This window comes from Fictibacillus nanhaiensis (assembly GCF_023715445.1).
In the GTDB taxonomy this organism is placed as follows: domain Bacteria; phylum Bacillota; class Bacilli; order Bacillales; family Fictibacillaceae; genus Fictibacillus; species Fictibacillus nanhaiensis_D.
The window spans coordinates 1-56,997 of the sequence record NZ_JAMBOD010000010.1 but is presented as its reverse complement, the minus strand read 5'-3'; the positions used below and the strand labels follow the sequence as shown (position 1 = coordinate 56,997).

The window sequence follows — 56,997 nt, the reverse complement described above, 5'->3', positions numbered from 1 at the left end:
AAAAACGAAGGACGGAATTGCTATCCCAAATACAGCCATGACCATTGCCCCATAATCGATAAACGAATTATGTTTAAGAGCGGCTGCGATCCCTAATATCAAGCCAACTAATGTTCCAAATACAAGTGCTTCAAACCCGACTGTAGCAGATGGGCCCATACCGTTTGCAATCATAGAATTCACGGTACGTCCATCAAACTGGAACGTATATCCTAAATCACCCTGTGCCAATTTCCCTAGATAATTAATATATTGAACAGGCACCGGGTCATTTAACCCGTATTTTTCGTTAAGTGCATAGCGCTGGGACTCAGTTAACTTCTCTTGGTTGTTAAAAGGAGAACCAGGTAATAATTTCATTAAAAAGAATGTAATCGTTGCAATGATCAGCAGTGTTAAGAACATGGCAAACACTCGCTTAGTAATATAGCGCAACATTACAAACACCTCCCCCAAATGTTTCAAGCCTTAATATTTTGAAATCTTTCTGTAATATCTATCTTAAGGGACAAAATATTTTATATCAATAGAAAATATTTTTTTTTCGACATTTTCTGATTTCTTTCATTTTCAAATAAATCATTCAAATAAATCATTTAAATAATCGTTTACAAGGCAAAAAAGAGAGTACATGTCAGGAACACATGTACTCTCCTGAGAAAAACTATTTACTATTTTTCAATAGATATTATTGTTTCCCTTCAATGTAAGCCCACTTGTAAGAAACATCAGCTCCGAATAAGTGATGAGCTAAGTCTTTTACATATGGCTTTTGAAGGCCAGTTACACCACGTTGGTATAATGGAGAGATCGCTTGGTCTTCGAAAAGAACTTTCTCAGCTTCAAGCATCATTTCCCAACGCTTCTGTTGATCTGTTTCTTTCTTAGCATCGTTGATTAACTTGTCATAATCAGGGTTAGAGTATCCCATTTGGTTATGAGCTCCATCAGTTACGAACATATCTAGGAACGTCATTGGATCTTGGTAGTCAGGACCCCAACCAGCATATGAGAAGTCATACTCACCTTTAGATTCAAGTTCTAGCTTTTGCTTAAATGGTTGTGCTTTAATGCTAACTTTGATTCCAGGAAGGTTCTTTTCAAGTTGGTTCTTGAAGAACTCACCCATTTTCTTAGCGCCATCAGAATCGTAGTTCAATAGCTCAAGTTCTAGAGACTCTTTGCCGAGTTCTTTTAGACCAGCAGCCCAAAGTTCTTTAGCTTTTTCTAAATCATAGCCACCGAAGTTGCCATTTGTTTTACGGAAGTCTTCTCCGTCTGGACCTGGAGTGAAGTCACCTGGTACTAGGTAGTAAGCAGGTGTAGATCCGTTATTAAGAAGTACATCTACCATTGATTGCTTGTCATATGCCATGTCGATCGCTTTACGGATGTTAGCGTTCTTAAGAGCTTCTGTTTTTTGGTTTAAACGCAGGAAGAATACTGAAGCTTCTCCACGAGTGTAAAGATCTTCGTGATCTTTGTATTGGTCAACATACTCCATGCTTAAACCAGTGATATCTGTTTGACCAGTTTCATACAGGTTTACGCTAGTTGCAACGTCTTTAACGATTTTTACGTTAATTTCGTCTAACTTCACGTTGTCTTTATCCCAGTAGTTATCGTTTTTCTTGTACTGCCATCCTTCGTTGTGTTTCCACTCGTTAAGTACGAAAGGACCGTTGTATAAAAGTGTGTTAGCTTCTAAAGCATATTTGTCTGCTTGCTTCTTAACAAACTCTTCTTTTTGCGGATAGAAAGTTGCGAATCCAGTAAGTCCTAAGAAATAAGGAGCTGGAGCTTCAAGAGTTACTTCTAGAGTTGATTCATCAACAGCTTTAACACCTAGCTCTTCTACTTTACCGAATAATGGGTCACCATCAGTTTGGATCGCGTTAGCGTTCTTTACAGGTCCCATGATGTAAGCATACTCAGAAAGAGTGTCTGGGTGTAATGCTTTTCTCCATGCATATACAAAGTCATTAGCAGTTACTTTAGATCCATCGCTCCATTTAGCGTTTGGATTTAAGTGGAAAGTATAAACTGTTCCATCTTCACTTAGATCGTGCTTTTCAGCAACACCTGGAGTAGGTTTGTTGTCTTTATCAAGACGGTATAAACCTTCCATTACGTTGTTCATTACTTCGAATGATACCGCGTCTGTTGCTTGTGAAGAGTCCATTGAAGGAATTTCTTCTCCATCAAGGATGTTAAGTACTTGCGGCTCAGCTGGTTTTTCTGTTGCTGGATCTTTACTGTCGTTGTCTCCTTCGCCAGCTTTGTTGTCTTTTTTGTCTCCGCCACTACAAGCAGCTAAGAACATGCTAAGAACAAGAACTAGCGTAAGAAGCAATGACCATTTTGACTTCTTCATGAGTCGACCTCCCCTTTTTATCCTGTTAATTTGTTAGCAGACGAAAGTCTCAAGAATTATCAGACATTTCTTCTACAAGTTCGATTATACAAGTTTTCAAACAATTGTGGAATTATTTTTTTTAAGAGTTTTACAAAAAGCCCATGATATTTACTTTTCCTTAACAAAAAATAGGTATAAAGACCTATAATGTGTAAGCTTCTATTTTCTGATAATTCTACAAATTTTACCAAAATTATATGTAAACTAGCATAAATATTACATTCTCGATTTCCTGTGTAGATAGACGAAGCCTCGTTTTGAATTATAATTCGTCAAGTTTATATTTCATTTGTTACAATGGGAGTATAGTCTGACGGCATATTTTGAATTTCGTGGTACATTTTTAGATGTTTATGGTGTATTTTTTACTACTTGGAGGCTTAATGAATGAAATCAAATATAAAAAGTATTCTAGTTATTTCAATGTTTCCTGTTATTATTGCTTTTATCCTAGCACTGGTTTCAACTGGACCTTTTACCCTTGAAAAATACGTAAATACTCTTTTTTACTTTGCAGTTTCTATTGCATTGATCGGTATTGCTTTATATGTAGTGAAAGGCGGGTTTTTTGACTTTTTTTCATACAGTTTTAAAAAAGTAGCAAAAGCTTTAACCAGAACGCCTGACATTCACGATGAAATATCCTTTAAAACCAACTTTCATTTATCTGAACGTGTAAACGTTTCTTATATGAAATCGTTCTTGTACAGCGGATTATTTCTAACATTTCTTTCAATCGCCGTTGCATATATTTTGTAATTTGTGTATACTACTAAAAAATAAAAGACTAATGCGATGATGAAGAAGAGTACATGATGAAAAACTTTCAGAGAGTCTGTGGCTGGTGAAAACAGACAGTGGATCATGATGGAATGGGCTTTTGAGCATTCTGACCGAACCTACTAGTAGGCTCAGACGTGTATATGTCCGCACGATATAAATGGACAGCGTATCGGTATATCCTGTACGTATTTGAGTGATTTTCATTTTATTTGAGAATTATAAGGGTGGCACCGCGGTCCATTCGTCCCTTGCATAAGGCGACGAGTGGGCCTTTTTATATTGATTTCAAAAGTAAAGGAGAGATGAATCATGTCTGTAATCTTTTCAGGCATACAGCCGAGCGGTAACTTAACCATCGGCAACTATATTGGAGCAATGAGGCATTTTGTCGAGCTTCAACATGAACACGAATGTTACTTTTGCGTAGTTAATCAGCACGCGATTACTGTAGCACAAGATCCAGCTGAGTTAAAAAGAAACAGCAGAAATTTAGCTGCTCTCTATCTCGCAGCAGGAATCGATCCTGAAAAATCTACCATTTTTATTCAATCGGAAGTTCCAGCGCATACAAAGATGGGATGGATGATGCAATGTGTCACATATATCGGTGAACTTGAACGCATGACACAGTTTAAAGACAAATCGTCTGGTAAAGAAGCTGTCTCAGCTGGACTTTTAACCTATCCCCCATTAATGGCGGCTGATATTCTTTTGTATAACACAGGCATCGTACCAGTTGGAGATGATCAAAAACAGCATTTAGAGCTCACACGTGATATCGCAGAGCGCTTCAATAAGAAATATCGGGAAGTCTTTGTTATTCCTGAGCCAAGAATCGCTTCAGAAGGTGCCAGAATCATGTCGCTTGTGGACCCTGAGAAAAAGATGAGCAAGTCAGATCCGAACCAGAATGCTTTCATTTCTATGCTGGATGATGAGTCTGTTATCTTGAAAAAAATCAAGCGAGCAACTACAGATTCTGATGGAATCGTTGCTTATGATAAGGAGAATAAGCCGGGTATTTCTAACTTACTTACGATTTACTCCCAACTTTCAGGAGAGTCCATCTCATCGTTAGTTGAGAAATATGAAGGTAAAGGCTACGGCGAATTTAAGCAAGATGTTGCAGACGTAATTATCCATACGTTAAAGCCTATCCAGGAACGTTATCAGGAGTATGTTGAGTCCTCTGAGCTAGATGACATCCTCGACCGAGGTGCAGAAAAAGCAAACCGTGTTGCGAACAAAACATTAAATAAAGCTGAACGTGCTATGGGATTAGCCCGCAAACGCATTTAATTTATTTATAAGGAGAGAATCTTGTAGTCAGCTTTGTGATTTAGAAAGCGCGTTTCTAAAGAATTTTTCTGTTGATTTGTTTTTTGTTTAGAATCTTCATTGACAAGTTGATTGGAGCGCAAGGTGCGAGACTCCTGCGGGAGCAGCGTGCCAGCTACCTGAGTATTCTTCTCGCAAGGCATGCGACGAGGAAGCACACTTCGGCAGAATTTTCCTATAGACGCAGGAGCAGCACTTCATATATCTTTCACCGCAGCTCACCTTACCCCCCGCGGAAAGCGAGCATCCTGGAACGGAAATCAACCACTTCTATAGCAAAGTTTGCGAAAATAGACTATAAAAACCAGCGGAATCTAAAATCCGCTGGTTTTTTTAATTTACATGAGTTCCGTTTTCGAGTTCCCAGATTTTTTCAAAGTATGGCTGTCCTTTTACTAACCTTTCACACATATCTAAATGCTGCTTCGACCAGCCGCTCTTTAACTCACAATATAAAGCTTCCCATGCTTCATCAAAATTCATTCGCTGAATTTTTCCGTATTGTTCTGGCATCCATTCTGTACACCAATATCTCATTTCGGCTACATTTTTTGTCGAATGCAATTGATCAAGAGCCATGAAGAGCAGCTGTTTTAACTGTCTTTCTTTACGTGTCAGGCCTCTCATGCTGTCAGGATTCGGTGACAAAATGTGGTATTCTTTACTCATTTGTTTTGCGCTGAACGCGTAGACTTTTGTTTCTGTTTGTTCAGCCATCTCAAACACGAGCTGTTCCTGTCTTGGAATGAGTCTGCTTTTTCTGATCGGAATTCTATAACCCATCGTATCTACAATCAGCGATTTTTTCTCATCTGTAATAATAAAACAATGCTCCAGCTGTACGCGCTGGTTATTTTTTCTTACATATGCTTTTTGATGAACTTCTTCTAATAAAGCATCTGGAAGGTCGTTTAAATCATTCTCAATGTAGTGAAACAGTGTCGATTCAATTTTAATAATGGGTACTTGATCCAACAGCTCTATGTAGTCATCTTTTCGCCATTCATGAAACTCACAAACGTTATAGCCATTCTCCTCTCCTTCAAACCAGTTGACCCAAACATCACGCAAGTATAACATTTGTACCCCTCACTTTTTTACCGATTTGTATTTAAAATCAGTATAGTCAGAGGTTGTCCTTTTTATTCTAAAATAAGGGAATTAACGTTTATGAAAAATAGAACCCCGATTCCTTGCGGGAAACGGGGTCAGCATACGTTATTCTTCTATTTTTTTAAATACTAGTGATGCATTATGACCGCCAAAACCTAATGAATTGCTTAGTACAGCTTTCACTTCTGCAGTTCTGGCTTTATTAGGTACATAATCAAGATCACACTCTTCATCAGGTGTTTCGTAATTGATTGTAGGAGGCAGAATTCCTTCTTGAATTGCTTTTACAGAGAAGATCGCCTCAATTCCTCCAGCAGCACCTAACAGATGTCCTGTCATTGATTTTGTTGAGCTTACAGGAATCTTATAAGCGTGATCGTTGAACACCGCTTTAATTGCTAATGTCTCGAACTTATCATTAAAGTCCGTGCTTGTTCCATGTGCATTAATGTAAGAAATGTCTTCAAGAGCAAGACCGCTGTCCTCAACAGCCTGTCTCATTGCTCGAGCACCACCTTCTCCCCCAGGAGCCGGCTGTGTGATATGGTAAGCATCGCCTGTTGCACCATAACCAACGATCTCAGCATAGATTTTAGCACCGCGTTTTTTCGCAAATTCGTATTCTTCAAGAATTAAAATCCCAGCGCCTTCCCCAATAATGAAACCGCTGCGGTTCTTATCAAATGGACGGCTTGCTGTATTTGGATCTGGATTTGTTGATAAAGCACCCGCCTGACAGAAACCAGCTAGCGCCATATCTGTTATAGGTGCTTCTGTCCCGCCTGTTACCATAACGTCAGCATCACCACGCTGAATAACCTTGAATGCATCTCCAATAGAGTTTGCGCCAGAAGCACATGCAGTTACCGTACATGAATTCATTCCTCTTGCTCCAATTGTGATAGAAACTTGGCCAGATGCCATATCAGGAATCATCATAGGAACAAAGAAAGGACTTACACGTCTTACACCCTTTTCTTCAAAAATACGAAACTGCTCTTCATGTGTATCCATTCCGCCGATACCAGAACCGATCCATACCCCAACGCGAGGTGCGATGTCTTCTGTGATCTCCAGATTAGCATCCTTTACGGCCATAAGTGATGCAGCAACCGCAAATTGGGTAAAACGGTCCATTCGGCGTGCGTCACGCTTATCCATAAATTCAGTTGGATCAAAGTCTGTAGCTTCCGCTGCTACTTTTACCGGAAACTTTTCAGCATTTCTTCTAGTAAGCGGTCCTACCCCGCTTTGTCCTTCAACAATCTTTTTCCATGTTTCTTCTACACTATTTCCAAGAGGAGTTACGGCTCCTAAACCAGTTACGACTACTCTTCTTTTCATTGTAAACCTACTCTCCTTTATGCAACATTGTTAGACTCAGATTATCTGCCCCAGCGAAGTGCAACAGCACCCCAGGTCAATCCTCCGCCAAAACCAACAAGTACGATTGTATGATCTTCTTTTATTTTACCATCTTTTAGTGCTTCTTTTAATGCCATCGGGATTGAGGCAGATGATGTATTGCCGAATCTGTCAATGGTCATGATCATTTTATCTTTCGGGAGTTCCAGTCTTTCTCTGGAAGCTTCCATGATTCTTATATTTGCCTGATGCGGGATCAAGAAGTCAACATCTTCCTTCGTTAATCCTGCTTTATGAACCACATTTAAAGACGTTTCTCCCATTTGTCTGACTGCAAATTTAAAAACTTCACGGCCGTTCATATGGATAAATTCATTTTGATAAAGATGTTTAGCGCCAGTTCCGTCAGAACCAAGTTCAAATGAAAGGATTCCTCTTCCTTCGCTTACTGCTGACATTACGGCTGCACCAGCACCATCACCAAACAATACAGCAGTATTTCTATCTTTCCAGTCTGTAATTTTGGATAGCTTTTCAGCCCCTATTACTAATACATTCTTATATGTTCCCGTTTCAATAAATTGTTTTGCAACAACAAGTCCGTAAATAAATCCTGCACATGCAGCACTAACATCCATAGCTACAGCATTTTTTGCTCCTAAATAATCCTGAAGCTGACAGGCAACTGATGGAAAGGGATTATCAGGTGTAACCGTTGCTACGACGATCATATCAATCTCTTCAGCTTTAACTCCTGCATCCTGCAATGCTTCTTCTGCAGCATGTCTTGCCATATGAGAAGTTTTCACAGATTCTTCTGCTATTCTGCGTTCTACGATTCCTGTACGAGTTCTAATCCACTCGTCACTTGTATCTACCATTTTTTCAAGGTCGGAGTTCGCCAGAATTTTTTCCGGGATATAACTGCCCATCCCTATGATTCCTGCATTCATAACATTACCCCTTTGGCTATAGTTTTAAATAATTTAATATCAAATATTATGACCTGGTACTAATTTTATGTTAATTCCAGCAATTTGTCTAGTTAAAGTTGTTTTCTTTCACCAATACAGGGCTTAGGGCATATCCTGTAATGAAGAAAAATGCAAGTTTGGTGAAATTGATATTAGGAGTGGTTCAAAATGCACAATCCTCAACATCAACAGCAGCACATGTATCCTCCGCAGTTTCCTGGACGTTTTCCGATGGGTCATGGCCAGCACCAGCAGCATCATCACATGCAGCAAGGCATCCCTCCTCAAGGTTTTGGCGGACATGGATTTAGAGGAATGCCTGTACCGTTTCAGCAGCCATTACCGCCGCGCCCATTTTTACATTCCTTTAGAACGCAGGAAGGATCCCTGGATTACAATAAGATTTTTGCCGTTATCGATCAATCTGTAAAAGTAGCACAACAGATATCACCAATCTTCTCTGCGTTTAAGAAGAAGTAAAAAAAGCCAACCCGCTCAGGTTGGCTTTTTGCTTGCTTCTATTATATGTTCTCTTCTTTTCCAAGCTCATATGCATCATTCATAACGTTCATTAAAAGCTGAAGCATAGGCTGTATGTCTTCCATTCCGAGCTCAATCCCTTTTTTCTCTAAAAAAGCTTTCGCTTCAGGAAGATGAGACATCGCGATCTGCATAAATTTCATGTTAAGTTCGTTGTTCATTTTTAAGTTAGCCTCCTCTACTTATGTAAAATGGGCATTTTCTAAATTAAAACCCTTATCTATTATAAAGAAAAAACGGTTGAGGAGAAACTTTTTCTTATTCTCTCGAATTTCAAATTAAAAAAGAGGTGAACCTGCATCAGATGCGTCATGATTCACCCTTGAAATTTAAATTTCATTCGATTTAGGCTTCGATTTCTTATTTTTAAAATGCATGATCTGTTTTTGGATCCCTTCTTTAATCTTAGTCTTAGCACGGAATCCTAACTCTAATTCTGCTTTTTCACCTTTAATGCGCATTTTTCTTTTCTCAGTAAAGGATAGTTTATCCGCTTTTAATTCGGTCAGCCCTTCAAGCCAATGGTTTTGTTTTCCGCTTGTAATATTATATATTTCATTCTTGGCTGATGATTTCCCAGCTAAAAAAAGAGCTTCTGCAGCATCTTCTACAAATAATACATCCTCAGTAACGGAGTCTTTTAAAATTGAGTCTTGTTTTTGGTCTTCTATAGATATTACCTGCTGATACGTATGGTGCTCAGGCTGCCCTGGTCCGTATACAGTCGGAAGCCGCATGATGACAAAAGGGAAGTCATTCTGTTCTGCTAACTGTTTTATCATATTTTCCTCAGTTAATTTAATTAGACCAAATAGTGATTCAGGATTTTTGGGAGAATTCTCTAAAACCTCTCCTTGTCTTTTTCCATAGACATCATAAGAAGATACATGTATCAGCTTCGTTTGCTGATTAGCAAAGGAAGCGACCTTTTTCAACATTGAAACATGCCTTTGTACTTCATCTTCTATATTCGCCCATGGTGCTGTTGGTTTTATTGAACAAGCGAGGTGGAAAATAACATCGCAATCTTTTGTGTGCGGCTGCAGATCTGCTTCGTCTATACCGTAAGGAAGATATTTAAACCCTGCATGACGGGCTATATAATCGATCCGGTCTGGTGACTCTGCCCTATCAATTCCAACCACATCAACTTCTTCATCCAACAACCGGCTGCACAAATGAAAACCGATAAACCCTGCTGCTCCTGTAACAATTGCCTTTTTCATGTATGAGCCTCCAGTTTCATTTTTCTCTTATTATTATCCTATGGGAATAAAGGAGAGAATACGATACTTTTTTGCACATAAAAACCCCATTGCGATTTTTATGGATCACAATGAGGTCATATCACTTTTTCATTTTCTCTAAAGAATTCCCTGAATGCCCTTGCTGGATTGAAGGTGTTTTCCGGAACCTGGATCAGAAGAGATATGGGAGCGTTAATCTCAAGCCTTCTTTTTTCATATGGGCGGCTGTGATCCCTAAAATTAAAGGATACCCCTCTTGCTGCATGCCATATTTTCACTGGTGTCTTCGCTTTTAAATCTTTTGTCTCAAAGAAGCGATCGATTAGAAACGGGACTTCCATTTCTTCTACGTGGTAGGCTGAACCAATCTCCCGCACCAGTCTTTTAAAGAACAGCCTGTTTTGTCTTTCATGATTAAAGTGATGCTTTAAATCAATACAAGGATTAATAAAAAGAGCAGAGCGTATTTGAGATTCCATTTCTTCCATCAAGCGCAGTGCTACTAAAGTTCCCATACCTTCTGCGATAAGATGTATGTTTGGATTTAAGATTTCATGCTTCATAACATAGTGATACAGTCTTTTTGCAAGCGTTACAGCTTGTGGACTTCCCCAATGCCGTCCGTAAAGGTTCGAATAGAAGATGGTATAGCCTTGTTCTTTGAGGGATTGAATTAGATGGGCGCGTTCTGTGCTCTGTTTCCAAAGACTGGTATAAGCGTCAACGTAATGGCTGCAGTCTCCGATGATCATGACGGCAAAACCATTCGGCCGCTGCGGCAGATGGATGATATTCCATTGGTTGTCTATTTGGAAAGTGCGTTTATCGATACTCACATTTCTCCCCTCGCATTAGCTTTTCTTAACTAATGTATGCAAAGGAAAAATTTTAGCCAAAGTTATCAGCCTAAGTTTTAAGAATTGAGTTCTTTTTTCAGCTGTTCAAGAGTCTCTTTGCCTTCCGTGGTAAGATTTTTCTCGTCTTGTTCCTCCAACGCCTTAAGTTCCTCCCACTTTTGATCCACGTTTAACCCTCCTCAATAAAAAGTTCAAAGTGATCTTAGTGATGGTTTATGTATTTGTTTCTTTATTTAGACACACAATCCTGTTAAGCTTGAACATTTTATGAAAATTTTTGATATTTCTTTCATTACTCGCTATAAAAATTAATAAAGAATCTTTTCCTTTGAGTCATCTTTTGTTACTATACAGAAGGGTAAAGAATTCGTTTGCATAAAGAGGTGAATGTAGCATGCGTTATATTTGGACGTTAATTTGGTCTTTATTATTAAGTAATATGATTTTTTATGTACTGGTTTCTATGCAAGGCGGAACATTCGATTTTGTAAAAGCATCAATCTTCGGAGTAGTATTTACAGTTGTAATATCAGTTCTAGGTGAATTATTGCCATCAAAAAGCGAAGAGATATAAGATGAAAACCCGGCGGGATGCCGGGTTTTTGTTATGTGGCACTTTAATAAACCATAACTTGTCAATTGATGATTGATGACCGACGCTGCAAACAAGTTTAGGAATAATGTATATGTTCATTAAGACTGAAGCATAAGACATTACATCAGCCAAGTTTCCCTTATGGTTTTCTTTTATATGTCCATACACGATTATGGTTTGTTGTTTCCGGAAAGCGGTCACCTGCTGACAAATGAATTTGCCGAGGGTCATTTACCATGCTTCCTGTCTCACCAATTTCAACATAAATGCCGTTATTAGGCGCTTTTTGACCGTGTGTAAAGTGTTTATGCTGCCCCATTTGATGAACCTCCTTTCTTTTATAGGTTACCCGCGGAAAGTTTGATAACACTTGCTAAAAAAAAGAAAAGTTTTATCTCCAGCAGCTATTTAGTTAAAATGCCCCTGAAACTCCTGTAACAGCCTGAAGCGGAAACATGCACCTGTAGATCTGATAACCCGCTACACTGTATTGTGCTTCAGAATCAGCATTTCGCATCTGCCTTGGCTGATTTTCTACATATGGTATAGCGAAATAAACATTTTGCTGATCTACGTATTCAATAAATCCCGTATACGTCATGCCGTCGATCAGCATTAGCTGTACATGCTGATTTCTATTTTTCATACATGATTTATATATTTTTTTAAATGGAGATCTATTTATACCGAGTGCTGATTGTATGGGATTTTGTCCTCCATATTGATGTGGTTGTGGATACATAATACGCCCTCCTTTTAACCCATCCTATTCAAAGAAAAAGAAGTTGGTTCAATATCTAGGCTTTTCTCAAATTAAAGAAGGAATTGAGAAAATCATGGAGAAAGGAGTTGCGAGAAAAGGATCCGCTTTTCCGCGTATTAAAAAATCCAATCGATTAATTAGAAGGAGAAAATAGTGATGCAGGAGCTAATTGGTCAATGTGATTTATGCAAAAGGGAGCTTTATTGTATGGATGGTTTTTTTCAGGGGGAAATGGACAGCACAGGTAAGTTATTTTGTTATTCATGTTATATAGAAGAAAAAAAGGAATCTGACGAAAAATAATCGTCAAATTCCACATTACAATCAACCACCGCTTACAGGAGGAATAAATGCAACTGTATCCCCGTCTTTTACTTCATCTGTTAGTCCTACGTATTCTTCATTTAATGCAATAAGTGCGGTTTCTAGTCCTTTAAGCTCTCCTATTTTAACTTGAAGTTTGCTTCTAATCTGTTCGACTGAAACTGGATCGTTTATATCCAGTGATACTTTTTGTGTACCTGCTTGTTGTGCAAGGCTTGCAAACAGCAAAATTTGTACCATCTATTACTCAACCCCCTCAGGATGACCTAATGGGTAGCTTTCTGTGCCTTTCTGATTGCCGACCCACTCTTCTCCATCTGTATAATGTTCCTTTTTCCAAATTGGTACGATTTCTTTAATTCTTTCGATCGCATACCTGCTAGCTTCAAAAGCATCCTGTCTATGAGGTGTTGAAACAGCTATCGTAACAGCGGTATCTGAAATCTGAAGTGTTCCGATACGGTGAGTAATCGCTGTTTTGGCATCTGGCCATTTCACCTTTATCTCCTCACCTATTTTTTCGAGCTGCTTTTCTGCCATTGGCACATATGCTTCATATTCCAGATAGCGAGTCTTTTTTTCATCAGTCATTTCACGAACAGTTCCAATAAAAACGGATACCGCTCCTGAGTTATGATGAATCACTTTATCGATTACGTCCTGGTTATTTATTGGTTCACTGGTAATATTATAAAGTTTCATGATAAGCTCTCTCCTCATCAGCTCGTCTTGCTAAGTAATCCAATAAGTAATCCACCCATTGATCTTCTTCATCCCGTAAAAAGTTCGGAGCGTTTTGATTGGGGGATATATGTTCTATACTTATTACTGCTATTGTATCTTTTGAGTTCTCGATTAATTTTTTGTCTTTCTTATCCCGGCAGAGTACAACTCGAGGATATTGAATCGTTTTGTAGCCTTCAATTAGAATGCATTCTATACCGAGTACTTTATATAGTTCAATTCCTTTTTCAAGTGAGAGTTCGTGTTCTGTTGATAATACACTGCCCGCTGAAGAAGAAATTCCTGTAATAAATGCCCCTGCATTTCTATGACTTTCAGTATCTTTACCTGAATCGTTCAGTGCTGGTTTTTCGTTATGTCCATGATGTTTTAAAACACCCGTCTTTACACCTCTTTTAGAAAGTTGCTCGAGCAATTTAGTAATTACGGTTGTTTTTCCGCTGTTTTGATAGCCGACGACTTGGAGAACAATGGGGAATCCCATGGCCATTCACTCCCTTCGCCATTCCACGTTAGTACACCAACCTCACTGCCCTTTTCCCAGCCTCTTGTTCCACCCGGCAGTACAATAAGTGAATTTGCTGCCAGAAGTGATGAAACCGATCCGGACTTATCAAGCCCTGCAGGAGTTACCGAATTCATATTAATTCCTTCAGTTAAAACCGCTCTTACAAATCGAGTAAACGGATTTGGTTTTGGGAAGTCAGCCCCAAGTTCTGCTTTAAGTATTTGACAATGAGGTTTTTTCACCTTCATACCTGATAAAATAACTGGTCTTACAAATAGCTCGCAGCCAACAAAGCAAGCTGAAGGATTTCCAGACAGTCCAAAGAGCCACTTCCCTTGGTGAACAGCAACAGTTGTTACGCTTCCTGGTCTCATGGCTATTTTATTGAATAAGACTTCTGCACCTAACTTTTCATAGATAGCAGGCAGATAGTCATAATCCCCAACTGATACACCACCGGTTGTAATCACTATATCAGAATCGGCCAGACATTCGGATACGTTCTCGTATAGAGAATCAAAATTATCTTCCCGATGCTGGTACAATTTAACCGCAGCTCCCATCGCTTTAACTTGAGCAGCTACCATATACGCATTGCTGTTCCTGATTTTCCCTGGCTGCAATGGCTCATTAACATCCAGCAGTTCAGTGCCAGTGGAAAGAATGCCAACAACTGGCTTTTTAAAGACGGATACAGTATGATGACCAAAAGTTGCTAGTACAGCAATCATACCGGGTGTTATTACCGTTCCAGCTTTAGCCAGAACTGTTCCTTCTTTTGTATCCTCACCTTTAAATGAAATATTATCATTCGGCTTTAACGTCCGTTTTATTTGGATAAAAGATTTTCCATCAACATCTATTTCTTTTACAAGTTCCAGCATGATCACAGCGTCCGCACCTTCAGGGATCTTTGCCCCCGTCATGATCCTGATTGCATTTCCGCTTGAAAGTTTATTCGCTGCGACTTGACCTGCACCAATTGTTTCTATGACCTGGAGTTTAATCGGGCTATTTTCGGATGCGTCCAAAGTATCTTCAGAATGAACAGCAAATCCATCATAGGGAGAGCGATCGAACGGCGGCACATCATGTGATGCTATTAAATGATTTGCTAATATTCGATTATCACATTCAGTTATAGGAACTTCTTCCGTTTCCCAAACACAGGTGCGGCTCATAATGCTTTTTACTGCTTCTGATACAGGTATAGGTGTTCTTTTTGTAACAGGCAAAATGATACCTCCTATAAATTTTCTGAAAATAAAGATTTTTCAGTTTACTTTTCATTTTAAATTTGTTATGATTTTTTTAAATTACAGAAAGGATGTTGATCGAATGAAGGTTTCTTATGAATATTACCACCGAAGCGGCAATAAAGTAACCATTACCGACATCCCAGAAGAATTTAATGAAAAGGGTGTTTGGACACTCCGCATCATGCATTCCTTACAAAAGCAAATTGATGAAATTGACCATATGTACCAGCCAAAAAGAACATATCGCCTAAAACTGGAAGAAACGGGGTAATTACTACACCGTTTCTTTTTTTGCTTTTATATTTTGAGAGATCCATTCAACTGCATTTAAATAAGCATGACGTGACACTTTATGTCCCGACGTTTTGTCATTCATATACACAGATCTTGGGTTATTTTCAGTAAGGGTCTGAACATAAGGTTTTGCAAATTCATATGGAATCACAGTATCAACTTCACTATGCCAGATAAATAAAGGACGGTTATTTAATTTATCCTGATTTTGAATAAGGTCATAGTTACGGATTTCAGCATATGACTGTTCCATATCTTCTATTGAAAATGGCAGTTCATGGCCAGCCTTTTCAATTCTTTCGATCTGCCATCTCGCAAATTCCTCATGAGACGGTGTTCCCATTAAAGCACATCCGGCGTTAATTTTAGGATTGTTAACGAGCGATCCATATGTAATTATGGCTCCCATCGATGTTCCCCCGACAGCTATCTCATCGTTTGAAATAAATGTATTTTCATCTGCCCAGTTAATAATTGTATCAACATCCTGAATGCCTTGATAAACAATGTTCCAAAAATCGTAATCCATACTTCTAGGCGGATTAGCAGTTGTACGTTCACCATGGTGAAGAGCATCCGGCAAGATCACTCGAAGACCTCTTTCAGCTAAAGTATATGCAAAATGTAAATTGTGTTCTTTTGCGCTGGTATATCCATGTATAAAAATAAAGAGCGGTAGCGGAACTCCTCTGTTTTCTTCCTTTTCAGCCATTAAAAAAGGAATATCCTCAACCGTTCCTTTTTGAATCGAAACCATCTATATCTCCTCTTTCTCTTTTTTTCCATCTTATCACGAGACAAGTTCTTTTTTCATGAATGAAGATCTGTATGAATAGACTTTTTTAAGTGAAAATAATACACTTTGAGTAAAGCAAAATAAAAAGGCAGGTACTTTTGTGACACAACCATACTTAATTGCACTTGATCTTGATGGAACATTATTGACAGATGATAAAAAGATTCCCCTTAAGACGAAGGAACTTTTATTTAAGCTGATCGAAAGAGGTCATCACGTTTGTATTTCCACGGGAAGACCATTCCGCTCATCAAACATGTATTACGAAGAGCTTGGTTTAAAAACACCGATTGTCAATTTTAATGGGGCCTTTGTTCATCATCCCCATGATGCAGCATTCGGTATTCATCATTCCCCTTTGGAGCTAGATGTAGCGCAAAGAATCATTCAGGCATGTGAGAGCTTTAAGGTGAAAAACATCATGGTAGAAGTGTTAGATGATGTGTATCTAAGAAAGCACGATGAAGTAATCGTCAATACTTTTTTAATGAATGAAAACCCGCTTCAAATCGGAGATCTACAAAAAACATTAACGGCTGATCCCACTGCTATCCTTGTTCATCCGGAAGACCATCATTTAGCCGAACTCAGGTCCATGCTGGAAAAAGAACACGCGGAGGTTATAGATCAAAGAGTCTGGGCTGCACCATGGAACATCATTGAGGTCATTCGTGCTGGAATAAACAAAGCACACGGACTGAAAAAAGTCGCAGCGTATTATAACATTCCACAAGAAAGAATCATTGCTTTCGGTGACGAGGATAATGATTTTGAGATGATTGAATATGCCGGACACGGAGTGGCAATGGGAAATGCAATCGATGAACTTAAAGAACGGGCAAATTATGTAACGCTTACAAATGAAGAAGAAGGAATTGCACATTATTTAAAAAACGTACTTGACCTCGTATGATTATTTTTTAAGCCTCTGGATTTAGCCAGAGGTTTTTATTTTTCCATTTCTTTTTCCAAACATATTCAGTTTCTGCTTACATAATGTACTCCTCACGGTTAAAACTAATCATACGGGAGAAAAGGAGGTTATTTAAAATGAGTAAAAAAAGCCGTTCAAAACGAACGATAAAACAAGGTGCTGACATGGTTAGCCAGGAAACAACAATGGCCTTCAGCAAAAATGAACAGGAAGACCGTAAGCGTGAAAAAGAAGAAAGAAATTCTTTAGGAGGCATTTAACCATGGCAAATAAATTATTTCAGGTAGCAAGAAATGCAGTACAGCAAGCTGTAGGAAGAATTCAAAATGCAGCGAATGAGATGAACAACAATCAGATGATGAACAACCAAACTACACACACGAACCTATCTGGTCATGATAGGGAAGTGGCACAAAATGCTATCTCTTCTGCGATGGCGAATTCATCTGATGCTGAACGCGCTCAGCTTGCTGAACTTCAGCAGGAACTTGATTCCCATTCAAATCATTTACAAAATGCTCAGGCAGGACAGCCTTCTTCTTTCTCTCAAGCGGCTGGTATGAGTCTTAAAGATGCACAAAATCTTTTAGAGGACGGCCAGGATCAAAATAAACTTCAATAACACCAGACAGCTTTCTCTTTTTATGGAGAAAGCTGTTTTTTCGGGAATGTTATGCCGGTTAATGTATGTATTTTTCTTAATACCAGTTCACTTAACTCTTCATATCCGTTCTTATTAAAATGCAGTCCATCCTCTACTACATATTGTTCTATATCTTTTTCACTTAGTGTTTCAAATAAAGGTACGTAAGCAGTCCCCTCGTGTTTTGCTACCTTTTTAACGGTTTTGGCATATGTTTTCATTCTTTCATTCGTTCTTGCTTTTTGGGCTTCTTCAAAAACAGGTGCCGGACTGATCAAGATTACTTTTTTTGCACCTATTTTGTTAACCATGTACGTCAGATTTTTTTCATACTCTTTTAAAGGAATGAGTCTGTGATCGCTAGAATCATTAGTTCCGAACAAAATGGTTACAAAGTCGGGCTGATGTCTTAACACATCATCTTGCAGCCTGACGAGAGCCGCCCTTGTTGTTTCCGCGGGTATACCAGCATTCATGACTACCCACTCTGTCAGTTCTTGTCTAAGGCGGGAAGTTAGTCTTAACGAGCCATCTTCACTTTTTTCCTTAGAAGTGATGCTGTCCCCAAAACAAACAAGAGTCTTCATTCCCACTCATCTCCTTATATTTATCTGTTTTTAAATTATTCGAAAGAAATTTCCATTTATCAAACGTCATAGTTCCAATAAATTTGTTATAATGTGTTATGTTATGTTTAACTATTGAATGTTTTATGATTATTGTGGGGGCATTTTATGAAAATATATCGTGTAACGAATGAGGCAGAATCCCATATTATCGAAGAGATCGCACATCTTTTTATCCAGCAGCGCACTATGGACGGAGAACCTGAAGAGCATTCCCGGACACTAGCGGGCGTTAAGCTTGCTTTGGAAAATCCGGACAAGAGCGGAATAATTGTTGCTCAAGAGGAAGACTCTATTATCGGACTTGCCTTTTTTAATTTGGGTATCAGCATTCGTATTGGCGGTCCTTATCTATGGCTCAATGAGCTTTATGTACATGAAGATTACCGGAATAAAGGGATTGCCCGCAAACTGCTCCTCCATTTGATCTATTGGGCTGAACGGGACGGAATTAAATCAATTGAACTCGAAACAGGAATCAACAACTCTGTAACGAAGCATTTGTATAACTCGCTTGATTTTCATGATATCATCTCTAAGAGATACGCATTTAATTTTTAAAAAGAAGGAGTGTTCATAATGGCTATTGAATTTTCGATCCAGCCTACACCAAACCCAAACGCAATTAAGTTTGATGCTTCAGAAAAGTTTTTAGAAGGTAGACTGTCTGCCCGAGTTGGTGACGAAACTGATTCACCGCTTGCAAAAGCACTTCTTTCAATCGATGGTGTGGAGTCCATTTTCGGCTTTGAAAACTTTATCACTGTTAATAAAACAAACGACAGTGACTGGAATCAGCTTATGCCTGAAATTGAAAAAGCATTAAACGAGAATGCTTAATATGTAAAAAGCGAAACCAGCCTAAGTTTGATGATGGCTGGTTTTTGATTTTTTGGAGTATAGCGCACGTTTAACGAATCATTAGTGTCGCTGGGCGAGTATAAATTCTCGCGGACGAGCATAAATCTCCACGAACGAGCATAAATCCCCGCAGACGAGCATAAATCTCCACGAACGAGCATAAATTCCCGCGGGCGAGCATAAATCTCCGCAGACGAGCATAAATCTTCCCGGGCGAGCATTAATCCTTGCCTCAAATGTAGTTTCCACTCATTTTTATTTAAAAGTCTCCAACGGAACAGCCAGAATGTCCGTTTTCTCCCCGTCTTTTGGGCTAAAGTAGAACAGTTCAAGCATTAATGTGCCATTGATCGGCAAGTCTTCTTCCGGAATCTTTATTTCGAACGAAAAAGGTGCCCATGCTGGTGCTCGTTCTGAAGTTTGTTCATGCTTTTCAACAAAAACTTCATGCCCGTCAGAAACAGAGTATGCAAATGAAGCTTCAAAAACTTTAGCCTCTCCAGAAACCTTATATTCACCATCATTTCCCGTAAAATGAATGTTTCGAAATGAATTATTCTTTAAATCCCCCAACCCTGATTGCAAGGTAAGGATTTCGGTAACAGACAGATTTTCAGTTTTGATTGTACCTGGTGAAACGTTGCTCGGGTTAAACGTGGCTTTCACCTTATATATTCCAGCCTTTCTGTCCTCAGGTGATAGCTTCCAAAACGCTTTCCATAAATGGCTAGCTCCTGCGTTGATCTGTATCTTCTCTGTATCCTGATTATAGTTTTTACCCTTTGAGTGACGATACTTATCGTTCCCCGCTGTATCTGTAACCGTAATATCAAACATTTTTGAGCTGTTGAATGTCAATGTAACCGTATGATTACTTTGGTTTTCTAATGCAATTAAAAAGTGGATCCCATCGTTCTTCTGTTGTACGGATAAAACGGGATTTAGCTGAGCGCTTATACTTCCTTCCTTTTTATCTTTCTTCTCTTGATCTTTGCTGCAGGCAGAAATGAGAGAAAACAAAAGAATAAATGCTATAAAAATAAGAAAAAGCCGTTTTGATAATTGCCCCAAACAAATCACCACCTTATCAACCATTTTTACCGTTATATGGTGATTTTAACGAAAAGATTCGTAAATAAAACACGGCACGGATAATGTCCGTGCCGTGTGTACAAATTTGGTCAATTTGTATTTGTATGGGGTCTGTCCCCCGCTCTAGTCGTTGCGGAAGAAGCCGTAGATGCCTTGTGTGTGAATGATGTTTGTAAAGGCATTAGGATCAACTTCTTTTAGAACGAGCTCCAAATCATAAAGTTCATAGCGTGTTATTACAATCATCAGCATTTCTTTCTCATGATTGGAGAATGCCCCTTTTGCCGGGATGATGGTTATTCCTCGAACCATTCTTCCATGAATAGCTTCTTGAATCTCTTTCCCTTTCTTCGTTACGATCATTGCTGTGAGTTTTTCATGACGAGTATGTACGGCGTCGATAACTCGTGAAGAAACATAAAGAGCGACTAATGTATAAAGTGCTTTTTCCCAGCCGAATAAAAATCCTGCGGCCATGATGATCAATCCGTTTAATATGAAAAAGTAGCCGCCGATCGGTTTGTTTTTCATCCGTGACAGAACCATCGCAATAATGTCTAATCCACCTGTAGATGCTCCATATTTTAATGTAACCCCGACACCTAACGCTGCGATTACACCGCCAAATACAGCGTTTAGCAAGATATCTGTTGATACCACGGTAATCGGAACAATCTCTAAAAAAAATGTGATCATTATTACACTTAAAAAGCTGTATATCGTAAATGATTTTCCTACTTTTAACCAGCCAAGTACCGTAACTGGAATATTAAAGATTAAATATAAAATACCCGTTGAGATAGGAAATGCCGTATTTTCAAGCAGTGACGATATGAGCTGCGCTACCCCCGTAAATCCGCTAGCATAGACTTTCGCTGGAATTAAAAACATGTTAAGTGAAATTGCATTTAAAATCGCTCCAACTATTATAAAAAAAATGGTTTTCATTTCATTTATTCCAAGTTCAGAAATCCGAAAACGTTCTTTTATCATGTGAGCCCCTCCTTTCAATGTCCAAGATTCATTTTTAACAGAAAATGCAGAACACCGTCAATAGCGAAAATCACTTTTTTCTGGAACATGAAGATTGCCTTTTCATTCCATCACAAGTTAAACTATAGAAAAAGCCAAGCAGGTGAAATGAAATGATTCATATTATTACAGATACGGGTTCAGATCTGCCAAAACAACTTTTGGACGAATACGATATTACAATGCTTCCTTTAGTTGTACAGTTGAATAACGAAGAATACTTAGACCGCTCAAACATTGAACCAAAACAGCTTTATACTCATATGAAAGATGGAGCTGTGCCAAAAACCTCACAAGTACCACCTGCCCTTATCAAAGAAACCTTAAGTTCCTTTGCAAAGAACGGGAAACAGGCCATATACATAACTTTATCTTCAGGAATAAGCGGCACTTACCAAACAGCTGTACTCATGAAAAATGAAGTATTAGAAGAATATCCTGATGCCCAAATCGAAGTTTTTGATAGTCAGGCAGCCTCCCTTGGTTATGGACTGATGGTCTATGAAGCGGCAAAAGAATCAAAAGAAGGAAAAACATTTAACGAAATCATGCAAACGCTTCAGCATTATCAGAAACATCTTGAATCTATTTTTACCGTTGATGACCTTGAATATTTATTGCGGGGCGGCCGAGTAAGTAAAACTGCAGCCGTAATGGGTGCACTTCTAAAGATTAAGCCTGTGCTGCATATGGAGGACGGCAAGCTTTTCCCTCTTGAAAAATTGCGAGGAAAAAAGAAAGTTTTAGGCCGCATGGTAGAAATCATGAAGGAACGTGCAGGTTCACTTGATGATATTACAATAGGAATCAGCCATGCAGATGACACAGAAACCGCTCAAGCGCTGAAAGAACTGATCATAGAAGAAACAGGAAATCGAAATATCTTGATCACGATGATAGGGTGCGCCATTGGGGCACATGCAGGGCCAGGGACAATTGCTTTATTCTTCTTAAATACACCTAACAAAGTTTCTTGAAACATGATGTATAATGTATTTCCTTCTGACAGATGTTAGAAACAGGAGGGATATGTAATGACACACCGTTATACGAAAGATGACAATAAAAGACCCGAAGACAATCAGGCAATGAATCAGCTAAAAAATGAAGCTGAACTCGAGATTAAGCAAAAAGGTAAACAGCCTTATTCTAAAAAGCCTGATCATCTATAACCTTTATTAAAATAAAAAGGCTCCCTGTATTGGGAGCTTTTTCAATTTATACAGTTGGGAATTTTATGGTAAAGCAAGTAAATTCCTCTCTAGATTTCACTTCAATGGTTCCGTTGTGTTTTTCAACAATCTGTTTACATACAGACAATCCTAAGCCCGTTCCCAGTGACTTCGTTGTAACAAAAGGCTGAAAAACATTCTCCAGCAAGTATTCCGGAATCGGATTTCCATTATTACAAATCGATAACTCTGCGGTGTCACCTTTGCCTCTTTTCAGCTTAACCTCTATATTACGTTCCCCATTCCATTCGCTTAACTCTTCCACAGCATTCACAAGAATGTTCAATAGTACCTGCTTAATTTGCGAGCTGTCACCTTCAATATAAACTTCATCACATAAATCTGTATGAATCATGATATTGGTTTCAGTAAATCGCGGATACATGAATTCTAGCATCTCTTGTAAAAGAGTGGTTAACGGTACCTCAACGAGCTTATCTTCCAAGCCTCTCATTTTAGATAAATATAAAAATTGGCTGATTTTCTCTTCAAGACTTTGCATCTCATTCTGAATGATTTCAAAGTAGTATTCAGATTGATCAGTTCTCTCCAGTTCTCTTTGCAGCAAATAAATAAATCCTTTTACAGAGGTGAGAGGATTACGGAATTCATGTGCAAAGCTTGCGGCGATCTGCCCCAGCATCGTTAAACGGTCATGATGCATCTCCTGGATGAACTGATTTTTCCTGTCTATGATTGAATCTTTTAATGCTGTATAGTCTTTCACACTCAAGTACAGAAGATGATCGAAGTAACGCTGCATCTTAAGGACACCTTCACCTTTTTCATGCTCGTTTAATAAGGAACACATTAAAAGCTCATAAACAATGCTTCGGCCGATGTTTATATTATGCACGAAATCTCCTATATTTGCTTTTGCTTCGATACGCTCTTTCGCCATCTTGCTGGTAAGATCACCTACCCTGTCGAGTGATCCTGTTTCCAAGTAATCAATCAATTCTAAGATGGTTTGATGGCCATTCTTTTTAACTTCTTCATAAAAAGGATCATTCTGTGGCAACAGCACATTTTCCAGCCACTTTTCTACAATACTTGATTTTTGTTTACTCAGGAACATAGCCAGTTCTTTATTGATTTCAGTATGTGTACTGCTATCCATGTAATCACCCTTTTATATAACAATCTCTGTCATACATTATGAACGAATTTATATGATTCTACAATCTATTGTCGAAATGTATATAAAAGTTGGAAAAAAATACATGAGGTTTATTTTAATGGAAATCAAACACTAAGTAATAAATTGAAGGCGAAAGGATGGTTGCCATGCATACGATGTGGAAAGGTGCAATAAGCTTCGGACTTGTAAACATACCGATCAAGCTGTTTGCAGCCACTGAAAATAAAGATATTAAAATGAGATATTTACATGAAAAGTGTCATAGCCCCGTTCAATATGAAAAGATATGTCCTGTATGTGAAGAAACAGTGGACTCCAAAGAAATCGTAAAAGGTTATGAATATGAACCCGGAAAATTTGTCGTTGTAGAAAAAGAAGAGCTCGATGAACTGGCTGGGGTTTCTGATAAATCGATCGAGATTATTGATTTTATTCAGTTGGAAGAAATTGATCCGATCTTTTACAATCGTTCCTATTTTATAGGACCTGGGGAAAATGGAACAAAGTCTTTTGCTTTACTGAAAAAAGCAATGGAAGACACAGGTAAAATCGGACTTGCTAAGTTCACACTTCGATCTAAAGAGCATCTTGCTGCAGTACGCGTTTATAAAAACGGCTTAGTCTTGGAAACAATCTTTTATCCGGATGAAGTAAGAAATGTAGACCACGTTCCTGGATTAACAGATGAAGTTTCACTAAACGAGAAAGAATTAGAAATGGCAAAACAGCTCATTGAACAATTAACCGCACCATTTGAACCAGAAAAATATGAAGACGAATACAGAGAAGCCGTGCTTGAGTTGATCAACAGCAAGATTTCCGGTGATGAAGTGAAAGTAGCGAAAGAAAAACCAAAAACGAATGTTGTTGATCTAATGGAAGCTCTACAAGCTTCTATCAATGAGAGCAAAGGAAAAGAGCCAAAGAAAAAAGAAGCAAAACAAAAAGATACTGCCGAGAACAAAGCAGGCGAAGAAAAGAAAACAAAAAAGAAAAAATCTACGGCTAAAAAGAAAGCTTCCAGTTCATGATTTCAGCTTTTCTAAAACCAATGCTGCCTACTCTCTCAGAAGAACTGCCTACAGGAGAAGAATGGGTGTATGAAGTAAAATATGATGGATTCAGATGTCTGCTTTATTGGGATCACTCCAATATTATAATGACATCGAGAAACGGCCATCAGCTGCATCATATCTTTCCAGAAGTTCCAACCTATTTAAAGCATTATAAAGACAAGCTTAACCATCTCTTCCCTCTCTTATTGGATGGTGAGCTGTGTATTTTAGAAAACCCATTTAAAGCAAGCTTTGAACAAATTCAAAAAAGAGGAAGGCTGAAACAAACAGATCGAATCTCGCAGGCTTCAAAAAGCTATCCTTCTTCTTTTTGTGCATTTGATTTGCTTGCATCCGAAGGTAAGTACATTTACCATGAACTTTTTTTAAAAAGGAAAGAAAAATTGGCACATGTCTTTGAAAAAATGGATGTTGATCTTAATCAAATAATGCCAGCCTCACAAATGAATTTCATACCGTTCTCTACTGATAAAAAACTCATAGAGGATAGAGTCCGCTCTCATAAAAGTGAAGGCATCGTTGCAAAGAATATAAGGAACAAATGGATAGCAGGCAACAGAACAAATCACTGGATCAAAGTTAAAAACTTAAAGTATAGTACGTTCATTCTAATGGGATACGATACAGAAAATGGCTTTTTTCATGTAGGTGTCATTAAAGATTCTCAAATCACCTTCGTTGGACTTTTTTCTCACGGAATTTCTTCGGAAGAAAAAGAAGCTTTAATCCAAATCGTGAAAAAAAATCAAAGTGGAAGATCAGGTGCATTGATTATGATTGAGCCTTCGTTATGTGTAGAGCTTTCATTTTTAGAAATTTACAAAGAGCAACTAAGACAGCCGCGTTTTTATCGATTTCGATTCGATTTGAACTGGGAGGATTGCACATGGGAAAACCTGCAAAAGAACAGTTGAATCTTCAGGTAAACGGTGAGATTGTTACACTGACAAGTCCTGATAAACCTCTTTGGCCGAAACATAATATTGTTAAGATCGAATACATCAACTATTTAACCCAAATCGCACCGTATATGCTTCCCTTTTTAAAAAACCGTGCACTAACCGTTATCAGATATCCTCATGGAGTTGGGGATGAACGATTTTATCAAAAAAATTGTCCTGACTACGCACCGGATTATGTACAAACCGTTTTAGATGAAAATATCAATTATATCGTCTGCAACAACCTTCCTACCCTGTTATGGCTTGGAAATCAGCTAGCGTTTGAGTTCCATATTCCCTTCCGGACATCTGACACATCCCGTCCGTCAGAGATTGTATTGGATCTTGACCCGCCATCAAGGGACGAATTTCAGCTTTCTGTGGACGCTGCTTTAATGATAAAAGAAGTTTGCGAAAACCTTCGCCTCAAGACCTTCATAAAAACAAGCGGAAACAAAGGGATGCAGATCTACATTCCTCTGCCAGAGAATGAGATCACCTTTGATGAGTCCCGGTTATTTACTCAATTTCTTGCTCATTATTTGATTGAACGGGAACCTCGTTGGTTTACAATTGAACGGTTAAAAAAGAATCGCGGGAATAAGTGTTATATCGATTACATTCAGCATGCTGAAGGCAAAACGATTATTGCTCCCTATTCTGCTAGAGGAAATGAAGATGGTCTAGTGGCAGCGCCTCTGTTTTGGGATGAGGTAAACCAATCATTAAAACCAGAACAATTTCCGTTAACAATCATACAAGATAGAATTAAGAATTCCGGTGATCCCTTTAAAGAGTTCTTTTCATCGAAAAAAAAGCAGCCAATTTCTCCTGTTATAAAAGCATTAAAAGAAAAAAGCCTTTAGTCGATGACACCAAGTTCATCAGCTAGAGGCTTTTTATCATGACTAATTTATCTTTTTACAAGACTGACGCTCTACAAGCTCAAATGGTACAGCGACACGCTTTGCTGGTTTGCCAGGCGTTTGAATGCACTCCAATAATCCCTTTGCTGCTTCATATCCAAGCTTGAAAATATTGATGTCAACGGAGGTTAAGGCAGGAGAAGAAAGTTCTGAAAGCATTACATTGTTAAAGCTTAATAATGAAATATCTTCCGGAACACTTAATCCTAATTCATTCAGCGTACTTAACACACCAAATGACATAAGATCATCCATCACAAGCAAAGCTGTTGGCGGGTTTTCCAAAGCTAAGAGTTCTTTCACGGCCTCTTGACCGCCTTCTTTTAAAAACTCTTCATGAACGATATATTCATCTTTGTATGGAAGACCTGCATTACGTATCGCTTTTTCATAACCTAACAGACGATCAATCGTTACAACGAGGTTTAAGTCCCCCCCAACAAAACCAATTCGCTCATGGCCCAGTGAAATAAGATGTTCTGTCATTTCCTGTCCTGCTTTAAAGTTGTCATTATCAATATGGGTAATCGTGTCCGAATTTTTAAACGGCTTTCCGATTACGGTAAAAGGAAAGTTTTGTTCTTGCAGATAGCACATAATCCTATCATCTACACGGGAGTATAACATGACGATACCGTCAACACGGCGTCCTTGGACCATGTGGATAACACCTTCAAAAATTTCTTCCTCCGTCTTACCGGTAGACATATAAAGAGCATATTCCTGCTCGTGTGCCATCGTACTTATTCCCCTGATCACTTCAGGAAAGAACGGGTTCTGAAAGGCTTTGTCTGCAGAACTAGGCATGACGAGACCGATTGCCTGCGTGCTTCTGTTTGCAAGACTTCTTGCATTAAAGTTAGGATGATAGCCAAGGTAGTCCATTGCTTCTTTTACTTTTCGTTTTGTTTTTTCTGATATTCGGGGATTGTTGGCAATAACCCTGGATACCGTTGAAGGAGCAACATCTGCTAATTTCGCTACATCTTTAATGGTAACTGACATAATTGAGTCCTCCTTTCAGACTAATACTCTTGTTGTATACGCTTTCTTAATCCCTCATAATTGTATAGAATCATTAGGAAAAAAGATATATTTAATTAAGTCCTTATTCGTTTTCGATAAAGAAATATAAGAAACCCGATCATAAATACAGCCGCCGCTCCTAATACCGTAAACATAATGGGACTGCCTTTGTCTTTTTGCAGCAGGTAAACGTGTGCTGCTTCTCCTTTAAGAAAGAGTTCAGCTTTTTCACCCTTCACATTAACCGTATCCTTAGTCATTACATCCAGAAGATCGTGTTTTTGCAGATCCCTATCAGAAAAGGAAACTGTGCCATCTTTTTTATCGTTGTTAAAAACAATAAAGACCGTTTCATTTTTGTATGATCTTTTAAAGACCGCTTTTGCTCGATCTTCTTTTATCAAGGAGAAATCTCCCCTGCGAAGTGCAGGATGTTTTTGTCTAAGTTCCCCAAGTTTAGCCGTGAATGTCTCTATCTCTTTATTTTGATCAAAGTCCATCATGCGGCGGTTATCTGGATCTTTAGCACCATCCATCATATGCTCCGTTCCTTGGTACAAAATCGGAATTCCAGGAGCTGTATATAGATAGGTGAGCGCCATTTTCAATCTTTTTTCAGGGTCCTCTTGCTTCAATAGTACTTCACGTACAAATCTGATATTGTCATGATTATCTATGAAGTTTCCTAGCATATATGGGTCTTCGTAATAGTATTTATTTCGTTCCCACACAGAGTTCAGCTCAGAAAGCGATTGTCCGGTTTGCCTGAAAATCCTTACCATCTCATTAAACAAAGGATAATCTACAAAAGACTGGATACCAGCCTTATTGTATTCGGCAATGTATCTTGGATCGTTATGCCAAACTTCTCCGATTAAGTAGAAGTCTGGTTTCACCTTTTTAACACGCTCTGAAAATTCTATCCAAAAATTCTTTGGTACATGCTTAACCGTATCTAACCGGTAGCCGTCAATATCAGTTTCTTTTATCCAATATTCAGCCATATCCAGCAAGTAGTTTCTAGTTTCGGGATTCTCAGTATTTAAATCTGGCAGTCCTGCAAGCCAGCCGTTCTCTACGTTTTCCTGATTATCCCAGTTCGTAATTTCCTCTTGAGGATGAAACCAGTCTTGTTTGGCAGGGTCGTTCTGCCAAGGATGTTTATAGCCTGTGTGATTGACTACAAGATCTAAGATTACTTTAATATTAAGGTCATGCGCTTCTTTTACGAGTATCTTCAAATCTTCTTTTGATCCAAAATGTTCTTCAGTGTCGTAAAAATCTTCTGTCCAGTAACCATGATAACCCCGTTCCTCATTCTTCATAACGGGTGTCATCCAGATGGCGGTTACCCCCATTTTTTTGAGGTAATCAAGTTTTTCGGTAACACCTTTAAAATCTCCCCCGTGGTATGCCGACGGGTCTTTTGTATCTACTTCAAAATCATTGCGTTTATCACCATTATGAAACCGGTCTATCATAATAAAATAGATCGTTTCATCTTTCCATGACCGCTCTTCCTTTTTTTCTGCAAGCGCTTTATTTTGTACAGATAAAAAAAGAAGAAACGACAAGCCCAAGATCCTCATCTTTTTGCCCATCGCCGTTCCTCCTTGATCGCCGTGCTTTTAACCCTTTGTACCGCCTGCCGTTAAACCAGAAATAAAGTATCGCTGGAGGGATAAGAAAAGTAATCCGATAGGAATCGCAATTAATACCGAACCGGCGGCAAATACTGTAAAGCTGTTACCGAATTCATTCTTAATCATGTTAAACAGACCTACAGCAAGGGTCATCTTTTCATCAGAACTAATCAGAATGGATGCTAAGATAAAGTCTGCAAACGGTGAAATGAAACTAAATAGTGCAATAACCGCAAGGATCGGCTTCGATAGAGGCAGGATAATCTGCCAGAAAATACGGAAGTGTCCAGCACCATCTATACGCGCGGATTCGTCCAATTCTTTTGGAATCGTATCGTAATAGTTTTTTGCAAGATACGTGTTCATCGGAATCAATCCACCCACATATACAAGAATTAAAGCTAAGTGCGTATCTAACAGCCCTACTTGAAAAGCAAGAATATAGATTGCTAAGATCGCAACGAATTGCGGAATCATCTGCAATATCAGGAATAACATTAAACCATTCTTTCGTCCTACAAATTTATATCTTGAAAAAGCATAAGCAGTAAGACCGATAAAGATAACGGAAAGCACCATTGTAATAAAGCAAATTTTCAGCGTGTTCCAATACCAGATCAAATAATCAGTTTCTGTAAAAAGCTTTTTATAATGAGCAAGTGTTGCGTTCTCAGGTATAATTGTCGAACTTGATAACGTATTACCAGGGTTAAAAGAAGAACCGATAACCCATATAATCGGATAGATAACAATAGCAACAGCTGACAATAAGACAAGATAGGACAGCGTTAACCGGATTCTTTTTGCTGTTTTTATACTCATATTAAATCATTCCTTCGTCCTTAAATGATTTCGTCTTTCTAAACTGCCAAAGAGCAAGCGAAACGATAATTAATGATAATAACACGGTTACAGCTGCAGCCTTACTGTATTGAGCAGATGTCATCGTTAAGTTATAGATCCATGAAATTAAGATATCTGTCCCTCCGGCATTTTGTTCAGCTACTGCAGGACCGCCATTATTAAAGAGATAAATAACGTTAAAGTTATTGAAGTTAAATGTGTACTGAGTAATTAGAATAGGTGCAGTTGTGAATAAGATCATCGGAAGTGTGATCTTACGGAACTTATCCCAGTTTGATGCACCGTCAACCGTCGCTGCTTCGTACAATTCACCCGGAATGGATTGAAGCACTCCCGTTGTCATTGCCATAATGAACGGGAATCCAAGCCAGGATTGTATAAAGATCAGGGCAATCTTCGTATAGAATGGATCTGTCAGCCAAGGTATGGAATCGATTCCAAGAGGTGCTAAAAGATCTTTGTTAATTGCTCCGAAAGTGTCATTGAACAAACCTGAGAAAATTAAAATGGATACGAATGCTGGTACTGCCCATGGTAAAATTAATAGTGTTCGAATAACACCTTTAAACTTAATTTCTTTCTGATTTAAAACAACGGCAAGGAAAATGCCGATAGCAACTTGTAGAGTAGTCGCTGTAAACGTCCATATAATGGTCCAGGCAAATACAGAGATAAAAGTTTCACGCCAGATGTCTAATGAAAAGATCTCAATAAAGTTCTTAAATCCTACCCAATCCACAAGTTTTGCTGGTGGTGAGTTGTACAAGTTATAATTCGTAAATGCTAAAAGAAGCATAAAGATAATCGGGAAAATAACTACGAATATTAATAGCAAGAATCCAGGACCAACCATCAAATATGGAAACCCTTTATCGATCACATTGTGGTACTGCTCTTTTAACGAACTAAGTCTTACACCATTGTCACGCTTTTTACCGTTTTGGTATGCGTCATAAAAATTAAAGAAATAAAACCCTAATCCGATTCCAACCACAAGCAATGAAATAACTCCATTAACCAACAAGAATATGGAGTGGTCTCGAGGCACTTCAGTACCAAGGGTTACGATGCCCCAAAGTCCGATATTCAAAAAATCCAGAAAGGCAATAAAGTAACATGCTGCTAAAAATATGAAAGCAAAGCCTTTTATAAACTGTTTGTTATAAAATTGCCCCACTCCTGGAATGATGGACAGCAATGCCGCCGTCTTACGATGTGTCATTACAGGTTTCCCCTTTCTTTTACCCAGTACAATATTGTGTTTTGCTCGAAAGATTTCAGGACCCATTCATCAGCAAAATCTTTCCAACATACACAATAGTGAGAGAAAGCAGTACCTTCGACGTCAGGTACCGCTTTCCCCTTTATTGTTTATTACTTGCTGTGGTTTGCTTTGATGTTTTGTCCAATTGTTTTTACTGCGCTTTCTAGAGCAGCTTTTGGCTCAGACTTGCCAGTAGCAGATAATTGAAGTGCATTTGCTCCTGGTGCCCACACTTCTGCCATCTCAGGAATGTTTGGCATCGGAACTCCACGCTCTGATTGTACAGCTACAGCTTTAGCTGCCTCGTTGTCTGCAATGATTGGGTCCTCCATTAGAGATACAACTGGAGGGATTTCTGCCGTTTTTTCATAACGAGTTTTTGCGCTCTCTTCGTTCGTGATGAACTCAACAAGTTTTGCAGCCCATTCCTGGTTCTCAGAGAAAGCACTTACGTTATAACCTTTAACACCGATGAATGTTTTAACATACTCACCGTTTGGAAGTTTAGGCATTGGTGCAACACCGATATCGATGCCAGCATCCTTGTAGCCTTGGAAAGACCAAGGTCCGTTCATTACTGAAGCAGCTTTTCCTTCTTGGAAAAGACCGTCAATCGTTTGTCCAGCTTTTTCACCGATAATTCCTTTAGGGAATAAGCCGTCTTTATACCAGCTTGTGATGTAGGTTAAACCTTCAACAGCACCTTCATTTGCAAGACCAATATCTTGAGGATCTAGTGTACCGTTGTCATCTTTAAATACATAACCGCCGTAACCAGAAAGAATTCCGTTTGCAAAGTAGAAATCAGTCCAGTTTGCAAGGAAGCCATATTCAGCTCCGCCTTTGTCACCTTTGGAGAAAGCTAGTACATCATCTAAAGACTCAGGCGCGTCTGTCATTTGATTTTTGTTGTAGATAAATACTGGTGTTTCAGTTGATTTTGGAAGACCATAAAGTTTTCCATCGTATGTTAATGCGTTAATGGATGATTCAGTGTAAAGCTTTGTTACATCATCAGAAACTTCGATTGGGGCGATAAGTCCTTCGATCGCTAAAGGCCCAATACGGTCATGCGGTGTTGTAATAACATCTGGTCCTTTTTTAGCAGGTCCGTCAAGACGAAGCTTTTCTTGCTGGTCAAGCATTGGAATTTCTTTAAGCTCAACTTTGATGCCGTGCTTTTCTTCAAACTTCTTGATAGCATCCTTTGTTCCGATCCCTTTTTCCTGATCTTCCCAGATAACCAGCTTTTCTGGCTTTTTGCTATCCGTTTCTTTCTTGCCGCCAGTTGACGAGCTGTCTTCTTGCGGTCCGCAAGCGGCTAAAGCACTTGCAGCAAGAGCAAAAGTTAAAGGCAATGCTAATAACTTTTTCATGAATTGTACCCCCCATTAGATATAAAAATTCAAAGCATACAAACGTTTGCACAGACTAACAAAAAAATATAATGCTGTAGAAGAATGTCGTTTTTTGTCGTTTATGAAAACGATTGCATTACCTGCTCAATTTCATTATACATCTGCTTTTCATTTTTACAATAGTTTTTTATTTTTTTTTGGATTCGCTTTCATAACTCTTGATTTTAACTTTGTAACCGGTTTATACTACTGTCAACAATGTGAAGGCAATGTACATTCTTAAGGGGGTACAACCTAGGTATTATAATAGGTTGTGCCCTCTTTCTATTTCTTTTAGATAACTGTTTTCCTTTGTTTCTATTGGTTTCTAAAAGATTGTGAATTTGCTTCGTTGACAAGTTGATTGGAGCGTAAGGTGCGAGACTCCTGCGGGATTAGGGTGACAGGTGAGACTCCTAACTGAGCATAGCGCAGAGGAGGCTCACCGCACGCCCCGCGGAAAGCGAGCACCTGGAGCGGAAATCAACCACTTCAAGTTTTTCAAAAGAGGGGAGAATGATAAATAATGTTAAAAGAAGCGATCTATCACAGAGCCGGTAATAATTACGCATATGCTTATGATGAAAAAACACTTCATATCCGCCTGCGAATTAAAAAAGGAGACGCCGATAAAGTTTCCTTAATATATGGTGACCCATACGACTGGACGGAAGATGGGTGGCAAACCTCTTCTGCTCCTATGACTCTCAGCGGAACCGATGAATGGTTTGACTATTATTTCATTGAAATTCAGCCGCCATACCGCAGGCTCCGTTACGGGTTTGAGATTTCAAGCGGTGATGATACCCTTGTTTATACAGAAAAAGGCTTTTTTGATCAAGCGCCGTTTGATGATACTGCCTATTACTTCTGCTTCCCTTTCTTAAATGCTATCGATGTATTCCGTGCTCCTTCCTGGGTAAAGGATACGGTTTGGTATCAAATCTTTCCTGAGCGTTTTGCGAATGGAGATACGAGCAATGACCCAGAAGGTGCTGTCCCATGGGGCAGCGAAGAACCTAAACCAACTAATTTCTTTGGAGGAGATTTCCAAGGAGTGATCGATCATATTGACCACCTTGTCAAGCTAGGTGTAACAGGTATCTACTTTACTCCGATTTTTAAAGCAAAATCGAATCATAAATACGATACGATCGATTATTTGGAAATTGATCCTCAGTTTGGTGATAAAGAAACATTCAAAAAGCTTGTAAAAGTGTGTCATGAAAACGGCATTAAAGTTATGCTCGATGCGGTATTTAATCATAGCGGCTACTATTTTGAACCTTTCCAGGACGTACTGAAAAATGAAGAGAACTCCCGCTATAAAAATTGGTTCCATTTAAGAGAGTTTCCTATTGTTACTGAACCGCGCCCTAACTATGATACGTTCGCATTCGAAAAATCGATGCCGAAACTAAATACCGAAAACCCTGAAGTCCGAAAATATTTATTAAAGGTTGCACGCTACTGGGTTGAAGAATTTGACATCGATGGCTGGAGACTTGACGTAGCGAATGAAGTGGATCACTCGTTCTGGAGGGAATTCAGAACGGCAGTCAAGACTGTGAAACCTGAGGCATATATATTAGGAGAAATCTGGCATGATTCAATGAACTGGCTCCAGGGAGACCAGTTTGACGCAGTCATGAACTATCCTTTTACAAATGCCGCCCTAGATTTTATTGCAAAAGAAACAATTGACGCAAAGGTTTTTGCGGAAAAAATCACTTCAGTTATGCACATGTATCCGGAAAATGTGAACGAAGCAGCATTTAACCTACTTGGGTCTCATGACACAAAGCGTGTATTAACTTCTTGCGATGGCAACAAAGAGAAAATGAAACTTCTTTTTCTTCTAATGCTGACGTTTAAAGGAACGCCATGTATTTATTATGGAGATGAAATTGGGATGTCGGGGGAAATGGACCCTGGATGCAGAAAATGTATGGAATGGGATGAAGAAAAGCAGGATCATGAATTGTTCGGTCATATCCAGTCACTTCTTTCTCTTCGCAAGCAGCATAAAGTTTTAGCGAACGAAGGGAAATTGACATTTGTTTCTGCTAAAGACAAAGTCCTTGTCTATGAAAAATCCTCGTATGAAGATAGCTTCTTAATTGTACTAAATGCTGGAGATAAACCTGCAGAGCACTCATTTATTGTGCCTCTGGATTATCAATTAGTCCTTGGGTCTCCAGGTGCAGAGTCAATGCCTGCATATGGTTTCAGCGTTTATAGAAAAAATTAAAAATATCAGTCCCCTTACCTTAAAAAGTAAGGGGATTTCATTTCATATGCCATATTTTCCTGCTACAATAGGTAAATATTCAAACATACAGATGGAGAGGGATATACATGAAAGGAAATAAAGCCGCTAAGCTTTCCCTTTTTGCCATTACGTGGCCCATTTTCATAGAAATATTGCTTCACATGCTGATGGGTAACGCTGATACGCTCATGCTAAGCCAATATTCAGATCACTCCGTTGCTGCAGTTGGTCTTACGAATCAGCTATTATCGATTGTAATTGTGATGTTTGGTTTTGTTGCAACTGGTGCAAGCGTAGTCATTGCCCAAGCGGTGGGTGCTAAACTTGAAAAAACGGCAGCTGAAGTTGCTGTTGTATCCATAGTCGCCAATTTGCTGTTCGGTTTACTTTTAAGCGGTGCGTTGCTCATTTGGGGTGATGTCTTTTTAAAGTGGATGAATACTCCTTCCGAATTGATGGAAGAGGCTTCGATCTATTTATTAATTGTAGGCGGATTTTCTTTTATACAGTCAGTCATTATGACGATCGGTGCAGCAATCCGCAGCTACGGATTTACGAAGGATGCTATGTATGTCACCATCGGAATGAACATCCTAAATGTGATCGGAAACTACCTATTTATATTCGGTGCGTTTGGATTCCCGGTTCTTGGTGTTGAAGGCGTCGCGATCTCAACTTCATTCAGCCGGTTTCTAGGATTGGTTGTCATTTTGTATTTATTGTTCAAAAGGTCTTCTATTCCGCTTCCCTTTGATAAATCATTCAAATTGTTTCCGCTTCATATTAAGAGTGTCCTGAAAATCGGGCTTCCGGCTGCTGGTGAACATCTTTCCTACAGCGGGTCTCAAATGGTTATCACATTCTTTATTACTTTGCTTGGTACAACTGCCTTAACTACAAAAGTCTATACATTCAACATTATGATGTTTATCTTCTTGTTTGCTGTTGCAATCGGCCAAGGTACACAAATCTTAATCGGACATATGATTGGTGCAAAGTCTTATGATTCTGCTTATAAAACTTGTTTAAAAAGCCAGACATATGCCATGATCATCAGTTTTTTAATGGCTGGAGTCGCTTCCCTTTTTGCAAAACCGCTTCTTTCGATTTTTACCGATAATCCAGAGATCATAAAAGAAGGTACAATTTTGCTGTACTTAACACTTTTGCTGGAACCTGGCCGTTCATTCAACCTCGTTATCATATCCAGTTTAAGAGCAGCGGGTGATGTGAAGTTCCCTGTTGTGATGGGCGTTATCTCCATGTGGGGTGTAAGTGTAACTCTTGCTTACCTTCTTGGAATCATCTTCGACCTCGGATTAGCAGGAATATGGCTTGCCTTTATTGCAGACGAATGGCTGCGCGGTCTCTTCATGTTATCAAGATGGCGAAAACGGAAATGGCAGAATAAATTTATGGTTCGTTCGGCTGAGGCAACAGCTTAAACGATGACTGGCTATCGCACTTTGTCGAAAATCGTGTTAATTGAAATTAACGTGGGATTCTAGTCGTTTTTCGTGGGAATATTCAAATTAACGTGGGATTAAAGTGATTTTACGTGGGATTATTTTATAATGATTACTCCACACGGACAATATGCGCACAATGTCTTTCTCCAGAATACAAGCGGCCACTCAAGAGTGTGTTTTCTTCTAAGAATGGCCGCTTATTTTTATTAATCTATGATATTTATATTATAGTCACTTAGCCAGCTATCGATTTGAGCCAGATGTGCCATAAGCTGAGGTCCTGTCATCAATTGTCCGAACCACGGTTCCCTGAAAGTCTCACCATTCGTATCTATGATCCGCTGAACTTTTGCTTTGTTCAACACTTCAAAAAGAGGTGAATTTTTCTTTTTTACGATGCATTGCAGCCAGTCTTTTACGCCGTCCGTATACTCGGGATGAAAGGTTTTTGGATATGGACTTTTCTTTCGGTACAAAACTTCATCCGGAAGCAAGCCTGTTAATGCTTTTCTCAGAATCCCCTTCTCTCTTCCAGCAAGCATTTTCATCTCCCAAGGGATATTCCACGCATATTCTACAATTCTATGATCAGCAAAAGGCACCCTTACCTCTAAGCTCGCTCCCATACTCATACGGTCTTTGCGATCTAGCAATGTTGTCATGAACCAAAGCATATTCAAGTAAAATATTTCACGCCGTCTTGCTTCTAATCTTGTTTCCCCTTCCAGTACAGGAGTTTCTTTTACTGTTTCTTCATATTTCTGCTGAACATATGATGCAAGGTTCAGCTTTTCTGCCCATGAATCCTGAAGAAGATTCTGCCTTGCTTCTGTTGAACGCATCCACGGAAACATCTCCCGATTCATGAGTTCTTCTTTATGAAACCATGGATATCCGCCAAAAATTTCGTCAGCACATTCTCCAGATAATGCTACTGTAGACTGCGGCTTAATCTGCCGGCAGAACCATAAAAGGGAAGAATCTACATCTGCCATGCCTGGAAGATCGCGCACCGTTACGGCTTCACGTAAATGATTGATTAATAGCTCGTTATCGATCACACAGCTATGATGGGTAGAACCCGTCGCTTCTACCATTTTATTAATCCAATGAGCATCTGAGTTCGGCTGATAATCACTCGCTTTAAAATATTTATCATTGTCTTCATAATCGATGCTGAAAGTATGAAGTTCCCCTTTGTTTTCTTCTTTAAAGTGCTTGGCTGCAATAGCCGTAATCGCGCTTGAGTCCAGACCACCTGATAAGAATGTACAGACCGGCACATCTGCAACAAGCTGGCGGGTAACCGCATCTTTTACTAGTGTACCTACGTTATCGATCGTTTCTTCAAGTGAATGCTCATGAGGTTTGCTTTCTACATTCCAATATCGCCAGATTTTCAGTCCATTCTTTGTGAATGTAGCAGCATGTGCCGGCCGCAGTTCTTTTATACCTTTATAAACTCCGTTCCCTGGTGTTCGGGATGGTCCGAGTCCAAATACTTCTTGAAGCCCTTCCCGGTCAACTTCAGCCTTCATTTCAGGATGAGCCAGAATTGCTTTTATTTCCGATCCAAAAAGAAACATACCGCTCTTTTCCGAATAAAAAAACGGCTTTACCCCTAAACGGTCACGTGCAATGAACAGACTCTCTTTTTCTTCATCCCATATTCCGAAAGCAAAAATACCGTTAAACTTCTCAATACAAGCCTCTCTCCACTCTATATATGAAACAAGCAGTACTTCTGTATCGGAATGCCCTTCGAATGTATAGCCTCGCTGTAAAAGCTCTTTCCTGATATCCTCCGTATTGTACAATTCTCCGTTATAGCAAAGTGTATAATTATTGTTGTTCTTTTTTCTGCTCATCGGCTGAACGCCGCCTTCGATATCAACAACTGCAAGACGAGCGTGGCCAAATCCCGCATGGGTTGTGCTCCAAACATTCAATGCATCTGGTCCTCTTTTGGATAAAGGTGTAGCCATTTTTAACAGCACATTCTTTTCATGGGTGAGGTTACGATTCCAATCTGCCCAGCCGGTTATTCCGCACATTGGTTTCATCCTTTCTATGCAAACTGCAATTACATTACGTATGCCCAATACTTAACATATGCCTTTATCCTTGTACGGGTGTTATAAAATATTTGTGCAAGTTCTTCCATCTTGTATATAATGAATCTATATTTCAGAAGATAAAGGTGATCATTTAATGCCACAGTCGAAGTTTTTTCGTATCGGTTACGGATTGCTCCTCATTTTTCTTATTATTTTAGTAGGGACGAAGATTGATTTTATATTCAGACCGATCGTCGTTCTTGTACAAACGTTATTTTTCCCTTTCTTGCTAGGGGGAGTGCTGTACTATTTGTTCAGACCCGTTGTTCAGTTTTTACATAAAAGGAACGTACCTAAGGCTTTATCCATATTGTTAATCTATTTATTGGCCATCGGATTGTTTGTCTTATTGTTCTATTCGATAGGTCCTATATTACAAAGACAGGTTAGCAACCTAATAGAAAACACACCGGCGTTAATTGATGCGATCCGCTCAAAGCTAAATGACCTTCAGCAAAATGAATGGGTAAATCGATTCCAGGAAAGTGAACAGTTCGACGTTAAGGAAGTTTCTGAAAAAGTTACAGCTTACTTATCGAATAGTGTTCAAACGATAGGAACGAATATTGCAAATTTCATCGGAATTATTACAAACATCATCATGATTTTTGTAACTGTACCTTTTATCCTTTATTACATGCTAAAAGAAGGTGAAAAAGCACCGCAGATGGTGCTTCAGACATTGCCTGAAAAACAGCGTAATAATGGAACAAAGATCTTAAAAGATATGGACATCGCGCTAAGCTCTTACATTCAAGGGCAAATATTAGTCAGTGTATGTGTAGGAACGATGCTGTACATTGGATATTTGATTATCGGCATAGAGTATTCATTGATTTTAGCGATTATCGCTATGTTTACAAATGTAATACCATTTTTGGGTCCTATCATCGGAGTAGTGCCTGCCTTAATCGTAGCCATTGTCGATTCCCCTGCTATGGTAATCAAAGTACTGATTGTTATGGTGATCGCGCAGCAAATTGAAGGAAATGTTATTTCCCCGCAAGTCATGGGTAAAAAACTAGACATCCATCCGCTTACGATCATTTCGATCTTGCTCGTAGCCGGAAGCCTAGGCGGATTGCTCGGTTTGATATTAGCAGTACCCGTATATGCCGTATTGAAGGTTATCGTGCTGCATACGTACAGACTGATTAACTTAAGAAGAGAAAAGAATGAATTAAGAGATTAAAGAGAGCACCGAGGAATCGGTGCTCTTTTTGTGTGGCGCTGTATTTCACGAAATGCGCCCGTATAACTCGGATGGCGAGCATAAATCTTGCTGAACGAGCATAAATTTCGCTGAACGAGCATAAATCTCGCTGAACAAGCATAAAACCTGTATCCTTTTCAATCTGGCAAAGTAAAAACACACCATTTCCACTTAAATGGTGTGTCTACATTAAACTTATTTTGCTTCCTGAGGCTCTTTATCGTAAATCGGCACCCAGCCTTCTTTTGATTTAAAGATTCGCACTGCCACTACCTTTCGATCTTCTTGCAATGTGAAATAATGACGGTAATTTTCAGGAACTGAGATAAGATCGCCTGGCTCAAGCTCTACATCAAAGAATCTTCCGTTCGGTCCTTCAATCGCAAAGATCCCGTGCCCCGAAACAATGAAACGTACTTCGTCATCTGTATGATGGTGCTCTGCCAGGAAGTTTTTCAACAGTTCATCCAGATTTGGTGTTACTTGAGAAAGTGAGATCACATCTGATGTTACATAACCTCTGCGTGCTGAAATATCAGCGATCTCGCTCTTGAACGTTTGAAGCACTTCTTCTTTTTCTTCATCTGTTAACGCATAGTTCTCACGAAGATTTTCCGGAAGTTTTTCGATATCCCATTTTTCATAAATTACTTCCTGTGAATTTAAGTAAGCTTCTACTTCACTTTGGTTTTCGATTCTTTCGTTGTTATCATGAAATCTTAATTGTGCCATGTTTAACGCCTCCATATGAGTTGAATTTTGGTTTTCTAGATAAAAATGATAATGTTTGAAGTTTTATATGATAAGAGAAAAGAAATTCAAAAGCTTCTAAATGCTTTTTCGCTTCAAAAGCATTTTTTCCCCAAACCGTAATTCCGTGATTTCGAATCAACACTGCCTTCGTATCAGGTTTTATAACCCCTGCTACTGCTTCTGAAAGCTTTTCTAAGTCTGCATAATTCTCTACGATTGGAACAGTGATGCTTCCGTCTTCTTCCCAAATTCCGAAAGCTTTAATAAGTTCCTGCCTCTGAAACGTGATCTCTCCGGCATCCCCGTATAACTCAGAGATTAAGTTGTTGTCTACTGTATGAACGTGTAAACAGCAGCCTGCATCTGTTAACCGGTATACTTCACAATGGATGCCTGTTTCTGCAGATGCTTTCAGCCCAGTCTGTTCAACTGGTTTTCCATCTCCATCAACGAGCAAAAAATCTTCGGATGTTCGCTTCGTTTTATCTTTGCCGCTAGCAGAAACAAAAAAGGTGATTGGTTCATCGTCAACTTTTATGGATACATTTCCACTTGTTCCTGGAAACCAGTTTCTTGCAGCTAACTCATCTTTCACATCAGCCAGCTCATTCCAGCGTTGTTCATGTTTCGTCAACTTTTTACCTCCTCTTTTTCTAATGCATGGATAACATCAAAAAATGTCTCAAAAGGTGTATATGGAATTTTGTTTTCAACACATTTCTCAATCAAGTAGTCTCTTGCAAAAACTACATCTGCTAGCTTTGAGGCTTGCAGGTCTGTGATGGAATCACCAATCACTATTTTTTGATAACCAGAATATTTATTCTCCAGCTTTCGAATAACGGAAGGCTTGCAGCAGCCGCAATCATTGTGGCAGAACGCATCACATTTATTCTGCCACGTAATTTTGATTTGCTCTCCAGAAAAATCACTATGATTGCAAATGATTTGATCAGGATTCAGTTTATTTTTCAGCACAGGGTGAACAAAGAAATCGATGCCTCCGCTAACGATATAAAGCGGAATGTTTTCTTGCTTCGTAAAATCTATAAATTCTTGAAATCCATCTCTAATTTTGGAACGGGTTAAAACAAACTCAATGATTTCCTCCTTTTTGTCAGAAGAAATCCGTGAAAACATTTTCCCTACTCCTTCTCGTATAGAGATGTTTTCGTTTAAAATATCGTTCACGATCGGCTGCCATCCATCCGGAGCGAACTCTTCCATTATGGCTACAATATTGTCTTTTTCGGTTACTGTTCCGTCAAAATCGCAGAAAATAACTTTGCGCGTCATGTGACCGGCACCCCGCCCCATAGCTCCAAAGCCTTATGAAGTTCAGGGTGTTTCTCGGCGTAGTTTTCAAGGTCTTCACCTTTGACTACCGATTCTACTGCTTGCCGGAAAGCTCGTGCACCGCCCGCAGCTCCGTCTGGATGACCATGAACACCTCCGCCTGCATTAATGACACTGTCCACTCCAAAATCATTAAACAATACAGGAGTTAGTCCCGGATGTATTCCAGCTGAAGGTACAGGAAATGATCTTTTCAACTTGATCTTTTCAGTCGTTAAAGCTTCAGCGATGCTTAGCGTTTCACTGCGATCAAGCGCTACACTTCCATATGGTGAAGGGAATAATACTAGATCTGCACCTGCATAGCGTAAAAGTTTCCCGAGCAATACCGAGTAACCAATTCCATACAAGGATGATGAACCGATCGCTCCGGATAACGCCGGATGCGCCATGATTGGAAGAGGAATTTCCTTATCTTCTGCCAGTTCCTGAAGTACATCTGGTCCGTATGACAGCACATTGAACAGCAATGCATTGGCTCCCAAATCAGCTGCACGCCTTGCTTTATCGCGCAGCTCGCTAGTCCTTCCAGTTAAATTCACCGCGTACAGCGTTTTTTCACCCGTTCTGTCTTCTGCCTGCTGAAGCACTTCTTTTGCTGTTTTAATGCGTTCTTCAAAAGGGGTCAGCGGATTTTCAAAAAGGATCTCATCATCTTTTACAAGATCTACTCCGCCAATTGCTTGCTCATAAAGCTGCTGTTTAAAGAATGAAAGATCCTTACCAAGCACTCCTTTAAAAATACTCATCACGAGCGGACGGTTTTGAACACCTAATATATTCCTGATCCCAGCAATTCCGTACTTCGGTCCGGAAAAGCTCGATTCAAGCTGTTTATCAAATTCCAAATCCACGAGCTTAATCTCTCCATCAAGGGACAGTTTGCCAAATACTGTGGTCAAAATCGCAGGAATATCGTTAGAGAAATTTGCAGAAGGATAAGAAATCTTCAGCAATCCTCTCGTTCGCTGGCTTTTTAAAAACCGATCTGCTGTATCGTCACTCTCCAGTTCAACTACGCTTTCAACAACACCTTTATGTTTTCGAAGCTGCTCTTGCTCAAGCTGTGGAAGGTCTGTCCAAGATCCGACAGTCAACCCAAGCGCAATGCCTTCAGCTTTTTTTTCTAAATTTCCTTTTTTGTCATGCACTAAATATGTCGCTGTTACTTTACCCATGTTGATAAAACTCCTTCCGAGCACATTTAAATCCTATGTTCATTTAGAGCAAGTAGGTCGAGGTCGCAGCTTTCCTCTTGCGATTACTCGTCGCAACTCGTAGAATTCGTGCATGAATTGCTCGTCGCCGCTTATCAATGAACATACAAAAAGCCCCTTCACGAGGAAGGGGCGCCAAAAATCCAGTTCCGCTTCCTCTTATCTCTCAGTCTATAAATAGACTGCAAGAATTAGCACCGTTTTCAGCTAAAACATTAGCTGAATGGTTGCCGGGTTTCATCGGGCTAGTCCCTCCACCTGCTCTTAATAAGAGTACAAATTGTTAGAATATAATTTTAATTGTGATTATGACAGGGCATGAAGAATCTGTCAACAGAATTTTTTAAATGATTTTTGCAATCCTGTCTGCTGCTTCGATCAGTCTTTCTTCTGAAGAAAGCAAACCAGCACGCACATACTTATCTCCTTCTTTACCAAAACCAATCCCTGGCGCAACGACTACATGTGCTTTTTCCAAGAGGTGATCGGCAAAGCTTTCCGACGTATACCCTTCTGGAACCCGAAGCCAGCAGAAAAACGAGCCCTGTGGTGCTTGAACGGCCCATCCGTTTTCTTTTAAGCGCCCGATAAAGGCGTTTCGCCGTTTTTCATAAGTTGCTACCAGCTCATCTACGCATTCCTGTGATTCGTTAAGTGCTGCAGCTGCTGCGTGCTGAACAGCCCCAAACAGACTGACATAAAAATGATCCTGGAGAAGGTTGATAGATTCGATCACTTGTTCGTTTCCAATTGCAAAACCGACACGCCAGCCTGCCATGTTAAACGTTTTGGACAGCGTGTAAATCTCAATGCCCACCTCTTTTGCCCCATCAACTTCTAAAAAGCTGACAGGCTTTTGCCCGTCAAATCCGATCGCTCCATAAGCAAAGTCGTGGCAGACTAAAATGTCATGTTTTTTAGCAAGCTCGACGGTTTCTTCAAAAAATGCTTTTGTTGCTACACCAGCTGTGGGATTGTTTGGATAGTTTAAGAACATTAGCTTTGCTTCTTTTCGTACATTTTCTTCTAAACTAGCATAATTCGGCAAAAAAGCATTTTCTGCTAATAACGGCATCGTCTCCATTTTTGCTCCGGCCATCGCGATTCCTGACCAATAGTCGGGATAGCCGGGATCTGGAACAAGGGCTGTATCACCGGGGTTTAAGTAGCATTGCGATAACTCTACTAATCCCGTTTTACCCCCAAAAAGTACGGCAACTTCTTTTTCTGGGTCCAACTCAACTCCGTACTCTCTTTTATAAAAATCAGCTGCTGCCTGCTTTAAGAAACCATGTCCGCGAAACGGAGAGTATTTATGATAATCGGGATTGTCAGCCCCTTCTTTTAGTGCCTCAACAATATGACTTGGCGTAGGCTGATCTGGATTGCCTTGTCCAAGATTAATAACATCATAGCCTTGTGCCACATAATGTGATACTTTTTTTACAAGTTTAGCGAAAAATTGCTCGGGCAGTTTTCCCATAACCTCTGCCTGTTCAAAACGTTTCAAAGGATCACTTCCAGTCTAATTTGAATGTTCTTGAAATTCTAATGAGTTATGTTATACGCTTAAGGAAATTCTGTAAAGACTTTTTTTGGTATTTCTATGCGAGATAGGAGTGTTTTTGTGAAAATTGTATGTGTTCAAGTGGATGTCCAATTTGGAAACCCTGAAAAAAATATGGAGCATATCGAGAAAAAAATACGTGAGGCCGTACAACTTCATCAACCAGATACGATTGTGCTGCCAGAGCTTTGGGATACAGCCTACGACCTTACCCGTTTGGATAAGATCAGTGATCACAATGGTCGACGGGCAAAAAAGTGGCTAAGTTCCCTCGCAAAAGAATTCGGAATGAATATTATTGGCGGGTCAGTGGCATTTCGAAAAAATGATTCTGTTTATAATACCATGTTAAGTTTTGACAGAAATGGCGACCATATCGGAACGTATTCAAAGGCACACCTTATCACGCTGATGGAAGAAGAAAAATATATCTCCCCTGGCAAGGATAACGGTATTTTCAATGTTGATGGCATGCCGTCTTCTGCTGCGATCTGCTATGACATACGTTTCCCAGAGTGGATCCGCATTCCCTTTGTAAAAGGCGCAAAGATTTTATACGTCCCTGCTCAATGGCCGATTCAAAGACAGACTCACTGGCGCGCTCTTCTTATCGCCCGTGCCATTGAAAATCAATGTTATGTTGTAGCCTGTAATCGTGTTGGAAGTGATCCGAATAATACATTTGCCGGTCAGTCCATGATTATTGATCCATGGGGGGATATTGTAGCTGAAGCCTCTTCAGCAGACGAAGAAATCCTTTATGCAGAGATTGCTCCTGAACTGGTCGATGAAGTCCGCCGGAAGGTTCCAGTTTTAGAAGACCGCCGAGAGGATTTATACCGGTAAATAGAAAATATTGCATGAATTCCTTGGTGGAGATCTAAATTCCTAATTTCGAGTTTTATTTCTTAACTTATTCCTTTTTTTTAGTTTTATTTTGAAATCAAGACTATCATGCTTTCCGAAACTACTTTCAAAAATATGGTTGACATCTTTTCCAACCCGTTGTAGTATAACGATTATGAATTGTGCGAATATTATTTCGCCTTTAACGAACTGAATAATTTGGTCTCTTATCAAGAGCAGGTGGAGGGATATGGCCCGATGAAACCCAGCAACCGACCGTAATACCATTGTGAGATGGGGCGCCCGCAGTATATGGGAGCCGTAGATTTTTTCTAAAATCAGCGTATGGCACGGTGCTAATTCCAGCAAAACGAAGTGTTTTGCTAAGATAAGAGGCACGGGACAAACTGTCTTTCCGGGCCTCTTTTCTTATATGAAAAGAGGTCCTTTTTATTTTTAAACCATTCCGGGGGGAACAAAAAAATGAGCGTTAAAGTAAAACAGGCATATGAGCCATTGAATGAAGTATCCGTAATTGATGTTGTTAAACCTTTGAACTTTTTTGATGAGGCCGCAGTAGACGGACTGGTTGTTAAAGAAATAGGTGATGGCAACTTAAATCTTGTGTTTCATATAAATGATCCTTTATCTCAAAAAGCACTGATTGTTAAACAAGCTCTTCCTTATGCAAAGGTAGTCGGAGAAAGCTGGCCGCTTACACTGGACCGGGCAAGGATCGAGAGTGATGCATTGTTGAAAGAAGCTGAATCTGTTCCGCATCTTGTACCGTGCGTTTATTATTCGGATTCCCAATTAGCCGTGACTGTGATGGAAGATTTATCCGATCATAAAATCTTGCGCAAAGGGTTGATCGAGGGCAGAACATATCCTCAGCTTGCTGAAGACATCGGAACATTTGCAGCAAACACTGCTTTTTTTTCGAGCGATTTTTACCTTCATCCATTCGAGAAAAAAGAACAGGTAAAGCGTTTTTCAAATCCTGAGCTCTGTAAAATAACAGAAGACTTAGTGTTTACGGATCCTTTCTTCGACCATGATACAAATGACTTTCCTGTTGAACTTCAGAGTGAAGTGAATAAGATCTGGAATGACTCGGAGCTTTTAAAAGAAGTCGCTCAATTACGTTTTTCTTTCCTAACAAGAGCTGAAATTCTGCTTCACGGTGATCTTCATACAGGAAGTATTTTTGTTAAAGAAAAATCAACAAAGGTAATTGATCCCGAATTTGCGTTCTATGGTCCAGCAGGTTTTGATCTGGCACATTTTTTCGCCAATCTGGCATTGAATCACCTTTCTCAAAACGCCCATACAAAAGAGCCGTTCCAACGTGAATCCTTTCAGTCTTATTTGCTCGAAACCATTGAAAAAACATGGAACACCTATACAAAAACGTTTTCAGAGCTGTGGCATAAAAAAGCAGCGGATCCCTTTGCAAAGACAGAGGGTGTTCTAGAGAATTTCCTTCAAAACACCTTTCAAGAAGCGATCGGTTTTGCCGGATGTGAAGTGATTCGAAGAACGGTCGGACTTGCACATGTTGCGGATCTTGATTCTATCGAGCATAAGGAAGTTGAACACTTTTACAAAAAGAAAGCATTGGAGCTTGGAAGCTACCTTATTAAAAACCAAAGAAAATTTACGAATATCAATCAATTAACTGACTGGATTAGAGGTGTATAAACAATGGCAGTAGCTGAAAAATGGGTTTCTTCTGTACGATACCGTGGTGACCATCTGCTTATCTTGGATCAACAGCAGCTTCCCCATCATACCGTTTATTTGAACGTCACGAGCATCGAACACGTGTGGGATGCCATTTCAAAATTAAAAGTCCGGGGTGCACCTGCGATCGGCATCTCAGCAGCTTTTGGCCTTGCGCTTTGGAGCAACAGTGAAAAAGAAACCAATTTTGAAGCGTTCTTATCAAAGCTACAGACCCAGAGGGATTACCTTGCCTCTTCCCGCCCTACCGCTGTTAATTTGTTTTGGGCATTAGACCGGGTAGTCCGTGCCGCACAACAAGCGGTTTCAGTTGAAGATGCAAAAGAAAAAATTGAACAAGAAGCAATCAACATCCAGACAGAAGATGAAAACACATGCCGTAAAATCGGTGAATATGCTCTCTCACTATTACAGGATGGAGATGCAGTAATGACGATCTGCAATGCGGGTGCGATCGCAACAAGTAAATACGGTACAGCATTATCCCCTTTCCACCTTGCAAAAGAAAAAGGCTGGAATCTTTCCGTGTATGCAAACGAAACGCGTCCTGTTCTGCAAGGATCGCGCTTAACCGCTTGGGAGCTTCAGGCTAATGATATTGATGTCACACTGATTACTGACAACATGGCTGCTCATACGCTAAAAACAAAAAACATAAAAGCTGTTATCGTTGGCTGTGACCGCGTAGCAGCAAACGGAGATACCGCAAACAAAATTGGAACATTCGGATTAGCTCTTCAAGCAAAAGCACTCGGAATTCCCTTTTATGTCGCTTGCCCCTTATCCACGTTAGATTTGGAAACGGCAAGCGGTGAGAAGATACCAATCGAGGAACGTCCCGAGGAAGAAGTTACTCATTTGAACGGTGTCCGGATTGCACCTGAAGGTATTAAAGTGTTCAACCCTGCATTTGACGTTACTCCTGCTGAATACATATCAGCCATTATTACGGAAAAAGGAATCGTCAGCGGTAATTACAAAGTATCCCTATCTAAGCTTAAGGAGGAAAATTAATTGAAACCATATAAAGTACTCGCAGCGGCATTCATTGCTGCATCTTTACTGCTTACTGGCTGTACGAGTGAACAGGATGCACTTTCAAATAAGACAGAAACAAAACCTGCTGCAGCGACTGAGTCAAAAACAAATTCAACAAATAAAGCAGGTTCTTCCAGCGAGATCCCTAAACAGCTCCAAAAACCGCTGAAGATCGCTTCCATCAACCAGTTTTCGATCGGAACTTTCTCTTCTCAATATGTGAACGGTGTAAAAAAACAAGTAGAGGAATTTGGCGGCGAGGTTCAAATCTACAACGCTGACAATGACCTTTCTAAAATGGCGGCATATGTGGAGACGGCTATCAACCAGCAAGTGGATGGTATCCTGATTGACCACGGCCGGGCAGATGCCATTGCACCGAGTGTTAAGAAGGCAATAGAAAAAGGCATTCCGGTTGTAGCGTTCGACAGTGATATCAACATCCCTGGTGTAACCGTTATCGACCAGGATGACTATAGCCTGGCATGGAGTTCACTCCGGACAATGGCTCAGGATCTTAACGCAAAAGGTGAAATCGTATACGTGTGGGTTGGGGGCTTTACTCCAATGGAGCGCAGAAACACGATGTATGAAGCATTTAAAAAGCGTTACCCTGGTATAAAAGAAGTTGCACGCTTCGGCAACGCAAGCCAAAACACAGCACTTGATACACAATCACAGATGGAAGCCCTTTTACAAAAATATCCGAACAAAGGAGATATTGATGCTGTTTTTGCCCCTTGGGATGAATTTGCCAAAGGTGTAACACGTGCGATTCAGCAAGCTGGACGTGAAGAGATTAAAGTGTACGGCATCGATCTAAGTGATGAAGACCTTCAATTGATGCAGGAAGGTAACAGCCCATGGACCGCTACAGCTGCAACAGACCCTGCAGATGTCGGAAAGCTGCAAGTACGTTTCCTATACCAAAAAATAGCTGGTGAAGAAACACCTCAAGTTTACAGCGTACAGCCCCACCTTGTTGAAAAAGAAGATCTGCCAAAAACGAAAGTTTCTATGAGCGAGATCGGAAAATATGTGGATGGCTGGGGCAAATCAGATGCTGGTACTTCACCATGGATGGAAAACTTAGAGAAGGCGAATAAATAATGACTCAACTTTCATTATCGAAAATAACTAAATCATTTGGGGAACAAAAAGTACTCAAAGGAGTGGACTTTACCGTAAATAGCGGTGAGGTCCATGCCCTTTTAGGTGCAAATGGCGCCGGGAAAAGTACGCTGATGAAAATCTTATCAGGTGATTACGAACGCTACAGCGGCAAAATCACCATGGATGGAAAAGAACAAATCTTTAAAACCCCAGCTGACGCAAAGGATGCTGGGATTGAAATGGTTGTACAAGAAGTAGATACCGCTCTCGTATCTTCATTAAGCATCGCAGAGAATGTGACCATGAACTCATTCATTAACGGACCTGCATTTTTTTCGTGGAATAAACGAAACAAACGAGCTGCAGAGCTTTTAAAGCGAGTGGGACTTAATCTTAATCCTTCGCTCCCCCTCTCTCATTGCTCTTTAGCGCAAAAACAGCTGGTTCTCATTGCTAAAGCTCTTTCCCGCGAGATTTCGTTTATGATTCTTGATGAACCGACAGCTGCACTCAGTACGAAAGAGGCGGATCACCTATTTTCTGTCCTCCGCGAACTGCAAAAGGATGGCGTAGGAATCATCTATATCTCGCATCGACTTCCGGAAGTAATGAACTTATCTACAAAGATAACAGTATTAAAAGATGGCTATATAACACTCCAAGAAGACATTGAACATAGTTCAACAGAAAAGATTGTTCAGGCGATGCTTGGTAACGAACTTGTTGAGCTATTCAATGATGATGAAGAACGGGTCCTGGGAGACACTTTGTTCGAAGTGACAGATTTTAGAGTTCCATCAACGAATGAAAAAATTTCTTTATCTGTGAAGCAAGGCGAGATCGTTGGAATCGCAGGACTTGTAGGTGCAGGAAAAACGGAAACGGCCAGAGCTTTTTTTGGAGCAGATCCTTCTCTCGACCCTGTCTTTATTAACAGTAAAAAAGTAAGAATAACAAGTCCGCTGAAAGCGATATCTTCAGGGATTGGGTTCGTGCCGGAAGAGCGACGAAAAGAAGGAATTCTCGTTGATTATAACGTAATTGAGAACCTGACTCTCCCTGTACTTAAACAATTTACGAAGTTTGGACTGATCCAAAAAAAGAAAGAAAAGGCTGAAGCAGAACGATGGATTGAACAGCTTGGCATCAAAACACAAAAGTCTACTTCTCAGATTAATCATTTGAGCGGAGGAAATCAGCAAAAAGCTGCGATTGGCAAGTGGCTGCTCAATGATGGTGAGGTTTTCATTTTTGACGAGCCGACTAAAGGCATTGATGTTGGTGCCAAGCAGGATGTTTTTCAGTGCATTAAAGATTTGGCACATAAGAAAAAAGGCATTCTTTATTTTACGAGCGAGATTCAGGAACTGCTGGCTTTTTGTGACAGAATTCTTGTTATGTATGACGGAAAGATAGCTGGTGAGCTGAAGAAAGAAGAAGCAACCACTGAAAAAATTATGCACTTTGCTACAGGAGGTCATTATGGCACAGTACGTTCATAAAGAACATGTGGAAGAAAATCTGAAAGGAACTAAATTTCAGTTTCAAGAGAGAGTGTTCCCTTTTTTATACAGATACGGAACATTGCTTGTCATTCTATTTACGATCATTTCTTTCAGTCTTGCAAACGATAAATTTTTAAGCTATCAAAACTTTACAGATATACTTCGTTCCGTATCCATCATTACTCTGTTAGCGATTGGTGTGACGATCTCTCTTATTGTCGGGGGCTTTGATCTCTCTGTCGGTTCAACAGCCAGTCTGGCAACAGTAACGAGTGCAGCTGTTCTTGTACTCTATCGTCAAGAAACAATCATCGCAATCCTCATACCCATCGCGATCGGTCTTGTTGTCGGTCTATTAAACTCCTTTTTTGTTGTAAAAGTAAGACTTCCAGATCTTCTCGCCACTCTGGCTGTGATGTATATCATCAACGGATTGCATCTGACATTTACGAAAGGATTTTCAATCTACAACAACATGCCTCTGGCAGAAGGCGGAACAGCACCTGGTGTTTTCCTTCCTTCGTTTTTATTCATTGGGCAGGGTGAGATTCTATCAGTGCCAGTTCCCGTGATTATTATGCTGATTGCCGTTATCGTTGTTCATTTCATCCTTCAGCAATCCCGTTTTGGAAGACTTCTATATATCACTGGAGGAAATGAAGAAGCAGCACGATTATCCGGTGTCCCAGTACAGCGCTATAAGATGTATGCCTATCTTCTTTCTGCTTTCTTCGCAACGCTTGCAGGAATTCTTTTAGCAGCAAGGATCGGTACTGGTCAAGTGTCTGCAGGTGCTCCCCTTCTAATGGATGGTGTTGCAGCCGCATTTATAGGGTTCTCCGTATTTGGTGCCGGTAAACCAAACGTAATTGGCACATTCGTTGGCGCCGTGCTTATTGGAATCCTGTTAAACGGTCTCACCATGTTAAATGTCCCTTATTACGCTCAGGATATCGTGAAGGGAACGATTTTAATCGGAGCTCTCGCTTTTATGTATTATGAAAAGAAAAAGTAATCAACAAACAGCACACCCTATACTTTAGGATGTGCTGTTTTTTATTGCATAAAATTCTTTTAAAAACAATTGCGCCTCATTAGCTGGCATCGGTTTACTGATGATATATCCTTGGGCTGTTTGACAGCCGTATTCACGCAGAAGCTTCATCTGTTCGAACGTCTCAACACCTTCTGCTACGGTTGAAAGAGAAAGACCTTCACACATCATAATGATCGCTTTAATAATGGCTGCATCACTTGTATTGAAAAAGTCATCACTTAAATGACGGATAAAGCTTTGGTCAATCTTTAGGCAATCAACCGGAAAATCTTTTAAGTAGCTGAGTGAACTGTACCCTGTTCCAAAGTCATCTATAGAAAGCTTTACACCCAGCTGTCTTAATTCCTGCATAATACTGATGCTGTATTGAACATTATGAATCATCGTACTTTCGGTTAACTCTAGGTGAAGACATTCTGCCGGTATTCCTGATGTTTGCAGCGCCTCTTTGACTTCATATACAAAAGACAATCTCTGAAATTGCCTGCCTGAAACATTTACAGATATGGAGAGATGATCTGCTCCCTCATCATGCCATCGCTTCAGCTGGTTGCAAGATTCAAAGAGTACAAACCTTCCAATGTCATCAATCAAGCCGATTTCTTCTGCAAGCGGAACAAACTGCATCGGTGAAACGAGACCAAGTTCAGGATGATTCCAGCGGACAAGCGCCTCAAAACCTGTGATCCTCTCTGTCTTCATGCAAAGCTGGGGCTGATAATAAGGCTGAAGTTCTCTTTTTTGAATGGCTTTTCTTAAATACCCTTCAAGTTTTAGCCGTTCGAGCGTAAAAGCATTCATCTCTCCCGTGAAAAATTCAAGTTTCCCACGGCCCTTTTCTTTTGCTTTATGAAGGGCGATGTCGGCATTTTTTATTAGGATCTCGCTGTCGTCACTGTCATCCGGATAAATGCTTATCCCGATCGATGCACTTACGGTATACTCCTGACCATCTAAATAGATTGGCATATTCAGTGCTTCAGCGATTCTGTCTGCGGTGTCAATGACTTCACCTGGTTTATCGATCGACGGCAAGATAAGTGTAAAAACATCTCCTGCAAAACGGCACAGCAAATCCTGGCTCTTAACCGTCTGCCTTAATTGTTTGCTGACATGTTTTAGCACAACATCACCTATGTGATGGCCTAGACTTTCATTAATAATTTTAAAATGGTCAATATCAATAAACATGACTGCCAGTTTATTATTCGAACACTTTTTTTCTGCAATAAGTTCTCGAAGCCTTTTTTCAAATAAACTTCGATTTGGCAACCCCGTTAACGAGTCATGAAAAGCAAGTCTCTCAATCTTTTCTTCCGCTTTTTTCTGCCACGTAATGTTTTTGCTTATTCCATAAACCCCAACTACCTTCTGATTAACAACGATCGGCAAGTTGGTGATGCTGCACACAATTTCGCTTCCATCTTTTTTGCGGATGCTGGATACAAAAGTTTGTGGTCTGTCATGGATCGCAAGCCTGAAATGTTCCACAACACGCTGGTGGTCATCATGGCATACAAAATTCAGTGCGTGTGCCTGGAGCATTTCTTCTTTCCTAAATCCCAGCGTCTGAACGAGTGCGTGGTTCACACTTGTAATATATCCGTTCATATCCATGGAATAAATCATATCCGGATTATGATCGAACAGGGATTTATAACGCTGTTCAGATTCAAGAAGATGGTCGTTCAGCTGTTCCATCTCTTTCGTACTTGTCTGAATCAAATGTGATAAAGCTAATAGATCATCCATTTCTCTTGACTGCTCCGGGATTTTGGAATCGAGCTTCTTTTCCAGGGTTGCTTCCGGTGACTCGCTTAATACTAATAATGTCAGAGCATGTGACAGATGCTCCAGCCTTTTTCCATCATGAAAATATTCACCATATGAAAAAAATCCAGCCGAAGGAACGAATTGGTCAATTACTTGAAATTCTTCTTCTACCGCGCTTTTTAAAAATCTTCTTCTTGCCGTGCAGGAATATAGAAAAATAGACTCTACTGGTTTGTCCTGTATATCTTTTGTAACGATATCGATCGATTGTAAGAACAGATTCGCATCTCTATATCCAATTTGAATCTTTGAGCCCGTTTTTATTTTTTGGTGAAACAAGACAGGTTCCCCAGGCAGTGATGCTTTTAACGCTAAAGGATAATAGCTTTTTCCTTGTTTGATCATGAGAGGATATTCTATAGCCGTTGAAGGAAGTTTGTCAGCGATTTCTTTTCCCATATTCTGTGTATAAAGATCATGAACGCTCATTCCGTCTATCTCTAATTCACCTGAAGAAGAGATATCTGTAACCGTAAAAACTTTTCCTGCTGGCTTCCATTCCCGGTATGAAAAAGTATGAATGTATAGTTCCTCACTATCAATAGCAGCAGCTACAATGCCCTTTTCAAAAACCCCTTCCTCCGTAAAAAGGAGAATGTCCTTAAAGTACCCATTGTCTCCGGCATTTCCGCCTGCGATGATTACCTCTGGAGCAGCTTTATGAATAGCTTGCAGGAATGAACCGCTCTCAACATATCTTCCATCTCCAAAAATAAGAACAAGCTTTGTTTGTTTATTTATAGCAGTTTCAGCTAATTTCTTTCCTATTTCTTTGCTTTTCTCTCCTTCTTGAAGAGGGATATAAAATGTTCTTGGGACAGATTTTTCATAGATTGAAACAGAAATAACCGTTTCACCCCTGGTGACTCGGCCTTTAAAAATTTCTCCGTCTGTAGTAACACCGATCAGTTTTGCTTGTGGAAGTTCAGCTAAAATACTTTTTCGCAAAGTCTTGATCCAGCTCTTATCCTGCTTTCCTGTAAAAACCTGGATAAACACATTTTCAAAGTCTTTAAATCTTTCATTTTTAATCCACCGCGATAAATCAATTTCGTTTTTATATAAATAGTTGAAGGTTCTCATGAATACACCTCATCTGCTAAAAGAACAATCATATAGTCTTATCTTTCTGCCTCTCTTAATATCGGTGAACCGTTCACAATTTTAACAGGACTGTTGGCGGTTATTTTTACCATATAAAAAATCGCCTGATTTAGCATCAGACGATTTCTATTTGCATTTATCCAAGTACGATATAACCATAGAATAAAACTAGTACTAATGATACCCAGAAAAACACCCAGTTCATCAGGCGTCCTTCACCACGTTTTCTTTGGACGAGAATAATTTCCATCAATCCGATCATGACTAGACCTAGAACACCTTTAATAATAATTGGGCCTTTATTCACAATTCCAGGGTCTGTCAGGTAGCCTGCAAGCATATGACCGCCGGTTGCCAATATCACTAAGTACAAAACTCGCAGGATCATGTGAAAAATTTTAGATTTTTTTCCGGCATTTTTTTTGTATAGCATATACGTTACAAAAAATAGAATGAGAGCCAGAAACCATGATGTAACATGTGCATGAATCATAAATATATCCTCCTATGTATAATTCTCCATATTAATATACCACGAAGTCGATCGAACAAGACAACCAAAAGAGTTGCCTCTGTAAAGAAAGCACTTTCATTGCTATAATAGCAATGTGAGAAATCTTGCAGAATAGAGGTGTTTCCATGAAACAGACAGAAACAAAGAATACGGAAACTGTAATTTCTAAAACGGAACAGTATGGAGCGCATAATTATCATCCGCTTCCAATCGTAATTTCCAAAGCAGAAGGAGTTTGGGTAACGGATCCTGAAGGAAATCGTTATATGGATATGCTGAGTGCATACTCTGCGGTAAACCAAGGTCACCGCCATCCAAAAATTATCCAGGCATTAAAGGATCAAGCAGACAGAGTAACTCTGACTTCACGAGCGTTCCACAATGATCAGCTTGGTGACTTTTATGAAAAAGTATCGAGCCTAACTAAAAAAGACATGGTTCTGCCTATGAACACAGGAGCTGAAGCTGTTGAGACAGCAATTAAAGCTGTTCGCCGCTGGGCTTATGATGTGAAAGGTGTTGCTGATAACCAAGCAGAGATCATCGTGTGTGAAGGAAACTTCCACGGACGTACAATGACTGCTGTATCCATGAGTTCTGATCCTGACTACCAACGCGGATTCGGTCCGATGCTTCCTGGCATCAAGGTAATTCCATATGGTGATTTAGAGGCATTGAAGGCTGCGATTACACCTAACACTGCTGCTTTTGTTTTAGAGCCGATTCAAGGTGAAGCTGGTATCGTAATCCCGCGTGAAGGTTTCTTGAAGGAAGCTCTTGAAGTATGTAAGTCTGAGAATGTACTTTTTGTAGCAGATGAAATTCAATCTGGTCTTGGCCGATCTGGTAAAATGTTTGCTTGTGACTGGGAAGAAATTGAGCCAGACATGTACATCCTTGGAAAAGCACTAGGCGGAGGCGTGATGCCGATTTCTTGTGTGGCTGCTAACCGCGAAATCCTTGGGGTCTTTAACCCTGGATCACACGGATCAACATTTGGAGGGAACCCGCTTTCTTGCGCAGTTTCTGTAGCTTCAGTAAAAGTGCTGGTCGAAGAGAACTTGGTAGATCGTTCATTAAAGCTTGGTGAGTACTTCTTAGGTGAACTTAAGAAGATTGATAATCCAGCGATTAAAGAAGTTCGAGGAAAAGGGCTGTTCATTGGTGTTGAGCTGAACGAACCTGCCCGATCATACTGCGAGAGATTAAAAGAGCAAGGCTTATTATGTAAGGAAACACACGAAAACGTAATCCGATTCGCACCACCTCTGATTATTTCTGAAGAAGATCTAGATTGGGCAATCGAGCGTATCAAAAATGTACTTTCAGTTTAATAAATAAAGAGAGCTGACTCTGGTGAGTCAGCTTTTTCATTTTTTTAGGTTAAAAGCCTATAATATGGTTCAGTTTCGGGTGCCGAAACAGTTTTCATCCCATACCAGGAGGGGTATTAAGCGGTAACTGAGAGGTTGAATCCACAAAAAATCGGGTCCAATCCACAAGTTTTACCTGTTTATCCACGAGTTTTCACCCCCAATCGGTTATGTCAAATAGTCTGTGTAAACGAACAATATCCAAAGCATCTCTCTTCGTCCGTATATATGGTTGTAGGGTAGAGTGTTAGTGGAGGGATATCCCTCCACTAACACTCTTTCATCATTTTCTT

At 39.7% G+C, this 56,997-nt stretch carries 58 protein-coding genes, 2 riboswitches and 1 other annotated feature (1 of these 61 only partly in view); of the genes, 26 read left to right on the top strand and 32 right to left on the bottom strand.

The annotated features are described in order from the left end of the window. Positions 1-438, bottom strand: the 5' end (the start) of a protein-coding gene (gene opp3b, locus M3196_RS19280; RefSeq protein WP_077361701.1) for an oligopeptide ABC transporter permease. It extends 492 nt beyond the left edge of the window; only the first 438 of its 930 coding nucleotides appear in the window; it begins with the start codon at positions 436-438; its stop codon lies off the left edge, out of view. A gap of 250 nt (positions 439-688) precedes the next feature. Beyond that, a complete protein-coding gene (locus M3196_RS19275) occupies positions 689-2,374 on the bottom strand; it encodes a peptide ABC transporter substrate-binding protein (protein ID WP_251323970.1) in 1,686 nt (561 codons plus the stop codon). 429 nt (positions 2,375-2,803) lie between these two features. Between M3196_RS19275 and M3196_RS19270 the strand changes: the two genes are divergently transcribed. Continuing rightward, positions 2,804-3,175: a DUF3899 domain-containing protein gene (locus M3196_RS19270; protein ID WP_251323969.1), complete on the top strand. Its 372-nt coding sequence runs from the start codon at positions 2,804-2,806 to the stop codon at positions 3,173-3,175. A gap of 27 nt (positions 3,176-3,202) precedes the next feature. Next, positions 3,203-3,451 (top strand) — a binding site (T-box leader). 57 nt (positions 3,452-3,508) lie between these two features. Next, positions 3,509-4,498, top strand: coding sequence for a tryptophan--tRNA ligase (gene trpS / locus M3196_RS19265; protein ID WP_251323968.1), 990 nt, complete (start codon positions 3,509-3,511; stop codon positions 4,496-4,498). Between the two features lie 372 nt (positions 4,499-4,870). Here trpS and M3196_RS19260 read toward each other — a convergent pair whose 3' ends face one another. From M3196_RS19260 to M3196_RS19250, 3 genes are all read right to left on the bottom strand, one after another. Beyond that, entirely contained in the window at positions 4,871-5,617 is a 747-nt protein-coding gene (locus M3196_RS19260) for a YjbA family protein (protein ID WP_251323967.1), read from the bottom strand. 138 nt (positions 5,618-5,755) lie between these two features. Continuing rightward, positions 5,756-6,994, bottom strand: coding sequence for a beta-ketoacyl-ACP synthase II (fabF, locus tag M3196_RS19255; RefSeq protein WP_251323966.1), 1,239 nt, complete (start codon positions 6,992-6,994; stop codon positions 5,756-5,758). A 41-nt stretch (positions 6,995-7,035) separates the two neighbouring features. Continuing rightward, positions 7,036-7,968 carry a beta-ketoacyl-ACP synthase III gene (locus M3196_RS19250; protein ID WP_251323965.1) on the bottom strand — a complete coding sequence of 311 codons (933 nt, stop codon included), beginning with the start codon at positions 7,966-7,968 and terminating at the stop codon, positions 7,036-7,038. A 189-nt stretch (positions 7,969-8,157) separates the two neighbouring features. Here M3196_RS19250 and M3196_RS19245 point away from each other — a divergent pair, with 189 nt between their 5' ends. Continuing rightward, positions 8,158-8,469: a YppG family protein gene (locus M3196_RS19245; RefSeq protein WP_251323964.1), complete on the top strand. Its 312-nt coding sequence runs from the start codon at positions 8,158-8,160 to the stop codon at positions 8,467-8,469. 41 nt (positions 8,470-8,510) lie between these two features. On the opposite strand, the gene M3196_RS19240 is transcribed toward M3196_RS19245, so the two are convergent. The 3 genes from M3196_RS19240 to M3196_RS19230 form a co-directional block, all read right to left on the bottom strand. Further along, positions 8,511-8,690 carry a ComZ family protein gene (locus M3196_RS19240; protein ID WP_251323963.1) on the bottom strand — a complete coding sequence of 60 codons (180 nt, stop codon included), beginning with the start codon at positions 8,688-8,690 and terminating at the stop codon, positions 8,511-8,513. 168 nt (positions 8,691-8,858) lie between these two features. Next, positions 8,859-9,755, bottom strand: a complete 897-nt coding sequence (locus tag M3196_RS19235) for an NAD-dependent epimerase/dehydratase family protein (protein WP_251323962.1) — start codon at positions 9,753-9,755, stop codon at positions 8,859-8,861. A gap of 116 nt (positions 9,756-9,871) precedes the next feature. Next, entirely contained in the window at positions 9,872-10,612 is a 741-nt protein-coding gene (locus M3196_RS19230; RefSeq protein WP_251323961.1) for an alpha/beta hydrolase, read from the bottom strand. Between the two features lie 415 nt (positions 10,613-11,027). Here M3196_RS19230 and M3196_RS19225 point away from each other — a divergent pair, with 415 nt between their 5' ends. Continuing rightward, positions 11,028-11,207, top strand: a complete 180-nt coding sequence (locus tag M3196_RS19225) for a YjzD family protein (RefSeq protein ID WP_251323960.1) — start codon at positions 11,028-11,030, stop codon at positions 11,205-11,207. Positions 11,208-11,367: 160 nt separating this feature from the next. On the opposite strand, the gene M3196_RS19220 is transcribed toward M3196_RS19225, so the two are convergent. After that, complete coding sequence (locus M3196_RS19220) at positions 11,368-11,547, bottom strand: YjzC family protein (protein ID WP_251323959.1); 180 nt, start codon at positions 11,545-11,547, stop codon at positions 11,368-11,370. A 93-nt stretch (positions 11,548-11,640) separates the two neighbouring features. Next, a complete protein-coding gene (locus M3196_RS19215) occupies positions 11,641-11,970 on the bottom strand; it encodes a hypothetical protein (RefSeq protein WP_251323958.1) in 330 nt (109 codons plus the stop codon). Positions 11,971-12,147: 177 nt separating this feature from the next. Here M3196_RS19215 and M3196_RS19210 point away from each other — a divergent pair, with 177 nt between their 5' ends. Next, complete coding sequence (locus tag M3196_RS19210) at positions 12,148-12,294, top strand: hypothetical protein (protein WP_251323957.1); 147 nt, start codon at positions 12,148-12,150, stop codon at positions 12,292-12,294. A 21-nt stretch (positions 12,295-12,315) separates the two neighbouring features. On the opposite strand, the gene M3196_RS19205 is transcribed toward M3196_RS19210, so the two are convergent. Genes M3196_RS19205 through M3196_RS19190 form a run of 4 tightly spaced genes read right to left on the bottom strand, consistent with a single transcriptional unit; the run spans position 12,316 to position 14,802 of the window. Continuing rightward, positions 12,316-12,555: a MoaD/ThiS family protein gene (locus M3196_RS19205; protein ID WP_251323956.1), complete on the bottom strand. Its 240-nt coding sequence runs from the start codon at positions 12,553-12,555 to the stop codon at positions 12,316-12,318. Between the two features lie 3 nt (positions 12,556-12,558). Beyond that, a complete protein-coding gene (locus M3196_RS19200; RefSeq protein WP_251323955.1) occupies positions 12,559-13,017 on the bottom strand; it encodes a molybdenum cofactor biosynthesis protein MoaE in 459 nt (152 codons plus the stop codon). Continuing rightward, complete coding sequence (gene mobB, locus M3196_RS19195; RefSeq protein WP_251323954.1) at positions 13,004-13,543, bottom strand: molybdopterin-guanine dinucleotide biosynthesis protein B; 540 nt, start codon at positions 13,541-13,543, stop codon at positions 13,004-13,006. The genes M3196_RS19200 and mobB overlap by 14 nt, the downstream gene beginning before the upstream one ends. Continuing rightward, positions 13,483-14,802, bottom strand: coding sequence for a molybdopterin molybdotransferase MoeA (locus M3196_RS19190; RefSeq protein WP_276531447.1), 1,320 nt, complete (start codon positions 14,800-14,802; stop codon positions 13,483-13,485). Before M3196_RS19190 ends, mobB begins: the two co-directional genes overlap by 61 nt. A gap of 103 nt (positions 14,803-14,905) precedes the next feature. Here M3196_RS19190 and M3196_RS19185 point away from each other — a divergent pair, with 103 nt between their 5' ends. Further along, positions 14,906-15,097 (top strand): hypothetical protein, encoded by a 192-nt coding sequence (locus M3196_RS19185; RefSeq protein WP_077361738.1) that lies wholly within the window; start codon positions 14,906-14,908, stop codon positions 15,095-15,097. Positions 15,098-15,100: 3 nt separating this feature from the next. Here the strand turns inward: M3196_RS19185 and M3196_RS19180 are convergent, their stop codons facing one another. Continuing rightward, positions 15,101-15,877, bottom strand: a complete 777-nt coding sequence (locus tag M3196_RS19180; RefSeq protein WP_251323953.1) for a prolyl oligopeptidase family serine peptidase — start codon at positions 15,875-15,877, stop codon at positions 15,101-15,103. A gap of 139 nt (positions 15,878-16,016) precedes the next feature. Between M3196_RS19180 and M3196_RS19175 the strand changes: the two genes are divergently transcribed. From M3196_RS19175 to M3196_RS22275, 3 genes are all read left to right on the top strand, one after another. Next, positions 16,017-16,829: a Cof-type HAD-IIB family hydrolase gene (locus M3196_RS19175; protein WP_251323952.1), complete on the top strand. Its 813-nt coding sequence runs from the start codon at positions 16,017-16,019 to the stop codon at positions 16,827-16,829. Between the two features lie 137 nt (positions 16,830-16,966). Continuing rightward, positions 16,967-17,110 (top strand): hypothetical protein, encoded by a 144-nt coding sequence (locus tag M3196_RS19170; RefSeq protein ID WP_156774253.1) that lies wholly within the window; start codon positions 16,967-16,969, stop codon positions 17,108-17,110. Positions 17,111-17,112: 2 nt separating this feature from the next. Continuing rightward, the gene (locus M3196_RS22275; RefSeq protein ID WP_425311034.1) at positions 17,113-17,472 is read left to right on the top strand and encodes a DUF3813 domain-containing protein; all 360 of its coding nucleotides are present in this window, start codon (positions 17,113-17,115) and stop codon (positions 17,470-17,472) included. A 20-nt stretch (positions 17,473-17,492) separates the two neighbouring features. Here the strand turns inward: M3196_RS22275 and M3196_RS19160 are convergent, their stop codons facing one another. After that, positions 17,493-18,080, bottom strand: a complete 588-nt coding sequence (locus tag M3196_RS19160; RefSeq protein ID WP_251323951.1) for a GDSL-type esterase/lipase family protein — start codon at positions 18,078-18,080, stop codon at positions 17,493-17,495. A gap of 147 nt (positions 18,081-18,227) precedes the next feature. Here M3196_RS19160 and M3196_RS19155 point away from each other — a divergent pair, with 147 nt between their 5' ends. Further along, on the top strand, positions 18,228-18,680 hold the full coding sequence (locus M3196_RS19155; RefSeq protein ID WP_251323950.1) for a GNAT family N-acetyltransferase: 453 nt from the start codon (positions 18,228-18,230) through the stop codon (positions 18,678-18,680). A gap of 18 nt (positions 18,681-18,698) precedes the next feature. After that, positions 18,699-18,959: a NifU N-terminal domain-containing protein gene (locus M3196_RS19150; RefSeq protein WP_251323949.1), complete on the top strand. Its 261-nt coding sequence runs from the start codon at positions 18,699-18,701 to the stop codon at positions 18,957-18,959. Positions 18,960-19,235: 276 nt separating this feature from the next. Here M3196_RS19150 and M3196_RS19145 read toward each other — a convergent pair whose 3' ends face one another. Together M3196_RS19145 and M3196_RS19140 are read right to left on the bottom strand one after the other, a co-directional pair. Then, positions 19,236-20,051, bottom strand: a complete 816-nt coding sequence (locus M3196_RS19145) for a BsuPI-related putative proteinase inhibitor (RefSeq protein WP_251323948.1) — start codon at positions 20,049-20,051, stop codon at positions 19,236-19,238. Positions 20,052-20,195: 144 nt separating this feature from the next. Further along, entirely contained in the window at positions 20,196-21,020 is an 825-nt protein-coding gene (locus M3196_RS19140) for a YitT family protein (RefSeq protein WP_251323979.1), read from the bottom strand. Between the two features lie 197 nt (positions 21,021-21,217). Here M3196_RS19140 and M3196_RS19135 point away from each other — a divergent pair, with 197 nt between their 5' ends. Both M3196_RS19135 and M3196_RS19130 read left to right on the top strand, forming a co-directional pair. Continuing rightward, positions 21,218-22,081, top strand: a complete 864-nt coding sequence (locus M3196_RS19135; RefSeq protein WP_251323947.1) for a DegV family protein — start codon at positions 21,218-21,220, stop codon at positions 22,079-22,081. A gap of 57 nt (positions 22,082-22,138) precedes the next feature. Next, on the top strand, positions 22,139-22,276 hold the full coding sequence (locus M3196_RS19130; RefSeq protein ID WP_172827342.1) for a hypothetical protein: 138 nt from the start codon (positions 22,139-22,141) through the stop codon (positions 22,274-22,276). Positions 22,277-22,322: 46 nt separating this feature from the next. On the opposite strand, the gene M3196_RS19125 is transcribed toward M3196_RS19130, so the two are convergent. Continuing rightward, entirely contained in the window at positions 22,323-23,456 is a 1,134-nt protein-coding gene (locus M3196_RS19125) for a histidine kinase N-terminal domain-containing protein (RefSeq protein ID WP_251323946.1), read from the bottom strand. A 167-nt stretch (positions 23,457-23,623) separates the two neighbouring features. Here M3196_RS19125 and M3196_RS19120 point away from each other — a divergent pair, with 167 nt between their 5' ends. From M3196_RS19120 to ligD, 3 genes are read left to right on the top strand one after another with little or no spacing between them, the layout of a single operon-like run. Continuing rightward, positions 23,624-24,508, top strand: coding sequence for a Ku protein (locus tag M3196_RS19120; RefSeq protein ID WP_251323945.1), 885 nt, complete (start codon positions 23,624-23,626; stop codon positions 24,506-24,508). After that, complete coding sequence (locus tag M3196_RS19115; RefSeq protein WP_251323944.1) at positions 24,505-25,467, top strand: RNA ligase family protein; 963 nt, start codon at positions 24,505-24,507, stop codon at positions 25,465-25,467. The genes M3196_RS19120 and M3196_RS19115 overlap by 4 nt, the downstream gene beginning before the upstream one ends. Further along, positions 25,440-26,360 carry a non-homologous end-joining DNA ligase gene (gene ligD, locus M3196_RS19110; RefSeq protein ID WP_251323943.1) on the top strand — a complete coding sequence of 307 codons (921 nt, stop codon included), beginning with the start codon at positions 25,440-25,442 and terminating at the stop codon, positions 26,358-26,360. Before M3196_RS19115 ends, ligD begins: the two co-directional genes overlap by 28 nt. 42 nt (positions 26,361-26,402) lie before the next feature. Here the strand turns inward: ligD and M3196_RS19105 are convergent, their stop codons facing one another. From M3196_RS19105 to M3196_RS19085, 5 genes are all read right to left on the bottom strand, one after another. Beyond that, positions 26,403-27,425: a LacI family DNA-binding transcriptional regulator gene (locus M3196_RS19105; protein WP_251323942.1), complete on the bottom strand. Its 1,023-nt coding sequence runs from the start codon at positions 27,423-27,425 to the stop codon at positions 26,403-26,405. Between the two features lie 95 nt (positions 27,426-27,520). Next, positions 27,521-29,047 carry an alpha-amylase family glycosyl hydrolase gene (locus M3196_RS19100; protein ID WP_251323941.1) on the bottom strand — a complete coding sequence of 509 codons (1,527 nt, stop codon included), beginning with the start codon at positions 29,045-29,047 and terminating at the stop codon, positions 27,521-27,523. 27 nt (positions 29,048-29,074) lie between these two features. After that, on the bottom strand, positions 29,075-29,911 hold the full coding sequence (locus tag M3196_RS19095) for a sugar ABC transporter permease (protein WP_251323940.1): 837 nt from the start codon (positions 29,909-29,911) through the stop codon (positions 29,075-29,077). A gap of 1 nt (position 29,912) precedes the next feature. Continuing rightward, positions 29,913-31,175: a carbohydrate ABC transporter permease gene (locus M3196_RS19090; RefSeq protein WP_251323939.1), complete on the bottom strand. Its 1,263-nt coding sequence runs from the start codon at positions 31,173-31,175 to the stop codon at positions 29,913-29,915. A 152-nt stretch (positions 31,176-31,327) separates the two neighbouring features. Further along, complete coding sequence (locus M3196_RS19085) at positions 31,328-32,593, bottom strand: extracellular solute-binding protein (RefSeq protein WP_251323938.1); 1,266 nt, start codon at positions 32,591-32,593, stop codon at positions 31,328-31,330. A gap of 547 nt (positions 32,594-33,140) precedes the next feature. Here M3196_RS19085 and M3196_RS19080 point away from each other — a divergent pair. Continuing rightward, positions 33,141-34,865 (top strand): glycoside hydrolase family 13 protein, encoded by a 1,725-nt coding sequence (locus M3196_RS19080; RefSeq protein WP_425311033.1) that lies wholly within the window; start codon positions 33,141-33,143, stop codon positions 34,863-34,865. Positions 34,866-34,972: 107 nt separating this feature from the next. Then, on the top strand, positions 34,973-36,331 hold the full coding sequence (locus M3196_RS19075; protein WP_251323937.1) for an MATE family efflux transporter: 1,359 nt from the start codon (positions 34,973-34,975) through the stop codon (positions 36,329-36,331). A 230-nt stretch (positions 36,332-36,561) separates the two neighbouring features. Here the strand turns inward: M3196_RS19075 and asnB are convergent, their stop codons facing one another. Then, positions 36,562-38,409: an asparagine synthase (glutamine-hydrolyzing) gene (gene asnB, locus M3196_RS19070; protein ID WP_251323936.1), complete on the bottom strand. Its 1,848-nt coding sequence runs from the start codon at positions 38,407-38,409 to the stop codon at positions 36,562-36,564. Between the two features lie 157 nt (positions 38,410-38,566). On the opposite strand from asnB, the gene M3196_RS19065 reads away from it, so the two are divergent. Next, positions 38,567-39,664, top strand: a complete 1,098-nt coding sequence (locus M3196_RS19065; protein ID WP_251323935.1) for an AI-2E family transporter — start codon at positions 38,567-38,569, stop codon at positions 39,662-39,664. A 216-nt stretch (positions 39,665-39,880) separates the two neighbouring features. Here the strand turns inward: M3196_RS19065 and M3196_RS19060 are convergent, their stop codons facing one another. The 5 genes from M3196_RS19060 to M3196_RS19040 all read right to left on the bottom strand — a co-directional run bounded on the left by M3196_RS19060 (position 39,881) and on the right by M3196_RS19040 (position 44,521). Then, positions 39,881-40,417: a 1,2-dihydroxy-3-keto-5-methylthiopentene dioxygenase gene (locus M3196_RS19060; RefSeq protein WP_251323934.1), complete on the bottom strand. Its 537-nt coding sequence runs from the start codon at positions 40,415-40,417 to the stop codon at positions 39,881-39,883. Continuing rightward, positions 40,395-41,072, bottom strand: a complete 678-nt coding sequence (locus M3196_RS19055) for a methylthioribulose 1-phosphate dehydratase (RefSeq protein ID WP_251323933.1) — start codon at positions 41,070-41,072, stop codon at positions 40,395-40,397. Before M3196_RS19055 ends, M3196_RS19060 begins: the two co-directional genes overlap by 23 nt. Further along, the gene (locus M3196_RS19050; protein WP_251323932.1) at positions 41,069-41,734 is read right to left on the bottom strand and encodes a 2-hydroxy-3-keto-5-methylthiopentenyl-1-phosphate phosphatase; all 666 of its coding nucleotides are present in this window, start codon (positions 41,732-41,734) and stop codon (positions 41,069-41,071) included. The genes M3196_RS19055 and M3196_RS19050 overlap by 4 nt, the downstream gene beginning before the upstream one ends. Continuing rightward, positions 41,731-42,972 carry a 2,3-diketo-5-methylthiopentyl-1-phosphate enolase gene (locus M3196_RS19045; RefSeq protein ID WP_251323931.1) on the bottom strand — a complete coding sequence of 414 codons (1,242 nt, stop codon included), beginning with the start codon at positions 42,970-42,972 and terminating at the stop codon, positions 41,731-41,733. The genes M3196_RS19050 and M3196_RS19045 overlap by 4 nt, the downstream gene beginning before the upstream one ends. 195 nt (positions 42,973-43,167) lie before the next feature. After that, positions 43,168-43,285: riboswitch (SAM riboswitch) on the bottom strand. Between the two features lie 69 nt (positions 43,286-43,354). Beyond that, positions 43,355-44,521 carry a pyridoxal phosphate-dependent aminotransferase gene (locus tag M3196_RS19040; RefSeq protein WP_276531446.1) on the bottom strand — a complete coding sequence of 389 codons (1,167 nt, stop codon included), beginning with the start codon at positions 44,519-44,521 and terminating at the stop codon, positions 43,355-43,357. Positions 44,522-44,638: 117 nt separating this feature from the next. Between M3196_RS19040 and M3196_RS19035 the strand changes: the two genes are divergently transcribed. From M3196_RS19035 to M3196_RS19010, 6 genes are all read left to right on the top strand, one after another. Continuing rightward, a complete protein-coding gene (locus M3196_RS19035) occupies positions 44,639-45,424 on the top strand; it encodes a carbon-nitrogen family hydrolase (protein ID WP_425311032.1) in 786 nt (261 codons plus the stop codon). Between the two features lie 224 nt (positions 45,425-45,648). Beyond that, positions 45,649-45,819: riboswitch (SAM riboswitch) on the top strand. 88 nt (positions 45,820-45,907) lie between these two features. Next, positions 45,908-47,125, top strand: a complete 1,218-nt coding sequence (gene mtnK / locus M3196_RS19030) for an S-methyl-5-thioribose kinase (RefSeq protein ID WP_251323929.1) — start codon at positions 45,908-45,910, stop codon at positions 47,123-47,125. Positions 47,126-47,128: 3 nt separating this feature from the next. Next, the gene (gene mtnA / locus M3196_RS19025) at positions 47,129-48,181 is read left to right on the top strand and encodes an S-methyl-5-thioribose-1-phosphate isomerase (protein ID WP_251323928.1); all 1,053 of its coding nucleotides are present in this window, start codon (positions 47,129-47,131) and stop codon (positions 48,179-48,181) included. Next, the gene (locus M3196_RS19020) at positions 48,182-49,315 is read left to right on the top strand and encodes a sugar ABC transporter substrate-binding protein (RefSeq protein WP_251323927.1); all 1,134 of its coding nucleotides are present in this window, start codon (positions 48,182-48,184) and stop codon (positions 49,313-49,315) included. It begins immediately after the preceding gene. Beyond that, a complete protein-coding gene (locus M3196_RS19015; RefSeq protein ID WP_251323926.1) occupies positions 49,315-50,820 on the top strand; it encodes a sugar ABC transporter ATP-binding protein in 1,506 nt (501 codons plus the stop codon). Before M3196_RS19020 ends, M3196_RS19015 begins: the two co-directional genes overlap by 1 nt. Next, the gene (locus M3196_RS19010; protein WP_251323925.1) at positions 50,801-51,838 is read left to right on the top strand and encodes an ABC transporter permease; all 1,038 of its coding nucleotides are present in this window, start codon (positions 50,801-50,803) and stop codon (positions 51,836-51,838) included. The genes M3196_RS19015 and M3196_RS19010 overlap by 20 nt, the downstream gene beginning before the upstream one ends. Positions 51,839-51,862: 24 nt before the next feature. Here M3196_RS19010 and M3196_RS19005 read toward each other — a convergent pair whose 3' ends face one another. Both M3196_RS19005 and M3196_RS19000 read right to left on the bottom strand, forming a co-directional pair. Continuing rightward, the gene (locus M3196_RS19005) at positions 51,863-54,796 is read right to left on the bottom strand and encodes a bifunctional diguanylate cyclase/phosphodiesterase (protein ID WP_251323924.1); all 2,934 of its coding nucleotides are present in this window, start codon (positions 54,794-54,796) and stop codon (positions 51,863-51,865) included. 157 nt (positions 54,797-54,953) lie between these two features. After that, complete coding sequence (locus tag M3196_RS19000; RefSeq protein WP_251323923.1) at positions 54,954-55,310, bottom strand: YisL family protein; 357 nt, start codon at positions 55,308-55,310, stop codon at positions 54,954-54,956. Positions 55,311-55,456: 146 nt separating this feature from the next. Between M3196_RS19000 and M3196_RS18995 the strand changes: the two genes are divergently transcribed. After that, positions 55,457-56,665 (top strand): ornithine--oxo-acid transaminase, encoded by a 1,209-nt coding sequence (locus M3196_RS18995; RefSeq protein WP_251323922.1) that lies wholly within the window; start codon positions 55,457-55,459, stop codon positions 56,663-56,665. The last annotated feature ends 332 nt before the right edge of the window (positions 56,666-56,997 follow it).

Excerpts from the sequence above, each read along its gene's own strand:
- M3196_RS19105 (WP_251323942.1), bottom strand. The coding sequence starts at position 27,425 with ATGTCAGTTACCATTAAAGATGTAGCGAAATTAGCAGATGTTGCTCCT.
- M3196_RS19015 (WP_251323926.1), top strand. The coding sequence starts at position 49,315 with ATGACTCAACTTTCATTATCGAAAATAACTAAATCATTTGGGGAACAA.
- M3196_RS19000 (WP_251323923.1), bottom strand. The coding sequence starts at position 55,310 with ATGATTCATGCACATGTTACATCATGGTTTCTGGCTCTCATTCTATTT.
- M3196_RS19240 (WP_251323963.1), bottom strand. The coding sequence starts at position 8,690 with ATGAACAACGAACTTAACATGAAATTTATGCAGATCGCGATGTCTCAT.
- asnB (WP_251323936.1), bottom strand. The coding sequence starts at position 38,409 with ATGTGCGGAATAACCGGCTGGGCAGATTGGAATCGTAACCTCACCCAT.
- M3196_RS19170 (WP_156774253.1), top strand. The coding sequence starts at position 16,967 with ATGAGTAAAAAAAGCCGTTCAAAACGAACGATAAAACAAGGTGCTGAC.
- M3196_RS19275 (WP_251323970.1), bottom strand. The coding sequence starts at position 2,374 with ATGAAGAAGTCAAAATGGTCATTGCTTCTTACGCTAGTTCTTGTTCTT.
- mobB (WP_251323954.1), bottom strand. The coding sequence starts at position 13,543 with ATGGGATTCCCCATTGTTCTCCAAGTCGTCGGCTATCAAAACAGCGGA.
- M3196_RS19135 (WP_251323947.1), top strand. The coding sequence starts at position 21,218 with ATGATTCATATTATTACAGATACGGGTTCAGATCTGCCAAAACAACTT.
- mtnK (WP_251323929.1), top strand. The coding sequence starts at position 45,908 with ATGAGCGTTAAAGTAAAACAGGCATATGAGCCATTGAATGAAGTATCC.
- M3196_RS19235 (WP_251323962.1), bottom strand. The coding sequence starts at position 9,755 with ATGAAAAAGGCAATTGTTACAGGAGCAGCAGGGTTTATCGGTTTTCAT.
- M3196_RS19200 (WP_251323955.1), bottom strand. The coding sequence starts at position 13,017 with ATGAAACTTTATAATATTACCAGTGAACCAATAAATAACCAGGACGTA.
- M3196_RS19250 (WP_251323965.1), bottom strand. The coding sequence starts at position 7,968 with ATGAATGCAGGAATCATAGGGATGGGCAGTTATATCCCGGAAAAAATT.
- M3196_RS18995 (WP_251323922.1), top strand. The coding sequence starts at position 55,457 with ATGAAACAGACAGAAACAAAGAATACGGAAACTGTAATTTCTAAAACG.
- M3196_RS19095 (WP_251323940.1), bottom strand. The coding sequence starts at position 29,911 with ATGAGTATAAAAACAGCAAAAAGAATCCGGTTAACGCTGTCCTATCTT.
- M3196_RS19085 (WP_251323938.1), bottom strand. The coding sequence starts at position 32,593 with ATGAAAAAGTTATTAGCATTGCCTTTAACTTTTGCTCTTGCTGCAAGT.
- fabF (WP_251323966.1), bottom strand. The coding sequence starts at position 6,994 with ATGAAAAGAAGAGTAGTCGTAACTGGTTTAGGAGCCGTAACTCCTCTT.
- M3196_RS19215 (WP_251323958.1), bottom strand. The coding sequence starts at position 11,970 with ATGTATCCACAACCACATCAATATGGAGGACAAAATCCCATACAATCA.
- M3196_RS19130 (WP_172827342.1), top strand. The coding sequence starts at position 22,139 with ATGACACACCGTTATACGAAAGATGACAATAAAAGACCCGAAGACAAT.
- M3196_RS19005 (WP_251323924.1), bottom strand. The coding sequence starts at position 54,796 with ATGAGAACCTTCAACTATTTATATAAAAACGAAATTGATTTATCGCGG.
- mtnA (WP_251323928.1), top strand. The coding sequence starts at position 47,129 with ATGGCAGTAGCTGAAAAATGGGTTTCTTCTGTACGATACCGTGGTGAC.
- ligD (WP_251323943.1), top strand. The coding sequence starts at position 25,440 with ATGGGAAAACCTGCAAAAGAACAGTTGAATCTTCAGGTAAACGGTGAG.
- M3196_RS19205 (WP_251323956.1), bottom strand. The coding sequence starts at position 12,555 with ATGGTACAAATTTTGCTGTTTGCAAGCCTTGCACAACAAGCAGGTACA.
- M3196_RS19010 (WP_251323925.1), top strand. The coding sequence starts at position 50,801 with ATGGCACAGTACGTTCATAAAGAACATGTGGAAGAAAATCTGAAAGGA.
- M3196_RS19210 (WP_251323957.1), top strand. The coding sequence starts at position 12,148 with ATGCAGGAGCTAATTGGTCAATGTGATTTATGCAAAAGGGAGCTTTAT.
- M3196_RS19045 (WP_251323931.1), bottom strand. The coding sequence starts at position 42,972 with ATGGGTAAAGTAACAGCGACATATTTAGTGCATGACAAAAAAGGAAAT.
- M3196_RS19080 (WP_425311033.1), top strand. The coding sequence starts at position 33,141 with ATGTTAAAAGAAGCGATCTATCACAGAGCCGGTAATAATTACGCATAT.
- trpS (WP_251323968.1), top strand. The coding sequence starts at position 3,509 with ATGTCTGTAATCTTTTCAGGCATACAGCCGAGCGGTAACTTAACCATC.
- M3196_RS19185 (WP_077361738.1), top strand. The coding sequence starts at position 14,906 with ATGAAGGTTTCTTATGAATATTACCACCGAAGCGGCAATAAAGTAACC.
- M3196_RS19160 (WP_251323951.1), bottom strand. The coding sequence starts at position 18,080 with ATGAAGACTCTTGTTTGTTTTGGGGACAGCATCACTTCTAAGGAAAAA.
- M3196_RS19125 (WP_251323946.1), bottom strand. The coding sequence starts at position 23,456 with ATGGATAGCAGTACACATACTGAAATCAATAAAGAACTGGCTATGTTC.
- M3196_RS19260 (WP_251323967.1), bottom strand. The coding sequence starts at position 5,617 with ATGTTATACTTGCGTGATGTTTGGGTCAACTGGTTTGAAGGAGAGGAG.
- M3196_RS19115 (WP_251323944.1), top strand. The coding sequence starts at position 24,505 with ATGATTTCAGCTTTTCTAAAACCAATGCTGCCTACTCTCTCAGAAGAA.
- M3196_RS19245 (WP_251323964.1), top strand. The coding sequence starts at position 8,158 with ATGCACAATCCTCAACATCAACAGCAGCACATGTATCCTCCGCAGTTT.
- M3196_RS19090 (WP_251323939.1), bottom strand. The coding sequence starts at position 31,175 with ATGACACATCGTAAGACGGCGGCATTGCTGTCCATCATTCCAGGAGTG.
- M3196_RS19220 (WP_251323959.1), bottom strand. The coding sequence starts at position 11,547 with ATGGGGCAGCATAAACACTTTACACACGGTCAAAAAGCGCCTAATAAC.
- M3196_RS19075 (WP_251323937.1), top strand. The coding sequence starts at position 34,973 with ATGAAAGGAAATAAAGCCGCTAAGCTTTCCCTTTTTGCCATTACGTGG.
- M3196_RS19060 (WP_251323934.1), bottom strand. The coding sequence starts at position 40,417 with ATGGCACAATTAAGATTTCATGATAACAACGAAAGAATCGAAAACCAA.
- M3196_RS19050 (WP_251323932.1), bottom strand. The coding sequence starts at position 41,734 with ATGACGCGCAAAGTTATTTTCTGCGATTTTGACGGAACAGTAACCGAA.
- M3196_RS19225 (WP_251323960.1), top strand. The coding sequence starts at position 11,028 with ATGCGTTATATTTGGACGTTAATTTGGTCTTTATTATTAAGTAATATG.
- M3196_RS19140 (WP_251323979.1), bottom strand. The coding sequence starts at position 21,020 with ATGAAAACCATTTTTTTTATAATAGTTGGAGCGATTTTAAATGCAATT.
- M3196_RS19180 (WP_251323953.1), bottom strand. The coding sequence starts at position 15,877 with ATGGTTTCGATTCAAAAAGGAACGGTTGAGGATATTCCTTTTTTAATG.
- M3196_RS19065 (WP_251323935.1), top strand. The coding sequence starts at position 38,567 with ATGCCACAGTCGAAGTTTTTTCGTATCGGTTACGGATTGCTCCTCATT.
- M3196_RS19100 (WP_251323941.1), bottom strand. The coding sequence starts at position 29,047 with ATGGGCAAAAAGATGAGGATCTTGGGCTTGTCGTTTCTTCTTTTTTTA.
- M3196_RS22275 (WP_425311034.1), top strand. The coding sequence starts at position 17,113 with ATGGCAAATAAATTATTTCAGGTAGCAAGAAATGCAGTACAGCAAGCT.
- M3196_RS19120 (WP_251323945.1), top strand. The coding sequence starts at position 23,624 with ATGCATACGATGTGGAAAGGTGCAATAAGCTTCGGACTTGTAAACATA.
- M3196_RS19150 (WP_251323949.1), top strand. The coding sequence starts at position 18,699 with ATGGCTATTGAATTTTCGATCCAGCCTACACCAAACCCAAACGCAATT.
- M3196_RS19155 (WP_251323950.1), top strand. The coding sequence starts at position 18,228 with ATGAAAATATATCGTGTAACGAATGAGGCAGAATCCCATATTATCGAA.
- M3196_RS19270 (WP_251323969.1), top strand. The coding sequence starts at position 2,804 with ATGAAATCAAATATAAAAAGTATTCTAGTTATTTCAATGTTTCCTGTT.